We start from the raw sequence: 56,856 nt of genomic DNA, 5'->3' as shown, positions 1-56,856 counted from the left end.
AGCAACCGCTAGACAAATGCCTTTAAATGCTAATCCAGCCTTTGAACCATTATTAATTATTCATCCTATTTCTGGGCAATTTTTAGGTAATTTGTTTTCTAGTCACCCAGCAACAGAAGCCCGTGTAGAAGCACTGCTGAAAATAGAAAGAGAGTTGGCAGGTAGTTATTAGATTATATCCCCGACTTCTTGAAGAAGTCGGGGATGTGAGATTTTAATTATTAATTCTATTTTTGGTTGAATTTTATTCAATTTTGATTTTTCGACACTACAAGTCAATATTTTTCAACTAAATTAAAACAAGAGTTCACTTTCCCCAGATGATTATGAACAATCAATTGTATGAACAAGATTTTAATCTTTGGCGAGAAACCATCATTCAACAAATTAAAAAACACAATTTTAATGATATTGATTGGGAACATTTGCTTGTAGAATTAGAAGATATGGGTAAATCAGAAAAACGGTCATTTTTGAGTAATTTAACAATTTTAATTGCTCACTTACTCAAATTAACTGTTCAAGCTGATGCTCCTGAAATGATGAAAGTAAGTTGGTACAGTTTTGTTACGGAACATCGGTTTCGAGTTACAAAAGTTTTAGCAGAAAATCCTTCTTTTAAAAATTATCTGGATGAAGTTATTTTTATAGCTTATGCCGATGCTCGCAAACTGGCAATTAAAGAAAGCAAAAATGCTAAATTAGGAGTGAGAAAACCCGATGAATCAGAATATCCTCTTGATCTTCCTTTTACGTTAGAACAGTTATTAAATGAAGATTTTTATGGGGATATAGCAAGTGACATATAAAAGTCTGTAACTTGGTTGTAAAATGCGTAATCCTTTGATTCAAAAAATAGGGGTTTAGCATTGCTAAACCCCTACAAAAATCAACTTTTTTTATTCCTGCTTTCTACTTTCTGCAATTAATAATTATTGGCATAACTAGCCACTTTCCTCTCAACTAACACAAGATTATCTACAGCATATTTCACAACCAATGATTCTTGTGTTGCATGACAAGAACTCTTTAAAACTCGCGTTTTCACCGCATCTTTCACCAGTTTAGCCTGGTAAGTATAAAGATAACCAGCAGGATTTTCATAAGTTAGCTCTGCTAACATTGTATTATTATCCATGCTTTGCTCTAAAATTTTACCTGCTACTTTATTATTAAACCAATTCCATCCTTGACTAAAAATCATTTCTCTTTCTAAAACCTGTAATACATAGGGCAAAATTCCCCAACCCCGATAAACTTTATGCAAAATTTGAATATCACCAGTCCGAGTTAAAATTGATCTGAAAGATTCTTGATCTAGTACACCATAATATCTTGCTTCTGGTAAATCTATAGCTGTGGGTGCAAAACGATGTCCGCCAAAATGGCTGGATCTCCAAATTCTCACATGATCAAATTGCAATTCAGAAATAGTATTTTTAGCATGAAAATAAAAAGGGTTGCCATATCTAGCACAACATTGATCATGGCTACCATGTGTACAAATTAAAATATCTCTGGTAACGCTATTTTCTACTTGAAAATCAGGATTTCCACCGGATAACCATTTCCGTACAACTCCTGCTACTTGTTCAATATTTGGTAATTTAAATTCTTGTTTGCGGTAGCCATGACTTAAACCTTCTTGTTTTTGATAAATTAATAATGTAGTTTCTTTTACTCTATGAGAGTCATCATTAGCAATTAACAAAAACCGAATTGGTAATTTACTACGCTGCACTTCTGCAACTAAAACCCGCAAATTATCAGGAACCCATTTAGAAGTAAATGCTTCTGACATCCAAGGAGTAGGACATTCTACTAAAATATAAGTCTGGTAGTTGGTTGCACTACCAATTATTTCTTCTCCTATTTGTCTTGAGTAGTCTGAGCAAAAAAACTTATTCATATCATTTTTTCCCAATAATTTGTTGTATGGACAAAGATAAATAAACAGTAAAATTGTGTCTCTAGCTACTACTTTCAGTGTTTTTTGATGTTCATAGATTTAGCAATTTAAGACATCTTGCCACTTTATAAGCTTCTGGTTTTTTCCAGTTTTTCCGGTTAATAAATCCTTTCTTTACAAAACTCAGCATCTATTGATTTAATCGGGATTAAATCGCTTAAATCTTAATGTGCTTTATTTTCATCAGTAGCTGAGTTATGTATATCTATGTTTATATATAAAATTTTACTTTCAAGAAGTCGGATTGTATCAGTTAGTGTCTTCATAATGATAAATATTCTCAACTAACAACAAAAAAATATAACCGAGCAAGCCTATGGCAACGGGCATGGTAAAAATGCGCCTGTCATCACCCCAAAGGTAGAATTTTAGCAAGTTATGGCAGTTTTCATCTGTTGTTTCTCCCGTGGTGCTGTACTTGCTGTTCATCAAACACAAAGATGCTGAAAGTCTTATGATGCTTGATTTTTGAATTTATGTATCAACTGTAACAGAATTTAAATGAAAAAGCAAGTAATTGCTCAAATCTTTATTTTTTGCTAATTTTTCTCATTATATCTAGCTTATATCCAGCGAATCATGATTTAATATAATAATCATTAAATTTTTCATTAGATTTTTCAATCACATAAATAACCAAGAGGTTATATTACAAAATATTGCTGTTTATTTAAGAACTTGTATTTTTAAACAAAATGTAAAAAATGATCTTCACATTTAGAACTATAGCCAATCATAAAAAAATAGATATTTCTATACAAAATCCAAAATCTAAAATCTAAAATCCAAATTTATTGGAAAGGGTCACACTATACACGACTGCAAAATTTTATTAACGAGATAATGGGGAATAGTCATAGTTAATCGGTAATGAGTCAAACTGTTTTTCTATCACCAATTACCAATTACCACTTATCAATTATCAATTATGGCATTAATATTAGCTCTTGATTTTGGTGGAACTAAACTAGCAGCAGCGACAGTAGAAGCAGGTTCTAGAGAATGGTTGCGTCATGAAAATAGACTCTCACCTGCAAATGCGGATGCTTTAAGTGATATAGAAATTATGCGATCGCTCATTGATTCCGTATTAGATCAACGTAAACCCGATGCCATTGGTGTTAGCTTTGGTGGACCAGTAGACGCAGACACAGGAATGGTGAGACTTTCCCATCATGTACCTGGTTGGGAAAACATTCCCCTCAAACTCTTGCTAGAAGAAGAATATCACGCCCCAGTCAGCATAGATAATGATGCTAACGTAGCTGCAATTGGTGAACATCGGTTTGGTGCAGGTCAAGGATACGACAGCTTATTTTACATTACCATTAGTACAGGAGTAGGCGGAGGTTGGATACTCAACAATAAACTCTGGCAAGGTGCGGGAGGAATGGCCGGAGAAATTGGCCATATAGTAGTAGATCCCACAGGTCCAGTATGCTTATGTGGAAAACGCGGATGTGTAGAACGTTTTGCATCTGGTCCTTATATTGCCCAAAATGCCAAAGAACTCTTGGAAAAACAACCGCCTAATTCTGGGGGAGGTACAAAAGGTGACATACTGAGGCAGTTAGTAGGTAATGATTTAAACTTAATCACCGGGCAAATAGTCAGTGTAGCCGCATCAAATGGAGATGAACTAGCAAAAGCGATATTATACAAAGCTGCTTGGGCGCTAGGTGTAGGTATTGGTAATGTTGCCAACTTAATGAACCCGCAAAGATTTGTATTAGGTGGTGGAGTGACAAAAGCTGGGGATAGTTTTTGGGCAACTGTACGCAAAATAGCCCAGGAAACCGCCTTACCAGAAGTGAATTTTGAAGTAGTGCGGGCGGTTTTGGGAGATGATGCGCCATTGTGGGGGGCGGTAGCTTTAGGTTTGGATGTAATGAGGTAATTATTTTGTGAAGTAATTATTTTCAGATTATCCAATGCGATCGCCTATTATTTACCTGTTATTTAAATTTGAAATTTTGAATTATTTACGCCAAAATTCACAATTTCAAATCTAAAATTCAGTCAGATAAATCACACGCTATACTAAAATTTAATCCCTTATTTATGTTTCCTATGGTTGTAAGTGCTTCCACCACCAATATCACCTGGGAACTCTTACCCGAAGACTTCATTTTAGACGATGAACCTGTGGATAATGTCAACCAACCGAGTCTAGCAGCAGCATTAACCGAAAGCCTAGAACTCGCGGGTAAACTGCCAGAAACTGCTATAGCTACCACTAATTATGGCATCTGTGCCACCGTAAATGGCAAATTTGTCATCAAAGCCCCTGATTGGGCTTACGTACCGCAAATTACCGTACCTAGAGAGCAAATTCAACGCAGCTACACCCCCCATAAACAGGGGCAAATTCCTGTAGTGGTAATGGAATTTCTTTCCGATACAGAAGGAAGTGAATATTCCAGTAAACGCACCTATCCCCCAGGAAAATGGTTTTTTTATGAACAAGTTTTACAAGTTCCTAACTACATCATTTTTCAACCAGACACCGGGGAATTAGAAGTACATAATTTGCAGGAAATCGGAGCTTATAAATTACGTTCCCCTAATGATAATAACCGTTATTGGTTAGCAGAAATGGAACTATTTATAGGTGTTTGGCAAGGAAAGCGTGAAAACCGTCAAGGTTACTGGTTACGCTGGTGGGATCAAGATGGTAATTTGTTACTTTGGGGTTCTGAGTTAGTACAACAAGAACGACTTGCTAAAGAACAAGAACGACTTGCTAAAGAAGCCGCCTTAAAACGCCTTGAAGAATTAGAAAAACGTCTGCGAGATGCTGGCATTTCTGATTAAATTTGTTTTAAATGTGTTCACATTGTTCACATAAATTAACCATAAATTCAAAAATCTTAAATCCTCAACTGCTGCCAAAAGTAGGGGATTTTTTATTTTTTAATCAGTAATTAAGTAAGCATTCAGCTATCAGCCTTTAGCAGTCAGCTTTTTCCAGGGTACTCCCAAACCCACTATTTGATAATCTACTGATTTATCAAACATTTCAACCTATACTTTCTGCCTGCTGCCTCCTGTAAGGGCGTTCGCGAAGCGTGCTGGAAGCATCAGCATTCGGGCGAACAATTATCAATTTTTATCACAATTTTCTTGTAAGGGCGAAGCATTCGGACGAACAATTATCAATTTTTATCACAATTTTCTTGTAAGGGCGAAGCATTCGGACGAACAATTATCAATTTTTATCACAGGTTATTTTCCGAATGCTTCGCCCCTACGACTCCTGAATTTTTACGTAATTAACATCTTTCTCAATCTTACAGCTACTTTAGATACAGAAGATCATCTAATGAGAGATTATGCTACTTTGTGGTTAGGAAAACAACCATGCTCCTCATTATTTAAGTTTTTCTGACATTGTTGATTTCTTAATAATTATTTAGTTGTAAAAGTAGACAATGATTTTCAAAATTGAATCAGAATTTTAACTTTTAGATTTAACAGAAGTTGGTAAGTGCAGATATACCAACTAACGTTAGAAATCAAAGTTATTGCGTAAATCCTGAAATCCTCATTTTTACAACTTCAACAGGATCACCATGACTATTCCTCTACTAAAATACGCTCCATCCAGCCAAAACCAAAGAGTTAAAAGTTTTGAAATTCCTGGAGAAGAATATCCAAGAATTTACACTACAGAAGGAACACCAGACACAGCAGAAATTGATCAGTTAATTTGGGCTGCTTATCGTCAAATATTCAACGAACAACAAATTCTAGTTAGCAACCGTCAATTAGCCCTAGAATCCCAATTAAAACACAAAAGTATTACTGTTAGGGATTTTATTCGGGGATTGTTATTATCTGAAACATTCCGCTTACGTAACTACAACGCGAATAACAATTATAGATTCGTGGAAATGAGTATACAACGAGTTTTGGGCAGGAATGTTTACAGTAAACAAGAAACAATGGCCTGGTCTATTGTGATTGGGACTAAGGGTTTACAAGGATTCATTGATGCACTGCTAAATAGTGAGGAGTATCAAACCAATTTTGGTGATAATACTGTTCCCTATCAACGTCGAAGAATTATTGCACAACATAGTAGAGGAGAGTTACCTTTTAGCCAATTTCCTCGTTATGATCAATACCATCGTCAACAACTAGAGAACTTTGGATATTTCCAAGCTAAAGCACCTGTAGGACATTGGTGGAAGCAGCACAAACCTCCTTACAATCCAGTTTCTTTATTGATGTCATCACCTCTTTTTTTCATAGAACATCTCGTCTTTTTTGCATTCATAGTTTATGTAATTCTCTCCTATTATGGTGTAGTTAGCTTGTAATATTACCATGCAATTGGTAATTGGTAATTGGTAATTGGTAATTGGTAATTGGTAATTGGTAATTGGTAATTGGTAATTGGTAATTGGTAATTAGATTATAAATCTTCCCAGTCACCAGTCACCAGTCCCCAGTCACCAGTCACCAGTCACCAGTCACCAGTCACCAGTCACCAGTCACCAGTCACCAGTCCCCAGTCACCAGTCCCCAGTCACCAGTCCCCAGTCTAACCTGCTATTTCCTGTTCTTCTCGCCATAATTGATATAACCGATTTGCAGGAATTGTTAAATACAAAATATCACCTGCACTTAAATTAGTTTCTAATAAATCCCAACCGTGTAAAGTTTGGTGATTTGTCTCTACATATAAAGGTACAAAATCCGCATATCTAGCTACATCTTTCACCCATTGACCACAAAAAGGATGATTAGGAGTAATCAAAGTTGCAAAAGCCACCCATAAATTATCACCTATAATTCCATTACCAATAATTCTCCCTCCCAACGCAGCAGCAGCAAAAGCCGGTGCAGCTAATTCTGCTGGACTTAATACAGCTTCAAAATCAAATACCTGTTTTGCCATCCCTGCAAAATCAGGATCAGCATAGTGAACAATTACCGGAATTCTTGATATTAAACTTTTGGCTTTGAGGGCAATTTCTAAATTAATAGCATCGTTATTAGTAACAGCTAAAACTGCGGACGCGGTATCTATATTACTGGTTTGTAAAGTTGTGCGAAAACTCGCATCTGCCAAAATGACAGGAATACCCATTCCCCTAGCAGTGTTGACATATCTATTATTAGCATCTGTTTCAATTACTACTACTTCATGTCCACTGGTATGAAGTTGTTGCACAATTTTAATTCCTATGCCACTTAAACCACAAACAATATAATGATGACGTTGGGGAATTCTGGCAGCATCCCAAAATTGTTTGAGACGAGTTCCTAAGACAAAATCCGTTAGCATAGCATACCAAATACCAAAAACTATTGCTCCTGCCAACATCATGAAAATGGTAAATAATTTAATATTATTTGGTGCTTCTTCTACAACTTTATCATTACCACCAGCACCAGTAATCATGCCCACAGCAAAATATAAGGCATCAACAAAGGAAATATTTAATTTAGCATAAACATAGGTAAAAGTGGCGATCAAAATAATGACTACTAATGCTATAGCCATTGCTAAGACTGATTGGGCGTGTTTTTGAAAATGGCGAATACTGGTGAAAATTTTAATCAGTTTTCTTGCCCATGATTTGCGGGTGTGATTGATGCGGGGTTGAGTGCCAATAATGAGGCGATCGCCTACTTTTAAATGTTGTTCTGCTAACACCGCTGACACTAAATTCATCTTCCCAAAAACAGGTAAATAATAAATCAGCATCCGTGATTTATCTTCCCACAAATCACTTATTTTTTGACCACGCCAAGGATGATTTTCATCAATATATTCTTCTTGAATTGGCCAAGTTTGCTCAAATAATTTGATTTGTCCTATGGCTTTATTTCCTAAAGCTGCAAATGTAAATACTGGTGCAGCCAACCCCACAACACTCATACTTAAATGATCTATAAGAGTGTGATCTAAACGTTCACCTAAATTAGTATTATAAAAACGGTTGATAATGCGAATATTAGGATTTAATACCCGCGCTTGCATCATCACTGACAAATTTACTGCATCATCAGCAGTAGCAATCACTAAAGTATGTGCCTGGTCAATTCCTGCTGCTTGCAGGGTAGAAGCTGCACAAAATTCACCAATAATTACATCTCCCGTTGCTTCACCAGCTATGGGTCTGCGATGAATACCAACAACTAACGCACCCTGTTGTCTCAACAAACGAAAGATTTTATATCCAGTCCGTCCTAAGCCACAAACAATAATTCGAGGTTTCATGAAACAGCAGCATAATTGTAATAATTCAGGAGTCGTAGGGGCGAAGTAGGGGCGAAGCATTCGGAAAATAACCTGTGATAAAAATTGATAATTTATCGCCCGAATGCTTCGCCCTTACCAAAAAATTGTGAGCAAAATTGATAATTTATCGCCCGAATGCTGATGCTTCCAGCACGCTTCGCGAACGCCCTTACAGCAGTCAGGAGTAAAATTTTTTGATGTAAATATTTTTCACTGGCTTGTTTACTTCATTTACCTGTAATACTCTGTATGAATCTCTATTTTTGCCTGATTTCTCTAAATAGAACTGTAACTGAACACACGATAGCGAGGAAATTAAACATTAAACATTAAACATTCCAGACACAAATGATTGAAATACTCCGTCTAGATAATTATAGGCCAGTAACAAAGCAGATGAAAAATATATTACAACCTAAAAAACTTGCTGTGATTGTTGCTTCTTTATTAGCAGCAGCAACAGTTTCTTATCCAATTTCAGCGCAAACCACACCCGGTCCAATAGCTGAACCTAATGTTAAACTCAATGTACAACGCACCAGCGGAACTTGTCCGCAAACAGTTGGTTTATGGTGGATAACTCTACCCTATGAAGGAGGTGCAGAACATACAGTAATTGCAGATACTAAAGCTTTTGCAGATTCAGTTAAATTAGTTGCTTCTAATAATAAGCAATTTGTAGAATTTGTTGCACCTTTACGCAGTAACTACGCTTCCTGTGTTGGACAAACTCGCAATCAAGAATATAAATTCTACACGGCACAATTTAAAAATAAAAAAGCCTATTTTCGGGTAGATTTGCGAAAAATTAACGCTCCTGCTCAGGAAATTACCTACAAAACTATTACGGCCTCTCGTCCTTATGTGCGGTGGGCGATCGCTGATTAGGTACAATATTCTTCCATCTCATCACTCATATACAGCAGTTCCCGACTACTCACATACTCAAATCAGTCGGGTTTCTCTGTAAATGAAGGGTTAAACCCCTCATACAAAACAATAAATCTTGCATGGTAAAATGATTTACAAATCAGTTATCAAATCACAAATTAAGTGTTTTAAAAACGACGGAAACCAAACATAAATGCGGATGATGGGTATTACCCCCTAGTGCTTTACTCACATTATCTTAGTTTTTAGCTATAACTTTTATCAGGTGTATGGTTCAAAGTCTCTCTGATCAAGTGTTAGCAATGAACGAGCAAAAATTTCTAAATTTCTAGCTAGAAAAATGCCAAATTGGCAACCACAAGCTAGAGAAGCAAGTTAAATTAAATTAGACAAACGAAAGCAAGACAGTTGCTAAAAAATTAAAAAAATTAGTTTCTGATTCTTGTTAAGTTTGTTGGACAATTAAATAAAATGATCGTTTGCTGCAATAGGAATACTCACTGAGTAGAAACGTTATCGTTATATAAATTACCCCCCTAATTTAACGATTAGCGTTATGTGTATATTCCCGAATCGCTTCAGCAGCAAATAGTAGAGTGGGAGAGAATGGCGCTTGGTAATGCCTCCTCCCACTCTCTTTTTTAGGGTATTTTGGTTGGGGATGTATAGCTGTAGACAGAGTAGTTAAGACATCTCCTGTAAGGGTTTAACATTGCTAAGTTTAATTTAAGCAGCAACTTTTTCTTCAAGAGGTTTAAAAGTCTTTTTAGTAGCACCGCAAATAGGACAACTCCAATCATCAGGAATTTCTACAAAAGGTGTACCAGGTGCAATACCCGAATCAGGATCACCAACAACAGGATCATAAATCATGCTGCACTGTCTACAAATCCATTTTTGAGTTGCGGGATCTTCACCTGCGACTCTCGTTACAGCTTGTCCACCATTTAATACTTCTAAAGCTTCAGCGTAGCGATCTGCGTGATAATTTTCAATGAATTTGAGCAACCCAAAACGGTGTGCTGCGGCGCGGAATGTATTAGCGTGTTCACTAGATTCTTGAGCTTGTTTGAGAAATTCTTCCGCTGCGGGATTATCTCTATCTTTTTGAGCAGCAGCAGCAAAATCAGGATACATGGTAGTGTATTCATAGGTTTCCCCTTCAATTGCCAAAGACAAACAACGAGACATAATTTCCCGTTTTTGTTCATCAGTTAAACTAGCTGCATCTTTGACAACCAGTTCTGGATGTAATAACTCAAAATGTGCAAAAGCGTGTTCAGTTTCTTGATCTGCTGTTTCCTTAAAAAGCTTCGCTAAGTCTGTAAAACCCAGTTTACGTGCCACATTTGCAAAAAACAGGTATTTACGATTTGCCATCGATTCTCCACCGAAAGCTGCTTCTAAGTTTTTTAGTGTCGTAAAATTTGACAAATCCATAATTTTTACTTGCCTGTTAAGTGATATTTCATGGTAAAAACAGACTCTTGAACTAAGGCAGATGAGGCAGCCAAAATATTTTTACAATATTTAAAGAGATGTTATAGAACCTGTTTTAGCCCATCTTTAATTACCCTTGTTATTAGCCGATTCAGGATAATTATAAATCTTAGATTATGAATATTTTATATTTTTTCTGTCAAAGTAGTTTATTGAAAATTATTGTTATTAGACTGAGGCTGTAAAAAGCGGAATTTTTGGCTTTTTTTTACCCTTTGTAAGCGGAGGTTATAAACCGTTCGGCTGACGCTCACGGCGGAAGCCTTGCATGAAACAATTATCAATTATCAATTGATCACTGTTGTATTTTGTCTTTTATACAGATGTACAAACTGCTGGAACTTCAACTGTGAAAATAGAGCCTTGAGGATGGTTATCCTGCAATGTTATTTTGCCTCCATGAGCTTTGATCGCCATTTTACAAAATGCCAATCCTAAACCGGTTTGATTGGTATTATTAACCATAGTTCCTATTTCATACTTATTAAAAATCTTTTCTTGCAGTTCTTTTTTAACTCCAGATCCAAAGTCAATAATCTCGAATTTTGCCGAATCATCTGCTAGATAATTGGCACGTAAAATGATTTTACTGTTAGCAGGAGAAAACTTAACTGCATTAGAAACAATATTATTTATAATGCGACGAAAGATAGGCTCATCTACTTTCATACAACTACCAGGTTTGGGTAGATCGCTGATAAATTGGATATTTTTATTTACTGCGATCGCAGTAAATCTACTGGATGCAGCAGCTGACGTAGGCTTTTATGGGTGACAAGCCAGATCAATTGATCATCATCATCTTTTAAGGAACAGCTTGCCCGTGCTGCACTCATCTGCAATATGGACTCAGCAACGGTTGTATCTGATGAAACCGTTAAAAGATTGGTTGTGATTGCTTGCTCTAATTGGGTCATTTCCGTTAAGGAGACTAAAAACATCAAAAAAAGAGTAATTATTCAATATAGTTATGACTGCGAATATGAAGTAAAATTAAAAACTTGAATTTCTAGTACCATGATCAAGATAGGCTATAAGTAGGTTTAATTAGCGAAAAATTGCCAGCAGTGAGCATATCTGATTGTATACTGCTATAATTTTATATTTTAGTTAGTGATAGTTGTAATACATATTATTTATATCCCTCATTATGATCAAGACCGCCCTCATAACAGGCATTACAGGTCAAGATGGCTACTATCTGAGCCATTTGCTTCTTAATCAAAATTACCGAGTTTTCGGTTTGGTATCTCCCCATAGACAAACTAACTTGTCAAAATTAGGAAGTTTAGCAGATAACGTAAAAATTTACACTGTTGATTTAAGAGATGCTGCGGGTTTATTAACTGCTGTTGAACAACTACAACCCCAGGAAATTTACAATTTAGCTGCTCCTAGTTTCGTTCCCGACTCTTGGAATGATCCTTTGGGAACTCTTGATCTGATTACAGGTACTGCTACTAGATTATTAGATGCAGTTCGCCAAGTTGGTTTATCCACAAGGTTTTATCAAGCTAGTAGTTCGGAAATGTTTGGTGATGTGACTACTGCTCCCCAAGATGAAGAAACTCACTTTCGTCCCAAAAATCCCTATGCAGCAGCAAAATTACACGCTCATTGGACGATGGTACATCACCGACAACGTTATGGTCTATTTGCCTGTAGTGGTATTTTATATAACCATGAATCCCCTTTGCGTCCGCCTCAGTTTGTCACCCGTAAAGTTTCTTTGGCGGTAGCTAAAATTAAATTGGGTTTAGCTCAAACCTTGGAAATGGGTAATTTGGATGCTCAACGAGATTGGGGTTTTGCCGGAGATCACGTGAATGCTATGTGGCGAATGCTACAAGCAAACGAGCCAGAAGAATATGTAATTGGTACAGGTAAACTCCACAGTGTCAGGGAATTAATTGCTACTGCTTTTGATTGTGTAGGACTGGATTGGGAAAAATATGTAATTGTGAATACTAATTTATTACGAGCAGATGAACATTTTCAACTGGTAGCTAATCCCAGTAAAGCCAAAAACAAGCTTGGTTGGGAACCAAAAGTGAGTTTTGAGCAACTTTTGGAAAATATGGTAAAAACAGATTTAGAATATTTAAACAGTTAATAATGTTGCTATTGTAAGGAGACTGGGGAATGGTGACTGGTGACTGGGGAGAAAAATTTTCGATTTTAGATTGGAATTGACAGAAACAATCCCTGCGGGTTCAACAGTTGCTCATGGGGGAAACCCCCAAGACCGCACTGCTTCACCAAAATCCAAAATCCTTTCATTGAATTACCAGTTACCAATTACCTGTTCCCACTGATAATTGATAACTAAAATAAGAATAGAGTAGAAAAATTTAAGAAATGAACCTTAATAACTTCCAACAAAATCTTGATAAACTGCGTCCTTGGCTGACTATATTAGCAGTAGCCTGGTTATTAGCATCCTTAGGCTTAGGCTGGTTAGTGAATTCCTTACTAATTATTTTTGGACTGTTATTAATAATACCAATTGTCGCCTTCTTTGGATTTCGCTGGTGGCTAAAAAGAAACTTAGTTACTGACAAATGTCCGGTTTGTGGATGTGAAATAACAAGTTTAAATAATAGCCAAGTGCAATGTCCAAATTGCGGAGAACAGCTATTAGTAAAAAATAGTCAATTTAGCCGCTTTGCACCAGAAGGTACAATTGATGTAACAGCAATTGAAGTTCCTGCCAAATCACTGGAAGAATGAACTAACATGAAATAGAATTCAGGAGTCAGGAGTCAGGAGTCAGGAGTCAGGAGTCAGGAGTCAGGAGTCAGGAGTCAGGAGTCAGGAGTCAGGAGTCAGGAGTCAGGAGTCAGGAGTCAGGAGGAAATTTGAAAATTGTTTTTCATCTCTCGAACTCAACAAAAGTGCAAGGTTTTTGAGGCTGTAGACGCTATATCTTTACACTTATTTTCCTGTTTATCAGCCTCAACCCTTTGATTTATCTGGGTTTTGCATTTTTTCAGCAAGCCCTAAATAATAATGTTGCCATGATTACCATATCAAAGGGTAATTGTTATACCATTTACGGATGCGTTCTGGTGAAACACCTAATAAATAAGCAAGAACGATAATTTGATTAAGTAAGGTAGTCTTAAAAATTCCCTTTTTTAACCATCTCCGGGGTGATGTAATTACAGGAACGTCAATTATTTGAACTTTACTTATACGTTTTAAACAGGTAATCAGTTCAAAATCTTCCATAATAGGTATTTGGGGAAAATTACCAACTTCTGCAAATGCGATTTTAGTTAAAAAAATAGCTTGATCACCATAGGGTAATTGATAAAAATGCGATCGCAACTTTACACCCCACTCTACCAAACGCAAACCCCAATGAGGTGCATCTATTCGCAAAGCAAAAGCACCAGCTATAATTCCAGGTTGTTGTAATGCGGTACGAATCATAGTATCAAAACCTTGAGGTAAAAGAGTATCAGCATGAAGAAACAGGAGAATTTCACCACTAGCGATCGCTGCACCTGTATTCATTTGTATAGCACGACCAGGAGCAGAAGAAATTACAGTTGCACCTAAAAATTGAGCAATAGTAGGTGTACCATCATTTGAACCACCATCAACAACAATGACTTCCACATTTGTACTTGATTGAGTGCTGGTAATTGCTGCTTTAATATTATTGGCTTCATTGAGAGTAGGTATAATAATTGAAATGCGTTGAGTTTTAATATCTTGATGCACCATATCAAATACCAGATGAACCACGTTAAAAATTAAAATTGAAAATTTTTGTAAAACATTAAGTTTAACACTCATACAGCAGATTGCAGATTAATCTGGTACAGAATATAACTAACTATGCTGCTATTCCTTCAAGTTATTGTGTGCATTGCTTTAGTCATTGCTGTGGGAACATGGCTTTCCCAAAGTGCTGATATTTTGGCAGAAAAAACCGGACTGGGGCGGACTTGGGTAGGTACAATTTTGTTAGCGGGTGTGACATCGTTACCAGAATTAGCCACAGGTACAAGTGCCATAGTGATGTTTAATTCTCCAGACTTAGCTGTAGGTGGCATTTTGGGCAGTTGTCTTTTCAATTTGCTGATTTTAGCATTACTCGATATTTACAACGGTCCTGATCCCTTATTGAAACGAGCGCAAATTAGTCACGGTTTAGCAGCAAGTTTAGGTTGTGGAATGCTGGGTATTACAGCTGCGGGAATGCTGTTGGGAAAAACAGATACTAATTTAGCTATGGGATGGGTGGGTATTCCTAGCGTGATTTTACTATTACTTTATTTTGTCAGCGCCCGGATAATTGCCCAATTTGAAACCAGAAGACGTGCAGAAGTATTAGAAGAAGAAGCAGAGGTTTTTCAATATCAACATATTACACCTGTGCAAGCATATCGCAGATTTATCATTCTCTCGGTAATGATTGTCATACTGGGTGTGTGGTTAGCATTTTTAGGCGATCGCGTTGCCGCAGTTACAGGTTTAGGACAAAGTTTTATTGGCGCACTTTTACTGGCTACAGCTACATCATTACCGGAAGTCGTGGCATCCCTGGCAGCAGTACGCCTTAATGCCGTAGATTTAGCAGTTTCTAACGTTTTTGGTTCAAATATCACTAATTTAGCAATTTTGGGCTTTTATGATTTGGTGTATTTACAGGGTAGTTTGTGGGCAAATATCAGTCAGATACATATTTTCACTGCCGTTGTTGGGATGATCATGACTTCCGTGGCCATCACAGGATTAATTTATCATGCTGTTAGTCGTTCACGTATGTATATTACCTGGGATGGATTAGCTCTGATTATCCTTTACTTAGGTGGTATGTACGTGATTTACCAGAACCTATTGTAAAGAAATGTTAAAGACAATGATACTGTAAGGGAATTTGCATAGATAAATCAAGGGATTGAGGATGATGAAAATTAAAATTGTGCATTAAAATTATGCAAGGCTTCGCCGTGAGCGTCAGTGGTAACAAAGCTTGCGGTAACAGAGCTTGTTGAATTATTGATATTAGTTCAAGATAGAGGAAAAATCAAATTGATTGTACCTGCTTTTAGCTGGTGTGAACTACGTTAAAAGTCAAATTGGCATTGTCTAAATTACAGTAAGCTATTTTAGTGCGTTTCTTCAAAATCTAGAATGGCTACTGTTAACGACAACTACCTGAAACTAAAAGCCGGTTATTTATTCCCCGAAATTGCAAGACGGGTAAATGCTTTCGCCCAAGCTAACCCCGATGCGAAAATCATCCGTTTGGGTATTGGTGATGTTACCGAACCCTTGCCAGAAGCTTGCCGGACTGCAATGATTAAGGCAGTGGAAGATATGGGCGATCGCTCTTCTTTCAAAGGTTACGGACCAGAACAAGGTTATGCTTGGTTACGGGAAAAAATCGCTGCTCAAGATTTCCAAGCTAGAGGCGCGAATGTAGAAGCTGATGAAATCTTCATCTCTGACGGTTCTAAATGCGATACAGGCAACATTTTAGAGATTTTTGGCAAAAATAACAAAATTGCTGTTACTGACCCTGTATACCCCGTTTACGTAGATACTAACGTGATGGCGGGTAATACTGGAGAAGCTAACGAAAAAGGCGAATATGCAGGTTTAGTTTATCTCCCAGTCACCGCAGAAAACAACTTTACCGCAGAAATACCCAAGGAAAAAGTAGATTTAATTTATCTGTGCTTTCCCAACAACCCCACCGGTGCGATCGCAACCAAAGAACATTTACAAGAGTGGGTAAACTACGCAAAAGCTAACGGATCAATTATTTTCTTTGACGCTGCTTACGAAGCATTTATCACCGATCCTAGTCTTCCCCATTCTATCTATGAAATTGAAGGCGCTAGAGATTGTGCCATTGAATTTCGTTCTTTCTCCAAAAATGCAGGTTTCACTGGTACACGATGCGCGTTAACCGTCGTTCCCAAAACCTTAAAAGCTAAAGCTGCTGATGGTTCTGATGTAGAATTGTGGAAATTATGGAACCGTCGTCAGTCTACCAAATTTAATGGTGTTTCCTACATTGTACAGCGTGGTGCAGAAGCGGTTTATTCTGAGGAAGGACAAGCACAAACCAAAGCTTTGGTAAGTTTCTACTTAGAAAATGCCAAAATTATCCGTGAACAACTCACCAACGCAGGTTTATCAGTTTATGGTGGAGTCAATGCACCTTATGTTTGGGTGAAAACACCTCATGGTTTAACCAGTTGGGAATTTTTCGATAAATTGCTACAAACTGTGAATGTTGTGGGAACTCCGGGTTCTGGTTTTGGTGCTGCGGGTGAAGGTTATTTCCGTATTTCCGCGTTTAACAGTCGGGAAAATGTGGAAGAAGCAATGAAGCGGATCACGGAGAAGTTTAAGGTTTAGTAGCTTGTAAATACCTTTAAAATCTCATGGTGGGCATTGCCCACCTGAATATTTGGTAGACTTGAGTTATGAGTATATTAGTTGAGAGGTAGAACTTATATGAAATTGATCATCAAAAATTTAGGACCTATTAAAAATAATACTCAAGCCATTGATTTATCTAAGGATTTTTTTGTATTTGTTGGCAGAAATAATAGTGGTAAAAGTTATGTTGCTCAGTTATTGTGGGCGATTTTTAATCAAGATATAATTAATAAATTTGCATTGGAAAATTTAGAGATTATTGATAATGAAATAGTTGAAAATGTTAATAAGGTTGAAGTTACTCCTGAACTAATAGGAAAAATATTAAGTAGATACAGCAACTTTTTACAAGAAGAGACAAAAAAAGAAATATTCAATACTGGAAAAGAAGCAACAATTTTTAATTTTAATAAAATTGCCATTAATTTTGATTATGAAATATCTGAATTAAAAGATGAGAAAATTGAAACTACTGTCTATATAAAAAAAGATGAGGAAGAAAATTCATTAGAGTACATAGAAATCAAAAAAGATCAAGGTGATTTGATATACTCTTTTGAAGAAAAGGACTTACCAGATAGTTTTCAGGAAATCTTTCCTAAGAGATTTTTGGACAGAAATTTACTCAACCAAAAAAAGTCTATTCTCATTGACATAATAATTAAAACTATGCTAAAACACAAGCATGAGACTTTTTTCTTACCTGCAAGCAGAATTTTCTTTCCTAACTTCTATCTTTATATTATTGACTTTGAAAGAAAAAAACGTGAACAAGATATCAAAAAACTTGTAGATTTATTAGAACGCCCTCGATCTCGTACTAAAGAGAAGATTAAATTAGCTGAATTAGAAGAATTAGATGTTTTTCAAAGACCATATACAAAACCTATTAATCAAGTCATTCAAAAACTGTTAGAAATGTATGATGCAAATATTGAGGATCATTATTTACATCTTTCTGAACAGCTACAAGAAATTCTTGGAGGTGAAATAAAAATTATTCGTCGAGAAGGAATTGGAGCAGCAGAATTTTATTTTCAAATAAGTTCTGTTGACGAACTTTTGCCAATGTATTTAGCTTCTTCTTCTGTCAACCAGTTAACACTTTTGGATACATATTTTAAATATTGGGCGGAAGAAAAAAATAATTTCTTAATGATAGATGAACCGGAAGTGAATTTACATCCAGAAAATCAGATTAAATTATTAAATATCTTAATCCAGTTCATCCAAAACGAAACCAGAAATAAAGTATTAATCACAACCCATAGTTCAATTTTAGCTAATGCTATTAATAACTATATATATTTGGATGTTCTGAAAAATCAACATGGTGTAAATGTAGAGAAAATTATCGAAGATAATAAATTATACTATGTTGATTCATCTGTATCTATCGCAAAGGAAAAAGTCGGTGTTTATTTCTTCACAGGTGATAAAATTATAGACTATGAAAGCGGTGATTATGGTATTTATTTTAGAAATTTTCGAGAAGTTGAAAATAACTTAGATAAATCACTTCGCATTCTGACTGATTATATTTATGTTCAGGAAGAAGAGGGTGACGATGAGTAAAGGTAATAAACGCGATGTGCGTAATTTGAGAGATGAATTTCACAAAGCTTTATCAAAACAAGAATTTATTATTGAAATTCCTGTAGCTGAAAATGAAATAATTGAAATTGAAGAAAAAAGTTATAATGCAAAATTGAAGAAGGTATGTATTCAAGAATTAAACTATTTTGATGAAAAGTCAACAGTAGAAAGAATCTGGAAAAACTTAAATCCCAAACAAGGTTATCATGAAGAAGAAATATATATAGATTTTAAAGGAATTTTATTTTATCAAACATTCTCTGAAAGAAAGAAATTAGAAGAAAATAAATATAGTAAATTTTCAGAAATTATCACAAGTGATAATAAATCTGGTACATTAATTTGTCAGACAATTCTGAGAGATCAAGATCAAATTAAAATTAAGTGTTTTTGTCACCCAGATATTGACAGTAAAACAGAAATTAGAATAACTTTAAAAAGTTTGTTATAATAGATACTTAATGGATAGTATTAAATTCCTATTACCTCCTTTATATGAGTGTAGCTATTCCCGTTTTTAAACCCGTTAGTAAAATGCAGCTAACACCCGGTAGTAAAGTTACCATTCCCGATGTTAGCTGGGATGAATTTGAGGCGATTTTAAAAGAATTAGGAGAAAAAAGAAATTCCAGAATTGCTTATATTCAAGGTAATTTAGAAATTATGGTGCCTCTTCCTGAACATGAAATTCCCAAAGATTTAATTTCTGATATCGTCAAAATATTACTGAAAGCAAAAGGAATTAAATATCAACCTTTTGGTTCAACAACCTTTAAAAAAATAGGTATAGCAGGGGTAGAACCAGATGCTTGTTTTTATATTCAAAATTATCAACAAATGATAGGTAAACGGCGTTTACAACCAGATGATCCACCACCAGATTTAGCAATAGAAACTGATGTGACATCAAAAACAACTCTGGATGCTTATCAGGCTATTGGAGTTCCTGAATTATGGATTTTTGATAGTGGTAAGTTGTCTATTTATTTATTGCAAGATGGGAAATATATCAAGTCTGAAAAAAGTCCCTATTTTGAGGATATACCTATTACTGAGATTATACCTGATACTGTTGAGCGTAGTTGGCAGGTAGGAAGTTTTCAGGCTTTGGAAGAATTTACAGTGACGTTATATTCTATCTTGGAGTAGAGTGTTAATATTTTTTAAGTTATGGCTGGACATAGTAAATGGGCAAATATCAAGCGTCAAAAAGCGGTAGTAGATGCGAAAAGGGGAAGTATCTTTACCCAACTATCGCGGGCGATAATAGTTGCTGCTAGGAGTGGGATACCAGATCCAGCGGGAAATTTTCAGTTGCGGACAGCGATTGATAAAGCGAAAGCTGCGGGTATTCCTAATGATAACATTGAAAGAGCGATCGCTAAAGGTGCAGGTACTTTTGCAGGTGATAACACCAATTTAGAAGAAATTCGCTATGAAGGATATGGTCCTGGTGGTGTAGCAATTTTAATTGAAGCTTTAACAGATAATCGTAATCGTACCGCTGCTGATATTCGAGTTGCTTTTAGTAAAAATGGCGGAAATTTGGGGGAAACAGGTTGTGTGAGTTGGATGTTTTCCCAAAAAGGTGTGTGTGTTGTTGAAGATGTGGTTGATGAAGAAAATTTGTTAGAAGCATCTTTAGAAGCTGATGCTGAATCTTATGAAATGATTGAAAATAACAAAGCTGAAGTTTTTACTGAAGTAGTAAATTTAGAGAAACTGAGTCAAACATTGAAAGCGAAAAACTTTAATGTTACAGATGTAGAATTACGTTGGATTCCGGGAAATCAAGTTGAAGTCACAGATGCTGATCAAGCTAAATCGCTGCTCAAATTAATTGATATTTTGGAAGGTTTAGATGATGTCCAAAATGTCACCGCTAATTTTGAAATGTCTGAAAATCTCATGGCTTTAAGTATGGCTTAATAGGTTGTAGGTGACTGGTGATAGGTGACAGGTGACAGCAAGAAGGCAAGAGGCAAAAGTTGAAAAATTAATTCTTTCTCCTGACTCCTGACTCCTGACTCCTGACTCCTGAATTCTTCCCTTATGGTAGCCAATTTTCATCTAATAATTGTTCCAGAGTATAAGGACATTCTAAAGGAAATTGAATCATCATACCTGTTTTTTTACTGACATATTTTAAGGCTTTCTGATAAACTTTATCTTGATTTTCTTGTAAATGATTTCTTAGATTTTTAGTCAAATATTCATTGATTTGAGTTCTAAAACTGATAATTTCAGCTTGCCAATGATTGGCATTATATTGATATTCCTCTTCCCAATATTGCAGCAGTAATAAATGTCTAATTATTTGTTCTAACAAACTCTCAACAGTCAATTTATCTCGACGACTCATTGCTTCTAATTCCTCAATTAAATGCTCTAAATCTAGAGCATCTAGTCGCTTTTCTTTTAATAATTCTAGAGTTTGTTCTAACCATTTTTCATTATCAACTTCATAAATAGAATACAAATCACTTATTGGATTCATTGCTTTACTCACTGTAATCTACTTGTTAAATGATTAATTAGCAATTATTCTAATTATTATACCACATCTTCTTGATCAAGTAGTTAATTCAAACTCTTGTTTGGCTTTAGCTAAACTAAACTCGCTGTAAGACATAGACTCATTTTGCGGGTAATTTTTCTACTCAACTTGCTCTATTCAGAGACTTGCGTAAAAATAATAGATAAAACACCTTCATCTATCTTCACATCTATCTTCACAATGTCACTCACTCAGCTTCCTCAAACTCTCACTCCCCCCCACACAACCACAGACAAACCAGGATATGATTATGATTTGGTGATAGTCGGTGGTGGTATAGTTGGTTTAACTTTGGCTGCTGCTTTAAAGAACTCTGGTTTAAGTATACTGCTAATCGAAGCTAGGGTGACATCAGCCGCAGTAGCTAAAGGTCAAGCTTATGCTGTACATATGTTATCAGCCCGCATTTTTCAAGGAATTGGCATTTGGGATAAAATTCTACCTAATATTGCTAAATATAGACAGGTATTTTTATCTGATGCTGACTATCCCGATGTGGTGAAATTTCAAACTGCTGATATAGACACACAAACACCAGAATTAGGTTATGTAGCAGAACATTTTGCCCTGTTAGAACCTTTACAAGAATTGGTAAAAAATTGTGCAAATGTAACTTATTTGTGTCCAGCAGAAGTTGTCACCACACAAAATGAAAAAGATATAGTGAATGTGAATATTAAAGTTGACGGTGAACAGCAACAAATTAAAACTAAATTGTTAGTAGCTGCTGATGGTTCACGTTCCAAAATTCGAGAAGCTGCGGGAATTAAAACTAAAGGTTGGAAATATTGGCAATCTTGTATTGTCGCTTTTGTCAGACCAGAAAAATCTCATAACTATACAGCTTATGAGAAATTTTGGCAAAGTGGACCTTTTGCAATTTTACCTTTACCTGGTAACAGATGTCGCATTGTTTGGACAGCACCCCATGAAGAAGCAAAAGCTTTGTGTGCGTTAAGTGATGAAGAATTTTTAGCTGAACTAACTCAGCGGTATGGTAGTCAGATGGGTAAATTAGAATTATTAGGCGATCGCTTTATTTTTCAGGTACAATTAATGCAGAGCGATCGCTATGTTCTCCCCCGTTTAGCTTTAGTTGGTGATGCTGCACACAACTGTCATCCCGTCGGTGGACAAGGTTTAAATTTAGGTATTCGTGACGCTGCTGCTTTAGCTGAAATTATCCAAACAGCACACCAAAACGGTGCAGATATTGGTAAAATTGAAGTTCTCAAACAATATGAACGGTGGCGAAAAAAAGAGAATTTGGCAATTTTAGGTTTTACCGATTTGTTAGATCGGGTATTTTCTAATAACATCTTACCTGTGGTAGTTATTCGCCGTTTAGGTTTATGGTTGATGCAGCGAGTCCCAATGTTGAAAATCTTTGCACTTAAATTAATGATCGGTTTAAAAGGTAGAACTCCCGAATTAGGGAAAATGTAAAATCATTTGTTATTTGGAAAGAAGGGAACAGGGGAGGAAAATAAATTCTTTCTCCTGACTCCTGTACGGGCGAAGCATTCGGAAAATAGCCTTTTCATAAAATTGATAGTTTGTCGCCCGAATGCTTCGCCCCTACAACTTATGACAAATTAATACATTCTATTTTGGAGAGGTCTATTGTATTAGACTATGCTAGACAACAAGAACGAGTTTTGCTAACACGTAACTGCAATGAATTTCACACACTGCATCAGGCTAACTCATTACATCCTGGTATTTTGGCAATTTACCAAAATGCCGACGGATCGAAAAACATGAGTTATCAAAATATTGTTAAAGCTATTGCTAATATCCAAATAGCAAACTTTACACTTGCCAATCAGTTTGTTATTCTCAATCAATGGAATTACTAAATTTAGATATGAACTTTAAAATCATACCTTACACCCTGGCAGCATCTATTTTTTTGAGTGGTTCTCTAATTAGTCAACCTACATTAGCCAATCAACCACAAACAACAGTAAAATCTATATGGCAAGTCTTTTCTTCCCAAGAAGGAGGATTTAGTATTTTATTTCCTGGTTCACCCACAGTGACAAAACAAAAAATCAAAAATAAAACTGGCGAAATTGAGGTGAATTTATTTACTGTTGAACGCCCCCAGGAAGATGTAAAATACACAGTTGCTTATATTGACTATCCAGAAGAATACATTGAACTATTAAAACGTAATAATCAGGTTGAAGCAGCGATAGATACTGGCAAGAAAACAGCTTTAGAAAATGCCAAAGGAACTTTAATTAGTGAAGAACAAATGAGTTTAGAAGGTCATTTTGGCAAAGAAGTTAACTATACTAAACCAGGGGATAAAATTGTTAAACAAAGAATCTTTTTAGTTGATAGAAGATTATATCAAGTCAGTGCAGAAACCACTACAAAAATGCAAAAATTTCTAACTAAGAGTATCAGTGGTTTTTGTGATTCTTTGAAGTTGTTACCAAAATAAGGTTTACTGAAAAGATGTTTTAACCCCTCCCTAACCCCTCACAAGGGTAGGTATTTTACATTGTCGTGAGGGCAAGACTTGGAGGACAAGGCAGACAAGGTGACAAGGGAGGAAATACGTAACAAAAATATACAATTGGTAACAAAAACTGAGGCTAAACAGACCTTGTACTGAGCGAAGCAGAAGTACATTTTTTGTATAAAATCTTCCTTGTCTACAATACCTCCTTGTCTTCGGTGGTCCTGCCTCAACAGATAATATTAAAAACCTACCCCTGTGAGGGATTAAGGGGGGTAAAAATTTGATATTTAAACTTACTTGGAAGGAATTTTCAGTGTACCTGTATCATATATGCCTTTAGCATCAGATGGAATTTCCAAGGGAATCACTGCTGGAGGATCAGTAAATAAGCGTATTTCATAGCGTCCTGGTTTTAATCCAGAGGTAGCAAACTTACCTGATCGATTAGTAAAGATAGTAACTGGTTGCCAATTGCGATCGCCCACAGCAACAATTTGTCCTGATCCTAAAGAAATAGGTTCACTATTAGCATTTAATAACTGTCCTCGCAAGAAAACAGTAGCGTCTGTTCCCACTTGCACTAATGTACCACTGTTATAACTTGGCAAAACTTTGATGACGCGATCGCCTACATCTATTCCTATAGGTAAATTAACTGTATCAATTATGAGATTAGAAATATTATAAGGACTTAAATTTGGCACTACACCAAATCCTAAATTATCAATGCGGGTGGTATAACCACCGGAAATAGGATTAATACCAATTTCTTGACCTTTAATACTGTTTTTGGGAACTACTAAAGCAAAACTATTATTCAGAGGACGTGACCACCCCAAATAACCATCAGCAAATACCAAAGCAGTACCAAAACTGAATTTAGTTGTATTGGCGATCGCATTATTTCCATCCCTAGCAAAAACCGCATTATGAGATAAATCCCAAACAAAACGATAACCTGTATAAGATAATCGCCCATTCAAATTATAACTTTGACCATTTTGGGTTAAACTTAGGGAAGGTTTTGGCGTGCCGATAGTTCGCAACGGGTTATAATTCCAATTTAGACGATTAGTAGGTTCTCCTCTATTATTGATATTAGATGATGCTTGGATTGATTGACGTATTCGAGGTAAAGTCCAAGAAAAACTAATGTCAGCACGTTGTTCTTCAAAACCAGTCTGATCAATATTTTGACTGAGATTGAGATTCACATTTAACCCGTTGCGGAAACTCCTAGAGAGACCAAGAGAAACCCTATAAGTATTAGGAATATCTCGCCCAAACTGATATCTGGTACTAAAATTTCCTCTCATATTCCAGAATAATGTTTGACTATAATTAGCAGTAATATCATATAAAAAATTATTACGTGGGTTTGCTTCTCCTACTCTCATAAAATTCCGGCCTTTAGATTCTACAGTTAATCGAAAGGAACGTTGAGATGGATTATTTGCCCCAACTTGCAAATATTCATAACGCAACTTAGCAGCATAATCAATTCCTAATTTTTGATCGTGACTGAGAGCAATATCCCAGCTAAAATTACCATAATTAGTAGCCCAAACTCCTTCTAAACCGCCAAGTTGTTGATAGAAATCTGCTTGTAAATAACTGCCTAAAGTCAACTGATTAGTTATACCTAAACGGTGGGATAAAGTCAAAATCGGTTGAGTAAAATCATAAGTGCGATCGCCTGAACTATCAGCAGATGGAACACCCAAACTATAGGCAAATTGTTTTACTCCAGGTGCTAATAAATCCCCCGCTACAGGTTTATAAAAATTCAATCTTTGCACCTGACCCACATCATCTTTAATCACTAACTCTACATCATTAGTACCCCCATTCAAAGGTAAATCGCGGATATCTTGTTGTCCTGCTCGTAACTGTAAAGTCCGTTGTAATCTACCATTAACTAATACATCAACTGATGAATCTTTTTCTAAGAAAAATTCAAATTGGCTAATAGGTCGAGTGACTAAATAAGGTTGTAAACTAAAATTTTTAGCGACAGAAATTCCCAGTTGAGGCTGACTATTTTGATAACCTGTAATGGGAAGAGACAGATCCCCCACTACATAACGCAAAGCTTGTGCTGGTGCATCCCTAACTACTCGCAAATCTCCCCTAGTAAAAGCAGGTTCTCTTCCTTCTGTAAAATTGCCCCGTCCCTCAAACACCCAGTTTTGATAATTCAATGTACCATCTACAGCCAAACGTAAAGGTTGCAGTCCTATATTTGTTTGTCCTGAATCAGACCAAATATAATCTTTATCAGCGCGAAAATTAACATAGCCGCTAAAAGTGCTGGGAAGCACCGCTTTTTCAATATCAGGAGGTAATCTACTAGTATTTAACTGAGCTACATTAGTACGACGTTGAGCAGGTGTAACTTGAATTTGTAATTCTAATTTAGAGCGATCAAAAGTTGCTGGTAAGCCATTTTCTAGCAAAACTTCTAAGCTTAAATTACCTTGAGTATCAACCGCACTTGTCAGTTTTGCTTGGGTATCTGGACGAATAACTTTTTCTGTTTCTGCTAACAAAGGTGCTGCTTGAATGCGAACTGCGGGAATATTTCCCAAGGTCAATAATACCTGTCCTCTTTGTTGTCCATCAATAAAAAATGGTACAACGACTCTCTGGTTTTCGTTACGGGGTTTTTTAAAAATTTCCTCAAATTTCGGGTCTTGGTTTTCCTTTTCGGGAGGTATATTTGGCGATGGAGAAGGTGAATCCTGTCCTAAACTGGCTGTAGAATTAAATAAACTAGAACTGAAGGAAAAAAAGATAAATAGTCTTAATTTAATCGGATTTAATCTTAGCTTCATTCAAGACAGAAATCTCTTTTTAAAGATGATTAACACTTGCCCAAAATTGTTCTAGAAACCTTATTGTTTTGTAGGAGTAATTAATTGTAGGGGTAATTCATGTAGCTTGCTTCCCGAAGGGTATTACCCCTACACCTGATTATTCAACATCTTTAAATGTAAATGTGCCTGTGACTTTGCCTATAGGTAATTGTTGAGGCCAAGGAATAGAAAACCGTCGCTGATTACCTGATAAAATCAGCCCATTATTCACACCTTCTAATTGTTCTGGTTTGAGAGTAAATTGAGTTCCTTTTTCGCTAGTTAAGTTTAAATTTAATTCTGATAATATGGCACGGCGAGTACCCTGATTATCAAAAGTAATTACTAACAGATCATTTCCATCTTTTGATTTTTCATGAGTAATGCCATTCAGGATAACTTTAGATTGTGTATTTTTAGGGCGAATATACACCGATCCTATGTAACGAAACGTAATTTTGATTCCGGCTGTTATTGCCTGTGATTGTGATTGTTGGGTATCTTTTAAATTAATTGGTAACTGTTCAGCTATAATACGATAATTTAGTTCTTTTTCAGGGTTAGGATTACCTAACCATGTCACTCGCACAGATTGTACACTTTGGGGTGTTAGGATCATTTGGGATGGATAAACTAAAAAATCATCATCAGCTTTTTCAGTGGTTTCTTCACCTTCTACGCTGATTTTTCGTTTTACCATTGACAGTTCAACAGCGATTTGTTCTGAGGTATCATTAATAATTTTATAAGACTGGGTTGCACCTGTCCCTGCTGGTTCAAATACTTTAGAAATTGGCTCTAATTTAAAGGCTAGTGCTGGTGAAATGCTACTTAATACTACAAAAAAAATAAAGATAAAAAAATGCCGAATTGAGAGTTTCATGATTTAATTGTTATCAAATACAGTTAGATTAAATGTTTTTACCCCTCCCTAACCCTCCCCTTAGTAAGGTGAGGGAACTGGATTTTTATTGTTTCCCCAATTCAGGACTTACGCAAAAGGGAACGAAAGTAGGGGTAATACCCTTCGGGAAGCAAGCTACATGAATTACCCCTACGCAAGAATAAGGTTTTCAGTCACATCTTACGTAAGTCCTAAAATTAAAGGTTTAACTACTAGTGGCAACTGTTAAGGTTAAGGTATCACTGTATGTTCCAGCACTAATATTACCTGGGTTATTAATCTCAATGTGTAGACCGAAATCGCCGCCTAAAAGATTATGAGAAAATTGTCCTAACGTTTGAAAGGTAGGAGTACTAGGTGCAGTAGGATTGCTGGGAGTAGTTAGTCCAAGTTTGTATGGAATACTGACGTTGTTACTATTTTTCAAATTACCGTTATTAGTCGAGCTTGCAGTTATGATTACACCATTAAACGCGTTAGTTGTAGCTGAAAAGTCAGCAATTTTGGTAGACTGTAACCCTGTTTGAGCTAACTGTATCGCGTTTTGTAAGTTACTAGCATTATTTGTTGCCACTAATGTAACGTTAAGCGTTGGAGGCACGGTGATACTAAGAGGAATAATATTAACACTCTGAGCAAAGGCTGCTGATTCAAAACCAATAGCAGCAAGGGGACTCAGAATTAAGCTAGAAGCAATGAAAAAAGGACGTAAAGACATTGTAACTCCTTATTTATCAAGACTAAAAACTACAGTAATTTGAGTCTAGAGGTGTTGACTTTAAATTGTCTTCCCACTTCTTTTTGTTAAGACTTATGCAACATTGGACTAAAAATCTGGTTTTTATGTTCAAATCCCTAGTAGAGGTGATTTCCTTACCCAAGATTGGACTAAAAACCTGGTTTTGATGTAGGGGTAATACCCTTCGGGAAGCAAGCTACATGAATTACCCTTACCATCTCCTGAAAGTCTTTAGAAAAGGTAGAAATCAATTAAGTGCAATTTTTCAACAACTGCATACATAATATCACCTACCCCCCCCCCGCAAGATAGTATAAATACTGTTTTTTGTTTAAACTTTGAGTATTTTATTTTACAAGTTATTACATTCATCAAGATGCTGAAAATACTTGATCGGAAATCGCCGTAATACCCCATCCCTCTACAACCTGAGTTCGACGTAAGAGAATAACCCGCGATTGTAATTGGTAACAATTCAAACCAAAACAGCCTTTGTCAATATTCATGAATTACCCTTAGGCAAAAATCAGGTTTTTAGTCATATCTTGCCTAACTGCTACAACATTTCCAGCCAATAGTGTTAAAGTGGCAAAAAACTGACTTGATTTTTCTTCATTTTTCTTTTCTAGAGCCTAGACTAAAAGCGGGTATCCATGCTGAAAAAACTACAAAACAAGCAAATTTATTTGATTGCTGGTGCTGGACTATGTGCCTTTTTAGTCGGGGGTATGTTATCAGCCCCAGAAGCTGGAAAAACCTTGAGTAAATGGTTCAACTTGAGTCAGAGTCAGCCTGAAAAATTATCTGAGGCTAATAAATCCCAGTCGGTTGTCTTTCGTTTGGCATCACAATCTTTACCGGAACGGGCGGCAAAACTTGCGGAAATTGCGGAGAATGGCAGTTCACCAGATCGGGAAAGGGCGCGTTATCTGTTAGCAAGTGATTATATAGAAACTGATCAAGGTAAAAAAGCTTTGAGTTTGTTAGAAGGTCTAGAGAAAGACTATCCTGTTTTAGCACCGTATATTTTACTGAAACAAGCCCAAGCACAAGATATTCTAGGTGAAAAAGGCCAAGCTTCCGATCTGCGGCAAAAAGTGTTAAAAGATTATCCTGAAGATGCAGCAGTAGTTAAAGCTATATATTTGATTGGGTTGCCAAAGCTACATGAACAGGCGATCGCTCAATTTCCTTCCCATCCCCTCACCTGGGAAATTATCCGCAAACGCCTACGAGAAAACCCCAATCAACTCAAGTTAAAATTAATCTTAGCTAAATATGCCTCTGATGAGCCAGGAATTACTGGTATTTTAGATCAGTTGGCTAAACAACCCCAACTCACAGCCGCAGATTGGGATCTCATCGCTTCTGTATATTGGGATAATAACGAATTTGCTAAGGCTGCCAGTGCTTATACAAAAGCTCCGAAAACAGCTAAAAATCTTTATCGCAGGGCGCGAGGATTACAAATAGATAAAAAACGAGATCAAGCAATTGCTATTTATAAGCAACAAATCCAAGAATTTCCCGATGATGAAGAAACGGGAACAGCTTTATTAAGATTAGCAGAAATCACCCCTGGCAAAGCTGCCATACCTTATCTTGACCAAATTATTAATAAGTTTCCCAAACAAGCACCCCAAGCACTGGAACAAAAAGCTAAACTGCTAGAGTCGCTTAAAGATAATCAGGCAGCTACAGAAACCTGGAAATTATTGTTAGGTAGATATAGCAACTCTGAAGAAGCAGCAGAATATCGCTGGAAAAATGCCCTCAATAAAGCCAAAAATAGAGATTACGTAAGTGCATGGCAGTGGGCGCAACCAATTGCTACAGAAAATCCCAGAAGTATTTTAGCTCCCAGAGCCAGTTTTTGGGTAGGAAAATGGGCAACTCTACTAGGTAAACAGGAAGATGCACGTAAAGCCTACGAGTATGTATTGAGTCAATTTCCCCAATCTTATTATGCTTGGCGGGCTGCTAGTATTTTAGGTTTAGATGTAGGTGATTTTAGTAACTTGCGTTTAATGAACCCAGAAATTATCCCCCCCCAACGTCCTGTACCTCCAGCGGGTTCTGATACCTTTAAAGAATTGTATTTGTTAGGACAGGATCGAGATGCTTGGTATGAGTGGGAAACAGCATTTAAAAATAACAGTCAGCCTACCGTAGCGGAACAATTTACAGAAGGGTTGATGCGGTTAGCAAAGGGTGAAAATTTGATCGGTATTGCTAAGATATCTAAATTAGAAGATCGACAAACACCAGAGGAACAAGCGGAATTTGCCGCTTTAAGTAAAGAAATCACTTATTGGCAAGCCCGTTATCCGTTTCCTTATTTCCAAGAAATACAAAAATGGTCTTTATCACGTCAACTTAACCCACTGCTAGTTACAGCATTGATGAGACAAGAGTCAATGTTTCAACCAAAAATTAAATCAGTGGTTGGTGCGACGGGTTTAATGCAGGTAATGCCGAGTACCGCAGCATGGATAGCCCCACAAATTGGTATGGATATTAAAAACCTCAATTTGGAAAACCCCAATGATAATATTATGTTGGGTACATGGTATTTGGATCATACCCATCAGCAATATGGTAATAATTCCATGTTAGCGATCGCCAGTTACAACGCAGGACCGGGTAACGTAGCCAAATGGTTACGAACCATGCCTAAACAAGATCCAGATGAGTTTGTAGAAGAAATACCCTTTGGTGAAACTAGAAATTACGTCCGCTTGGTATTTGGTAACTATTGGAATTATCTGCGTTTGTATAATCCGTCAATTTCCGCTTTAGTAGCTAAATACTCAGAACAACAACCTAAATTACCGCAGCAGTAATGGTGATGGGTGATAAGACCAAAACGTAAGTACAGGAGAAGTAGGGGCGAAGCATTCGGAAAATAGCCTGGTCATAAAATTGATAATTTGTTGCCCGAATGCTTCGCCCTTACAGGAAAATAGCCTGGTCATAAAATTGATAATTTGTTGCCCGAATGCTTCGCCCTTACAGGAAAATAGCCTGGTCATAAAATTGATAATTTGTTGCCCGAATGCTTCGCCCTTACAGGAAAATAGCCTGGTCATAAAATTGATAATTTGTTGCCCGAATGCTTCGCCCTTACAGGAAAATAGCCTGGGATAAAAATTGATAATGGTCGTCCGAATGCTCCTCTCCATCTCCCAAAACTAAGAAAACCTCTGTTGCTAGTCGCGCTGGAAGATAAAATAGTTAAGGAATGTTGCCTAGAAACTGACTCATGACATCATCACCAGACATAGATACTATTAATTCTCCCAATGTTGACAAAGAAGGATACAGTAACTCAGCAGTTGATCCCTTAGATGAGTTACCAGATGAAGTAGAAATGTCGTTTTTCGATCATCTGGAAGAATTGCGATCGCGCATTTTTTATTCTTTAATAGCTGTAGCTGTATGTGTGGTTGGTTGCTTTGTCGTTGTTAAACCACTTGTACGAATACTGGAAGTTCCTGCAAACGGTATCAAATTTCTGCAACTAGCACCAGGAGAATATTTCTTTGTCTCCTTAAAAGTTGCGGGTTACAGTGGTTTAGTGCTGGCCACTCCTTTTATACTTTACCAAATTGTGCAATTTGTATTACCCGGTTTGACTCGTCGTGAACGTCGTTTATTAGCACCGATAGTTTTTGGTTCGAGTATTTTATTTTTGGGTGGGTTAGTATTTGCCTATTTTCTACTTATTCCCGCAGCTTTAAACTTTTTTGTTAGCTACGGTGCTGATGTGGTAGAACAACTATGGTCAATTGAAAAATATTTTGAATTTGTATTATTGTTGTTATTCAGCACTGGTTTAGCATTTCAAGTTCCCGTGATTCAATTATTGTTAAGTAATTTAGGTATTGTTTCTTCAAATCAAATGTTAGCCGGTTGGCGGTTTGTGATTATGGTTGCAGTGGTTTTAGGTGCGGTGTTAACACCTTCTACTGATCCTTTAACTCAAAGTTTATTAGCAGGGGCGGTTTTAGGGTTGTATTTTGGTGGTATTGGGTTGGTGAAATTAACAGGTAAGTAATAGGAAATGGGGAATGGGTAATAATTTATTGATCGCAGATCAAACTCATCCCTCAACTAGGTTTATCAGATTCAAATGGATTCCACAATCTTAGTTGAGTTACCCAACGAAAATCATCTGTATTTCTTGTTATTAAAATTAACCCATACACTAAAGCAGTGCTGGCAATAATAGCATCACCTAAAGTCATTTTTTTCTGTTGTCGCAAAATGACTGCTTGGTTTAAAACATCTTGAGAGATGGGTAAAACTTCAGCAATTTGAAAAAACTCCTCAAAATACTGAATTTGCTCTTTGGTAAGCTGATGATAGCCTAAAACTTCCAAATAACTAAGTGCTGATACCGCAGGTGCATATTCAGCAATTAATTCTCTCAATTTATTGTGTTCTGCTTGAGCAGAGTAGATGATAATATTACTATCTAGCAGCACGTTTTATCTTCCTGGAAGTGAACGATCTTGACGGGTTTCTTGCTGCCATAGAATTGGGTCAATATCAGTCATAGTTTGACTCATAGCTAGTTTTTCTAATATTTCAGCCATTCTCTGTCCCCGTGCTTTTTTATCTATAACTTGTTCATTTTCTAGCAATGTAACATGAACTGGGGTTAGTTTTTCTCCCAATGCAGGTACATCATCAATCCACTCTAAACGACTTCCTTTTAACCAAGCTCTGAATGTTTTTAGCATAATTTCATCTTTACTCTATATGTATTATTACTTCTGTAAGTCATTACTAGCAATATTCTACATCAATGTTAAAATAAAAAATATCACTTGAACATATAAAAAACTATGTCTGGCAATACTTCAATTATCAGCGTTTCTCCTGAAGTTATGAGTGGTACTCCAGTTTTTACCGGAACAAGAGTTCCTATCCAAACACTTTTAGATTATTTAAAAGCAGGAGATTCAATAGATGATTTTTTAGATGGTTTTCCTACGGTTAGTAGAGAGCAAGTAATTACATTTTTGGAGGAAGTAGAAAAAGCAATAATTAGTAAGGTAGCATAAGATGAAATTGATTTTAGATGAATGTATTGATCGCAGATTAACCCAAGAATTTATAGGTTATGAAATCAAAACTGTTCCCCAGATGGGATGGGCAGGAACTAAAAATGGTAAATTACTGGCTTTAATAGAAAAAGAATTTGATGTTTTTATTACGGTTGATAGAAATTTATCTTTTCAGCAAAATTTATCTCAGTTCAATATTGCTGTAGTTGTTTTGCAAGCAAAGTCTAATAGATTAATGGATCTTAAACCTTTAGTTCCAAAGATTTTAGATATTTTATCTACAGTGATAAAAGGTCAATCTGTGGTTATTAGTCTTGAATGATAAGGTGTAGAGAAGTTTACTCAAGGTATCGCACTCTCTACTCTACATCCATAAAATGCGTTAGCGAAGCTTACCGAAGGTATCGCACTTCACCCTATATCTATAAAATGCGATCACTCTTTGCTCTACATCAGATAATGCGATTAATGCGATCGCTCTTAACTATGCTTGTTAAACACTCTCATTCCAATACTCTAAACCAGTAACAATTACATCTTCCAACCACTTCTTAAAACGTTCTGTCAGGTTACTCTCATCATCAGCATAAGAAAACTGAAATAGAGAATCTGTTAAGGCTTGAATATCACTAATATTTTTTTCACCCTCTTCTGTATTATCTCTGTGATATGCACAAGCAGAACAAGCAAGTAAGCCCAGATATTCATGTCCAACAACATGAAAAGAAAGTAAAATTGTTGTTGTTGATTCTACATTTATGACCAATTGTATCCAACTGTGATAGGGACGAAGATTAGCAAAGTATCCTAATTGTTTAGCTGTTTCTACCACTTGGAAGCGATGATAATATGATTTAGGATCACGTGCAGGTGCAGTGCGTGTAAAAATCTGAGCATCACTCACTAGATTTTGAAGTGATAACTTAATTTCAGTAGCGATATCTTGTAAGCGAACAGATGCAATTTCAAACAGATTTGCAGCAAATCCCTCAACTTTTTGACAGCGATCCGAAATAGTAACAGATTGGCTTTGCTTAATTTTCTCAGTGATAGATGAAATCACAGCTTGAACGCGGCGTGTTTCTGACAAAACTTGTTCAGATAAACGAAGACTACGAAGAAATGCCTGTTTTTGACTATTAGAAAATAAGTTAATCAAAGGTAATAAATTTCTTTGATCTGCTTGTTCTGAAGCTTCAATATAAACTGCTCTATCGTCACGAGTGAGAACTAAAGGAAACAATCCAGCTTGTATGAAAACTAAACTAGCAAGACATCGAGCTACTCTACCATTACCATCTTGAAATGGATGAATTTGTGTAAACCGATGATGTAACCATGCTGCTTCAACTTCTGGAGGAATGTTTTGTTTTCTATGTTCATGATGCCATTGAATCAAATTATCCATTTCTGATGCAACTTGTTCAGGAGGACAATATTCATGTATTATTCCATTAGGTCTTTCAGGGTTATTAGGTTGTCGTTTCCAATCACCCCGGATGAGAGAAACACGAATAATTTGCCCTGAAGATGTTTTAGCTTCTGTACTATCTTGATTTTGAGTTAGCAGTTGATGTAATTCTTTGATATAAAAATTAGATAAGGTTCTCTGTCCACCGACAAAATCAAATAGTCCTTCAATAGCTGCTTCTTGATCTTGGATAAGAGATACAATTTGCTTAATTGGGGGATTTGTAGGATTATGAGGAATAAGAGCTTCATTAATTCCTTTTTCAATTAGTATCCGAGTAATTCCTTGATCAAGGGTATATAATCTTTCAATAATTCCAGTTTCAATGGCAATTTCTCGACACAACCTTTCCCTAAAGATTTTAAATTCTCCAGAGGAACGTAGACGTTCTGCTTGTTCATTCCAAAATGTTACTAAAGATGATAACTCAGCACTTGCTAAGTTTTGCCAATTTGCTGGTAGGTTTTCTATTGGTTGCCACTGCATGAATCATCTCCAAAAACTGGATTAATAGTTTAATATGATATTGCTCTTAACTCTACATCATAAATGCGTTAGCGTTCGCGTAGCGTCTCGTAGAGATAGCGCACTGAAGGTATTGCTCTCACTCTACATCGGAAATGCAATATTACCCAATAATTAAAACTGTGAATTTAACCATCCTAAAAAATCTCCCGTCTTGACAAAATATCTTTCTATACTTGCTTCCTGCAATATTTCTTTAATCTCTGGTTTACCAAAGTCTGTATGATTTCCACTCAAAAAAACTTTTTTCTCATTTGTAGATGTTTGAGAATGATCAAGAATACAGTGTAAAATTAAATTGTCTGTAGGATCATTAATAAGTATATTTTCCATACTTTTACTGAGAATATCTGGTTTTAATTGTATTAAGTCTACAGTTTTAGTAGCCCATTCTAAAACATCAAAAAGACGAGTATTAATCTCATTTATTCTCTCATTATTCTTAATAATTGCTTGTCGTAGATATAATTTGATGTCTCCAGAGTATGTTGAGTTTCTATCTCCTTTTAGTTTACTAACTTCATCATCTAAGTTCTTTTTAAAACGATTGCTTCTGTTTCTTTCACTTTCTAGTACAGAAAGAGATTCCATACAACAAATTGCAGGAGTTACTATTTTAATTTTTGTTGTTACTTCAGGATATTGGGAATTTACTAAATTCTCAGTTTCTTGATCTTGTTTTTTTGCAAAGTCAATAAAAAAATTAGTTTCTATGTAAAGCGTAATCATTAAATTTACTCGCCTTTATTGTGCAGCATCAGCAATTTTATCTACAAAACCTATCTGGGTTAATTCTTGTGATTTTGGGGGATTATCTGTTTTCCAATTCTCAGCTAAATCTCTTAACCATCCTTCTACTAATGTTTCTAAATAATATTCAAAAATCCTCTTTTTATGACTAAATTCTGGATCATATTCAGACAAAACTTCATGAGTTGGGAAGGTGTAGACATCTTCTAACTTTTCCCCATCCCATTGAAAAAATTTAATTTCTTCACGGGTAGCTGTCATTGCATAAGGAATTATCACTCTATTATGTTCTTGTTCAAATTTGAGGATATTTTCGATTTTGGCAGTAACATCTTCTACAATATCTCTAGCTCTAACTTTTGATACTAAAATTTTATTTCCGTTTTTGTCCCAAGCTGTAATATCTGATAGTTCTATGGTTGTGTCGTTCAGTTTTGTAGCGTCCATTTTTTTATCCTTGTGACATTAAAGGTTGTAGGTTATACTTGAGGCGCTGCTCATCAGCAAAATCATCAAAAGAACGAAAACGACCTGCTTCAAAGTCTTCTAATCCTTGCTGAATACCCTGAATAGCTGCTTCTGAGTCTTGTAATTCCCAGTCTAGGATATTCTCCAACAATTCAGCCGCGACAAAACTAATATCTTGTCCTTGCTGTGCTGCTTTCTCTCGCAGTCTAGCTTCTAATTCTGGACTAAGGGAAACAACTATCGCCATAACCGTATATTTTGGGCAAGGTTTCTAGATATTATTGTATATCAAATTATTAATTAGAAATGTACTTTGGTTGAAAATTAGTTTAATATTGATATTTAGAAGTATACAGAATTATTATGGATGCTTTAATTGAAGAACTAAATACAAAGTTAAATTACTGGCAACCAGCCGTAGCAGATCAAGTTCGCCGTTGTATTCTAGAAATTATCGAAATGGCAGATCAAGATGTTTTAGACATTCTCAGAACTCGTACAGTAGAACAAGAAGTGTTGGATTTGTTAGATGAACCCTAAGCTTGGTGAAGTTTGGCTTGCAGACTTGGGTATAGCTGCAAAAACACGCCCAATTGTGATTGTATCTCGTGATGATCCTGACCCACCACGAGCGTTGGTAATTTATGTACCACTAACTACCCAAAATCGGGGAAGTCTTTATGAGGTTGCACTACCTAGACTGCAATTTCTGGAGCGAGATTCTACAGCTAATGTTCAGGGTATTGGATCTATTCCCACAATAAGACTAGAGAGAAAATTGGGCAAGTTACCAGAGGAAGTTATGCTAGAAATTCAGCAAGCGATTAAATTCGCACTTGATCTACAGGATGAAGCTGAATAATCGCTCCTAACTCTACATCAGAAATGCGATCGCTGTTTAATCTACTATCAGAAATGCGATCGCACTCTCTACTCTACATCCAGAAAATGCGATCGCTTTCTAAACAACAAAAGGTACTAAATTCAGTATTATTTTATTTCAAACCCATAATTACATTATAATTCAATCTCCTTTGCCTCAATAGCTTTTTCTAGAACATCTCTTAAAACTACTACCTTACTTGGTAGAGAATCTTTAATCTTTGCATCATCTTCCCAACAAATCAGAACATCAATATCTTCCTTATTATGATTTGATGTGAAAGCAGAAGCTTTCATTTTCAATTCAGCAATTAAGTATTCATTAGTATTTCGATCAATTAATATAGCATCTGGTTTAGCAGATGCACTATATCTAAGCTGTTTAAGTAAGTCTTGATTTGTTCCACAACAATAACGATAATCGGTGTACTCTGATAAAGCTCCGAATACCATATAAACTTCTGATTGTTCAATAGTCATAAATTATTCAATTTCTTTACATTACACTAATTAGGGCTTGCTGAATAAAGACAAAAGCTAGATATATTGAAGGTTTGAGGCTAATAAACAAGAAAAAGATGCAAGGATTTTGAAGGGTATACCTGAAAAAGTGTGCATTTTGGGTCTGATAAATCAGGAAATTATAGGATGACAGATAGCTGAAACTGTTCCCTGTTAAGAGTTCCCTGTTCCCTTGCCTTCACAGATCGCTTTTTCAGCAAACCCTAATTATAATAGCTTACGAAAGTAGTTTTATATTAACCTTACGCTGTTATGATTGTTGACAAAATTTTCAAAACAGCAAACTCCGTATATTTCCTGTTCTCAGGCGCTTTAAACCCTAAAATAATATGGGCTTTTGGTATTCCCGCAGCAACCAAATCATCAGCAACTCCTTCCTCAGTTCCATCGTGTTGAATCCAATTATCAACTTAACAATTCCTGTGGACGTACAACAACAATACTGGTAGTTAACAAAAAATCACTAGGATTAAAAGTTAAAATATGGGTAACTTGATAAGCAAGCATAACAGCCACGATACGCACATCATGAGTGCGTTTACCCATTACCTTATTAGTCGTTACTAAATTTAACCAATTGGGAAAAATATCTTCCGACTCTTTCAGTAATGGAAAACGCCTCAGAACTTGGTCTATAGTCTTGCGCGTTGTTTCCACACTCCACCCTAAACCATTAACTTCAACTGGTCGTGTAGCTACAGCCCAAAACTCGACGAGTATTTGCGCCGTCAAAAAACATTTATCTCCCTGCGTGAGTAAACGAGATATGGCATCTGTTGCAAGGTGATGCTGAACATCAGAAGGATTACAGAAGCGCATCACAACATTAGTATCAATAATATATCTCGTCATTCTTCGTAAATACTATCTCGACAAAAAGCTGCATCACTCAAACTCACACCAGTTTCAGGAAGTTGAGAAACCCAATCTCGAAACTCACTCGCCCTTGCTTCTGGTGTTAATTTTTGCCATAATGGAGTAGTGTCAGAAAACTTTTGAGATTGAAACTGAATAAAAGCTATAAAATCAGCTATTTTTTCCAGTTGTTCTTCATCGAGATGATCTAATTCTTGCTTGAGCTTTTCTCGCAACATAACATAATTTAAGATTGTACAAAATAGAATGTAGCAACAATCATTTTATCACTATATTCACAAACTTTGTTTTAAAAGTTTATAATCTGACGATATTGAATAGTTAAGGAATCCATATAAAAACCAGAGATTTTATTTATCTTAAAACCTACTTTCGTTTACTCCAATAAAATGGCTTGCGCTTATGATGTGCTACAGCTAAAATGCGAATTTCTTCCTCTTCTAGAACACGATATAAAAGAGAATAGGGAAATTTTGGTATCACTAAACGCCGAATAGAACCGCGAACCTTTGCACCTATTTCTGGATAATACATCAAACAATTTACAACCTGCTCTACCGCTTCTAAATATTCTAAACCAAGACCCGTTTTTTGCTGCTCATAATAATTGATAGCATCAGTTAATTCTTGTTCTGCCCAGGGATGAAATATAACAGTTATCATTCTAAATAAATACGCAATTTACTAAACACTTCTTGAGAGGAAATACCAGCAATTTTACCATTACTCATATCCTCATCCCTTAATTCTGCCTCTTGTATCCATTCATTAGCAATTTGCTGATCAATTTTTTCTACTTGTCCTAAATGTTCAATCAAACGAGCTACTAATAATGCTAGAGTATCCTTTGGTAAAGCTAAAACTTGAGCCTCTAATTGTTCAATAGTCATAAATTAATGCTCCGATATCGTTATAACACCAGCAAAACCAAGTAAACGCTGACGTGCTTCCTCAGTATCAGATTGAGGACTAACTGACAAACTATACTGACGATTGAGGGAAGCTGCAACTAATTCTGCTACTGAAACTCCCACCGCTGTAGCTTGTTGTTGGAAAGCCATATAAACATCATCGTTTAGTTCCAGAGTTAATACTTGACTCACGATTTTTAAGCTACCTTAAATAACTTTCCCATAATTATAGCTTTTTTCTACTTGAGAACCCAGAAAAATAAAGCATAATTAACCTTTAACCATACAGAGAAAAAACACAATGAACAAACAACCCATCCGCGTCGGAGTCCTTGGTTTTGGGGGACTCGGCCAAGCAGCAGCAAAACTCCTCTCCAGCAAACGGGAAATGATCTTAGTTGCAGCCGCAGATCAAAAAGGCTACGCATACTCTACAGAAGGCTTAAACACCAATGCTTGCATTTCCACCTACCAAAAACAGGGAACAGTCGGTTATTTAGAACCCTTCGGTACATTAAGCAACAACAGCATTCAAGACCTAATTCAAGCCACCGGTGACGCTGTAGATGGTTATTTCCTGGCTTTACCCAACCTACCTAACGACTTTATCCCCAACGTCACTAAACAATTTATCCAAGCGGGTTGGCAAGGTGTGTTAGTTGATGCCATCAAACGCACCAGCGCCGTAGAACAACTTTTAGCGATGAAAGATGAACTGCAAGCAGCAGGTATTACCTACATGACCGGTTGTGGTGCAACTCCTGGACTATTAACCGCCGCTGCCGCTTTAGCAGCCCAAAGTTACGCCGAAATTCACAGCGTAGTTATTACCTTTGGTGTAGGTATTGCTAACTGGGAAGCTTATCGTGCTACAGTTCGGGAAGATATCGGACATATACCCGGTTATACTGTAGAAACCGCTAGAGCAATGACCGATGCAGAAGTAGAAGCATTACTTGATAAAACTAACGGTTTGTTGACATTAGAAAACATGGAACACGCCGATGATGTAATGTTAGAAATTGCTGGAATTTGTTCACGGGATAGAGTAACCGTTGGTGGTGTAGTTGATACTCGCAACCCCAAAAAGCCTTTAAGTACCAATGTGAAAATTACTGGACGCACCTTTGAAGGGAAAATATCAACTCATACATTTACATTAGGTGATGAAACCAGCATGGCCGCCAACGTTTGTGGTCCTGCCTTTGGTTATTTAAAAGCTGGTCAAGAATTACATCAAAGAGGCATTAACGGCTTATTTACCGCAGCGGAAATTATGCCTAAATTTGTAAAATAGGGGACTGGGGACTGGGGACTGGTGACTGGTGACTGGTGACTGGGTATAATATTAACTCTTGCCTTTTGCCTTTTGCCTTGTTACTATTCCCTATTCCCTATTCCCTATTCCCTATTCCCTAATATAAGATTCTTGATATTCTTCTTTCTCTTCTTCCAAAATTGTCGGTGTTTGCATCACAAAAGGTAAATATAATTTCTTGAGCCATTACCCGTCCATATTCACCAGGTTTAGGATTTTTCTTAGGTACTAAAGTTTGGCTCAAAACTGCCACTAAGGAGTTAGATAATTGTACCCGCACCTGTGTTTGTCTTTCTGATGGAAAAACGTCAATAATCCGGTCAACAGTTTGAGCAGCAGAACTGGTGTGTAGTTTACCAAATACCAAGTGACCTGTTTCTGCGGCCGAAATCGCCAAAGAAATAGTTTCCAAGTCCCGCATTTCACCCACCAGAATAATATCTGGATCTTCCCGTAAAGCTGCTTTTAAAGCATTAGCAAAACTCTTGGTATCTTCACCTAATTGACGTTGGTGGACTAAGCTTTTTATTGGTTCATAAACAAATTCAACCGGGTCTTGAACTGTTAAAATATGTTCGGCTCTAGTGCGGTTGATCAAGTCAATCATAGCCGCCAGGGTAGTAGTTTTACCTGAACATGTAGGACTAGTCACCAGAATCAAACCAAAAGGCTTGCTGACCATATCCTGGACTATATGCAAAGTCTCTGGATCAGTAATTAACTTATCTAAACCCAACTGGGTAGATGAGTTATCCAAAATCCGCAGACAGATTTTTTCACCATAGCGACTAGGTAAGGTATTAACCCGAAAGTCTACTTTTCTACCATCAAAAACCCTGCGGATACGTCCGTCTTGAGGTAAACGCCTTTCTGCAATATCTAAATTAGGGTTTGCTGAATAAACCTAAAACCTTGATATATCAAAGGTTAGAGGCTGATAAACACAGAAATTAGTGCAAGGGTTTTGAAGGGTATACCGGAAAAAGTGTGCATTTTTGGGGATTTCAAGAGATGGCAAAGAAATTTTCAAATCTTCTCCTGACTCCTGACTCCTGACTCCTGACTCCTATGCCCTCACGGAAAGACTTTCTCAGCAACCCCTAAATTAGAGATAATTTTAAATCGAGCCGTCACCGCCGGCACAATGTGCTTGGGCATGGGTCGGATAGCTTCAGATTCACGTAGTACCCCATCTTTCCGGTAGTGCTAGTTGTTGCCCAGTAATTGACTCTAATACATCTGTCAGCATTTTGCCAGATTTGCGGCTTTCAGCCAGAGCCTGTCTCATCTGTTCACTGTTGACATAGCCGGATTGTACTAGCTTGTTGCCGAAAGGCGAAAACTCTGTTCTGGTGGTAAGAGCGGTGCTGCGCCGTTGTGGTGATGCTCACTGACCACCACGCTCAGATACTTTACCTCAGTGGTTTTGGTTCACTCAACTTTCTTATAAAATGGTGAAATCAACTGTATTGTTAGATTTCATGAATAATGTTTGAATTGTACAGTTTAAATGCTGCACGTAGGTTGAATCAAAAATCTACAATTGCTTCCAGCAAAGCCTTCAAAAGCATCTGGGATGAGTAGATAATGATGGATGAAAATAAACAAGTAAACAATACAAGCCAGCAATTGGGCGAACCAATAGAGGTAAACCAAGCAATGAACAGCGACTCACCAGCCGAAATTAACTCTCATGAATCTGGCAGCGATGTGACTGAGCAAACCCCAGAGCAAACCAATGTATCGGGAGAACCTGCTTTCACAGAAGAAAATGGTGTCGCTGCGGCAGAAACAACAGAAGTCGATACGGCGGCTTTAACACAATTGACTCAACAAATTGAGTTTTTGAAAATGCAAGTTGAAGAACGTAGCACTCAATATATGCGAATCGCCGCAGATTTTGAGAATTATCGCAAACGCGTCTCTAAAGAAAAAGAAGATATGGAAACACAGGTGAAGAGAAACACAATTATGGAATTGTTACCTGTAGTTGATAACTTTGAACGGGCGCGGGCGCACCTCAAACCACAAAATGATGGCGAGATGACAATTCACAAAAGTTATCAAGGAGTGTATAAACAATTAGTGGATTGTCTGAAACGATTAGGTGTGTCACCAATGCGTCCTGAAGGTCAAGAATTTGATCCTAACCTGCATGAAGCCGTGATGCGAGAACCGACCAATGAACATCCCGAAGGAACAGTTTTAGAAGAATTAGTACGGGGATATTTTTTGGGCGATCGCGTGTTGCGCCATGCAATGGTGAAAGTTGCTGCGCCCCAGGAAGATACACCTACAGAACAGGAAGATGAGTCTAGTCAAGAAAACAGTTAAGCTGTATTCACTCGTCCTACTGACTGAAAAATTCTCAATTCTGCGGTAAAAATTACTGTTCTCAAACAGGATAGGGCTGTTGACTCTTTACTGAAGTTAATCAGCCCTTCCGCAAGCGGGTTTAATCAAAGACTAGGCGTTATCATTAGTAGCAGATATATGCTATGGCTTTATGTAGGGCTTGCTGAATAAATGTAAATGACCCTAATGTTTCCCTATCTGTTTTTAAGTCAATATTAGAGGAATTTCAACAAACTCTGTTTGCGATCGGTGCAGATGTTTACAAACGAGTTAGTAGCCCGGTCAATAGCCCATCGTCAGAGGGAGGAAACGAGGAGGAAGAAGACCTGAGTGATATTTCCTTAACTTTGGTAGAAGAAAGTTCCACAACAGCAACGTCAATACCACAATTCAATTTTGATTTTGATGAGGATAATACGGCTATATCTGATTATGAAGCGATAGATTAGGTAATGGGCAATTGGTAATTGGTAATTGGTAATTGGTAATGGGTTATTAACCTCTCTCCCTGACTGCTGACTGCTAACTCCTGCTAAGTGTGAAGTAGATGATCTCATACTAAATATGAAACTAAAAGTATATGGTGGATTTCCACACCATAAGGTACGGTTAGTCCCTCTATTTGATGGGCTTATTTTTGTCGTTCTAAGTAGCACAATTGTAAAAGAGATCGGCTCAGGCAATGTCAGGATGATCGAGCTAAATTGACTCATCATGCCATTGCTTTTGTCGTTAACCACAATGAATGTATCTGCTAATCAAGATTTACTGTTAATGTTTGTTAAAGGTAAAAGGTAAAATAAATTCATAAACAAAAATTAAGTGTTGTCTCTATCTCCTTTACCTTAGTCTTTTAGGTATTTCTGCTTTATTAGTTCTAACTTTTACCCTTGCTCTATGGCCCGCGACTATTATGAAATTCTAGGTGTCTCTCGTGATGCCGACAAAGAAGAAATTAAACAGGCTTATCGCCGCCAAGCCCGGAAGTATCACCCTGATGTGAACAAAGAACCGGGTGCGGAAGAACGATTCAAGGAAATAAACCGCGCTTATGAAGTGCTGTCTGAGCCAGAAACCCGCGAGCGTTACAACCGTTTTGGTGAAGCTGGCGTTTCTGGTGCTGCTGGTGCTGGCTTCCAAGATATGGGGGATATGGGCGGTTTTGCCGATATCTTTGAAAGCATTTTCAGCGGTTTTGCTGGAGGAATGGGTGGACCTACACAGCAAAGACGGCGTAGTGGTCCTGTACGGGGTGATGATTTACGTCTAGACCTGAAGTTAGATTTTCGAGAAGCGGTATTTGGTGGTGAAAAGGAAATCCGCATTTCTCATCTAGAAACTTGTGAAGTTTGTAGTGGTTCTGGTGCTAAACCAGGAACTCGTCCCCGGACTTGTAGCACTTGTAGCGGTTCTGGCCAGGTGCGACGTGTGACTAGAACTCCTTTTGGCAGCTTTACCCAAGTTTCTACCTGTCCCACCTGTAATGGTACTGGGTCAGTAGTGGAAGATAAATGTGATGCTTGTGATGGTAAAGGCGCAAATCAGGTCACGAAAAAGCTAAAAATTACTATTCCCGCTGGGGTAGATAATGGTACACGGTTACGGATCTCCCAAGAAGGTGATGCTGGCCAACGAGGTGGACCGGCGGGAGATTTGTATGTTTACTTATTTGTGAATGAGGATGAAGAATTTCAGCGTGATGGAATTAATGTTCTTTCGGAAATCAAACTCAGCTACTTGCAAGCAATTTTAGGTTGCCGTTTGGAGGTGAATACTGTTGATGGTCCGGTAGAGTTGATTATTCCCTCAGGAACTCAGCCAAATACGGTGATGAGACTGGAAAGTCGTGGTGTACCTCGTTTGGGAAATCCTGTGAGTCGGGGCGACCATTTGCTGACGGTGTTAATTGATATTCCTACGAAGATCACCCCAGAGGAAAGGGAACTGCTGGAAAAACTAGCTAAAATTAAGGGTGATAGAACTGGTAAAGGTGGGGGATTTTTTGAAAATCTGTTTAAGTCATGAGTCTATCTTCTCTGTTAACTCCTGATGCTCAGTTGGACTTGCGTGGTACTCCTTGTCCAATTAATTTTGTCCGGACTAAGTTACGTCTGGAACAAATGCCAGATGGCAGTTTGTTGGAAGTCTGGTTAGATGGGGGTGAACCTATTGAACAAGTTCCTGATAGTTTAACTATGGCTGGTTATCAGGTGGAAAAAATTACTGACTGTTCTGGTTATTTTTCTTTGCTTGTACGTCGTCCGGTAACTGCTGCATGATGGAAGATAGTGTTTCTACTACAGGGGAGTTATTGGGTACGGTGTTAGCTGTACAGGCTAATTTTTATCGGGTGCAGTTAGATCAAGGAGTCGTAGGGGCGAAGCATTCGGAAAATAGCCTTGAACAAAAATTGATAATTGGTCGCCCGAATGCTTCGCCCGTACAGGAGTCAGGAGTCAGGAGTCAGAAGGCAGAAGGCAGGAGGCAGGGAAACATTAATAACCCAGTCACCAGTCCCCAGTCCCCAGTCTCCAGTCTCCTCTGTACCCGCAGGACTCGGTTGAAAAAAATCGGTCAACAGGTGATGGTTGGCGATCGCGTGGTTATTGAAGAGCCTGACTGGACCGGGGGAAGGGGTGCGATCGCTGATGTTCTACCAAGAAACAGTGAGTTGGATCGACCGGCGATCGCTAATGTGAATCAAATTCTTTTGGTTTTTGCGGTTGCTGATCCTCCCTTAGAACCTTTTCAGTTAAGCAGGTTTTTAATTAAGGCTGAATCTACAGGGGTAGATGTTTTATTATGCCTAAATAAATGTGATTTAATTACAGAAGACGAACAACAGGAAATTAGCGATCGCCTCGAAAGTTGGGGTTATCAATCAATTTTTATTAGTGTGCAAAATCAAATTAATATTAATGAAGTTTCTAATTATTTAAATCATAAAATTACTGTGATTGCTGGTCCTTCGGGTGTGGGAAAATCCAGTTTAATTAATATGTTAATTCCTGATGCTAATTTGCGTGTGGGTGAGGTTTCTGGTAAGTTAGCGCGTGGTCGTCATACTACCCGTCATGTGGAATTATTTGAACTTCCTGATGGTGGTTTGTTAGCTGATACTCCTGGTTTTAATCAACCTGATTTAAGTTGTCTTCCTGAAGATTTAATCTACTATTTTCCTGAAGCGAGAAGACGTTTAGAAGGTGGAAGTTGTCGTTTTACTGATTGTTTACATCGAGATGAACCGGGTTGTATTGTGGGTAGTGACTGGGAAAGATATGAGCATTATTTGGAATTTTTAAGTGATGCGATCGCTTATCAAACTTATCTTAAAGAACAAGCTGATCCTGAGTCTACTTTGAAGGTGAAAGCTAAGGGTAAGGGTGAAAGTAAGTATGAACCTAAGTTGGAAAGTAAGAAATACCGTCGGGTTTCTCGTCGGGTTCAGGTGCAAAGTTTACAAGATTTAGATTTAGAAAGTGAGGAGTAGGTAAGAAGTTTAAGAGGGTTTTTCTGTGTGGTGTTTGTTTCTTTTTTTATTGAACCACGAAGAACGCAAAGGACGCTAAGGTAAGAGGTTTTTTAGGGTTTTTCTTTTTTCTTTACTTCTTTTTTATTCTTTCTTCTGACTCCTGACTACTGACTCCTGACTCCTCATTTTAAGGTTTCTTTTATTGCTATTTCTAATAACTCATCTAGAGAAATTCCCGCATTTTTGGACATACAAGGAATTACGCTTTTCGGTGAATAGGAACAATATAACCCAGCTTCTAAAAAGTAAGGTTCTCCATTCGGATCTATGCGAAAATCAAATAAGCTATAATGACGACATCCTAATGCTTGATGACATTTTTTTGCTGCTGCTTGTACTTTTTGGGTGATGGGGTCTTGTGTATCTACAATCCAAGCTTTAATATTATCTTTGGCTGTTAAATCTAAGTTACCATCATCCCCTAATTTCAGTTTATCAGCGTAGTCTCTCACGGGTTTATTTTTGGAGTCTACTAAATATTCTTCTAGGGGTAAACCTATTAATTCTCCTTGTTTTTCGATTATCCCACATCTCACTTCTCGACCTAATTCTATATATTCTTCTACTATCACTTGTTCTGCATATTTGAATGCTTCTTTTAATGCGGTTTCGTATTCTTTAATGTCTTTTACTAAACTCACTCCTAAAGAGTTATCTGAACTTGCAGGTTTTACTACTGCTTTGGGTGTGATGGTGGGAATGTCTCCAGGACGCAAAACTTCACCATGAGGAACTTTTACCCCCGCTGCTGCTACAATGGTTTTAGCTTTCGCTTTATTCGCGGTTATGGCCATTACTTCCGGGGTATTACCTATATAGCGAATTTTTAACACATCACATAAAGCGCGGTAATGGGTCATTCCCGGTATACAAAACATCTGCGGTACAACTACATCAATGTTTTTTGTCATTATCCATGCGATCGCATCCGGTAAGGATATGGGTTGACTGTCTGCAATATCTTCAAAACTCAAAGAATGGGGAAATTTCCAGTTACCATCCGGTGTAATATATGCAATGTGAATATCATAGTTTGGGTTATTTGCGATCGCATTTATTGAGTCTTGAGCATACAGTCGTGATAAATTACAGAAAAAATCACTTTCTGGGGACCCTGTAAGGTAGAGAAGATTGAGTTTTGACATGATTTTTTAAGAGTTTAGAATTTCAAAAGTTATGTAGGTTGGGTTCACGATCAGAAACCCAACGTTTTTAATGGTTTATTGGATTTCATTTTGTTCAACCCAACCTACGAAAACTGTTAAATACAAATAAATACAAAAGATTGAGTTTTGACATGATTTTTGAGAAGTTCCAAATTTCCGAAGTTTTGAAATTACAAATTACAACTTTTTTAATCTCCACCAATTTCAACCAATTTCCCAATATTGAAATCTATTCTTACCCATCCTTTTAATTTTACCATATTTTGCAGCAATAACAACACAATTTGCCAATGATGCACCATTAAAAATGGTAAAGGATCATCTTTATCTAACATTGCATCCTTACCTTTAATCACTTTATTTAACCAGTTTGTTAAATCATTAAAAGACCTAATTCCTGTGATTCTCCACAATTCATGATATAACCAATAAGTTGGTTTACTTGTGGGTAAAGGTTCTATATGAGGTTGATTTTTCCCAGGTTCTAAATACGCATCCGCTAACCCTGGATGGTCATAAAACATTGTAATTGCAGTATGGGTGCGGGGGTTACATTCTATCGGGTAAACTTTTCCGTCTTCTGTTTGCATAAAATCAAAAGAAATTTGTCCAGTTAAATTTAATTCTTTGACAAATTTTTGTACCCATTGGAATATTTCTGGGTTATCAACCTGTTCATAATTTACTTGAAATGGGGAAGATTTAGAACAGCAATGTAAACGAATTTCTCCATCTCTGACTGTACTATGAGTACAATATTCTTGACCTTTGATAAATTCCTGCATTACCCAAGGTCTTTCTTTACTAATGGGTAATTTTTTCACATACTCTTTCATTCCTTCAAAGGGAAATTTCGTCATATCTAAACGAGTCACAGAATCATATTGAATACTTTTTATAATGTATGGATTTTGTTCTTGGGAAAAATCAAAGTTGATAATTTCCCCTGGGGAAGTTATTAAAAATACTTTGGGTGCGGTTAAACCTAAAACCCGCGCTTGTTCACATAAACTAAATTTATCATCTAGTGTTTTTGTCATTTCTGTATCGAAATGAAATACTTCACAATAAGGTGATAATATTGGTTTTGCTAAGGAGTCATAATAACTCGCAACGGGACTGGAAACGGGAATAAATACATCTATTTTTTCTCGTTTTACTATGTCTAATAAACTTTGACAATATCCTTCTGGATCTTTTTCGGGTGCGGGTACTGTGAGGAATTTTTTGACTGCTTTGGAATATTGATGTCCTGATAACCAATATTTATGGGTTTCTACCATGAATACTTTGTGGCCTGCGCGATGAAATGACCTTGCAAGTTGTAATGATTTGGTCATTTTACCACCTGTTAATAGGATGTTTTTGGAGTTTTCATAGGTGATTTTTTTCTGAAATGGTAAGGTGATGATGTTGGTAAGAAATGCGGTAATTACTAGGGTGAGGTTGATCGGGAACATTAGGAGTAGTAATATTAATGTTCCTATGTTTTGCAAGATAGATTTTATTTTTTTCATGTTTTTTTATTGAACCGCAGAGACACAGAGGTTTGAGAGGGTTTTTCTGTTTGGTGTTTTTGTCTTTTTTTATTGAACCACGAAGGACGCAAAGGACGCAAAGGTAAGAGGTTTGAGAGGGTTTTTCTGTTGGGGATAAGAACCCCGACTTGTTTGTTTGGTTGTCTTATTTTATGATTGTTTTTTTGAGAAGTCGGGGATTTGAATATTCAATTTTCTATTTTCTTTTGATGATTGTTAAACCGTCTCTTAATGGTAATATGACTTGTTCCACTCTGGGATCTTGGGTGACTGTTTGATTAAATTTCGCTATCGCTTCTCCGTTTGCTGTTCTTTTTTCTTTGGGTAAATAAGGTTGTCCTTGTAATAATGTGTTATCTACACATATAAATCCATCCTTTGCTAATAGGTTGGTTTCTATTAACAGGTTGAAATAATCTACATATCCTGGTTTATCAGCATCTATGAAAACTAAATCAAAGGTTTCTCCATCTGCAATTAATTTCTTTAAGGTTTCTATTGCAGGTGCAGTTACCACTTTAATTTTTTTACCATGTTCTGAATTTTCAAAACATTCCTTCGCAAATTCTGAGACATATTCATCCACTTCACAAGCAATTATATCACCATCTGCCGGTAATACTTCTGCCATTGCTAAAGCAGAATATCCCGTAAACATTCCTATCTCTAAAATGCGTTTTGCTTTAGTCATGGACACAAACATTTTTAAAGTTTGTCCTTCAATATGTCCAGATAACATTTCCTGTTCTAACTGACGGACTGTTTCACCATCATCAAATCTTTTACTCCAATCTTCAGCAGCAGTTTTTTTCGCTAATGCTGATAATTCTGGTGATTCTTGTGTAGTATTCTCTTCCAAATATGGATCTATTCCTGCTGCTAACTCATACACCTTTTTTAAAGAGTTCGCAAGTTCCGCAGAAACATTTTCCTGCTTCGCTATCTTTAATGTTCTTTCCAGTTCCTCAACCAAAATACCTAAAGGGGTAACAGGTCTAGGTTTGTTGATTTTTGTTAGAGTTTCAGTCATTAGATTTTAGATTTTGGATTTTAGATTCTAGACTTGAAAAATTCATCACACAGATAACAGACAACTCAAAAAACGAGAGCAAAAATTAAAAAATTAACCTTCTCCTTTCTCTGCGTTCTCTGCGTCTCTGCGTGAAATCAAAAAAAGTTATGCTACCAACGAAAACCCATCAGACAATTTTGGATTTTAGATTTTAGACTTTTTTATTCCAAACCCAAATCTTGCAAATACATTTCCACACCAGCACCGTGATTTGCTAAATTACTACAAACAGCTTTATGCGCTTTGACTGCTGCTTCCAATAGTTCTGGTTCAACTTCTTGAATATAGTCACACGCACCTATTCCACCTCTGGGAACAGGGGCCCAAAGTCCACCATCTCCCCGCTTCCGACGCATATTTTTCTGACCTTCGATCATGATCTCCATGTCTTCCAAAATGGGATGATACACTGTTAAACCCAAGGACTGACATAGTGTAATAATGCGATCGCGTTCTTCTGGTTTTAACCAGTTCATCTCTACCGCTAATGTCGCACCAAAGGCCATTCCAGTTGTTACTGCGTGTCCGTGCATCATCTTCACCGCTGGTTCAAACCGGGGACTCCATGTATGTCCATAAGCATGGGGACGATCTTGATATGTTTCAAACATATTTGTTCCCTCATGTTTCATATAGGAGAACAATGCACGGTAAATAATCTCGTCTGCTATTTCTGCTAACTCTTCATCTGCGTCTACAGTTGCAAAATGTGTCTCTATCAACCGGGGTCCGTATTTTTCCAACAACTCAAATAAAACCGCATCATCGGTAATGGCCATTTTAATAATTTCTGCCATCCCATTCCGAATATGTCCAGTTGCTAAGGTGCGGAAAAAACTCCGATCTACTAAGGTTAGTACGGGGGGATGATATGCACCAATACTATTTTTGAACTGTTTACCGTTGGTACAAGTTCGGGGTGAAGGACCTGCGTCAATAGCTGCTACTACTGTTGTTCCCACCATGATATAAGGTGTCCGACGATGTTGTAAGGCACAAGCTAAACCCGCAACATCGCTTAACACACCACCACCTATAATTAATACAGGTTCGTTGCGGGAAACATCGCAACCGTCTTTCCCTAAAAACCCTAATATTTTGTGTACTGTTTCCGGGGTTTTGTCTGCTTCCCATGCACGACATACCATCATTTCTAATGGTATTTCATGAGCATCAAAATATTTTCTAACTTGCTCACCATACAACTCGTTAACTGTCTGGTCTATCACTGCTACACAACGACCACGACTATTATATATGTTAGCTAAAATCTCGTTTCCTGGTTGAAAAACTCCTTCTACTACTTTGACTTCTGCTGTTAATGTGAATGTAGCAGCAACTTCAAAGGAACGACCATCTTTTTTGTGTGCTATTTCCCCAGACCCCGTATACCACTGGGATGTGAGGTACTTTTCCCCATGTGTGAATCTGATGGTGTCAGTCGCTAGGGAATTTTCGATTTTTTCTGTATCTACTAATAAGTTATCTGCAATTTCTGGGGTTGGTAATATGCTTTGTGGAGTCATTTCAACTGGCCTTTTTCTGATTTTTGTAATTTGGTCAATATGGAAGATCAAAAAGTTCTGCTCTTGTAGAAATTGAATTTATTTGAACAGGTCTTTTTTTTGCAAAAGCTTCAACAACATCAATCAGATAAACCGATGTTTCAGATTTAACATTTGCATCTTGCCAACAAGTCGGCTGGGTAGCAAATTTACTCATACTTTCACCGAAAATGTAACTAAACGTTAATTTTTCTCATCTTTTGTGGTGATTTGGAAGTAAATTTTTAGATTTAATTAATGTTCTTAATAAAGAGTAACATTTAGTTGTTGCTTATAGTTTGTGAAAAGTTTATGTATTTATTAAATTAATAGAAACTGTTTTAACTTACAAAAATTCTATTTTTTTCAGTGTTCTAGATACTTGCCAAATAATTTATTGTATGATAATCACATGATCGCCAACACATAACTCAGGAAAAATACTTGGGATTGCTTGATGACAACTATCTGCGGGTAGATATTCTTTGCTCAAATCTCAGATGTGGGGCTTGACTAATAAAACTTCCTTCACGATCCCGATATCATCTTAAAATATTGTTAATTTCTGCCAAACTCTCGACCTTCAATTTACAACCCACCCCAAAACTATTATGTCTATAGGTTACGTCGCACTTGTACTTCATGCACATTTACCCTTCGTTCGTCACCCGGAAAGTGACTATGTGCTGGAAGAGGAATGGCTTTATGAGGCTATTACAGAAACCTACATTCCTTTATTGAAAGTATTTGAAGGCTTAAAGCGAGACGGCATCGACTTTAAAATCACGATGAGTATGACACCGCCTCTGGTTTCCATGCTCCGTGATCCTCTGTTACAAGAACGCTATAATGAACATTTAGCCAAGTTAGAAGAACTAATAGAATTGGAAGCAGAACGCAATATCCACAATGGACATATGCGTTATTTGGCTGAACATTACGCCACTGAATTTAATGAAGCTCGTCAGGTTTGGGAAAAATATCAGGGTGATTTAGTAACAGCTTTCAAACAATACCAAGATACAAACAACCTAGAAATCATAACTTGCGGTGCTACTCATGGGTATTTACCCTTAATGAAGATGTATCCCCAAGCTGTATGGGCGCAACTTCAGGTGGCTTGTGAACATTACGCAGAAACTTTTGGTCAAGCGCCTAGAGGTATTTGGTTGCCTGAATGTGCTTACTATGAAGGTTTGGAACGAATGCTGGCGGATGCTGGTTTGCGTTATTTCCTCACCGATGGACATGGGATTTTATACGCCCGTCCCCGTCCCCGCTTTGGTACTTACGCGCCAATTTTTACAGAAACAGGTGTTGCTGCTTTTGGTCGTGACCATGAATCTTCTCAACAAGTATGGTCTTCGGAAGTGGGTTATCCCGGTGCTGCTGAATATCGGGAATTTTATAAAGATTTGGGTTGGGAAGCAGAATATGAGTACATCAAACCCTATATCATGCCCAATGGACAGCGTAAAAATACGGGAATTAAATATCATAAGATTACTGGACGTGGTTTAGGTCTCTCTGATAAGGCTTTGTATGATCCTTATTGGGCAAGGGAAAAATCCGCAGAACACGCTGCTAACTTTATGTATAATCGGGAAAGACAAGCGGAACATTTACACGGTATCATGGGACGGCCTCCGATTATTGTTTCTCCTTATGATGCGGAGTTGTTCGGTCATTGGTGGTATGAGGGTCCTTGGTTTATTGATTACCTGTTCCGTAAGTCATGGTACGATCAGGGAACTTATGAAATGACCCATTTAGCTGATTATTTACGAGCTAACCAGAATCAACAAGTCTGTCGTCCTTCTCAGTCCAGTTGGGGTTATAAAGGTTTCCATGAATATTGGTTAAATGACACTAATGCTTGGATTTACCCGCATTTACATAAAGCCGCGGAACGGATGATTGAAATTTCCCAGTTAGAACCAGAGGATGAGTTGCAATGGAAAGCTTTAAACCAAGCAGCGCGGGAGTTGTTGTTAGCGCAATCTTCTGACTGGGCGTTTATTATGCGGACGGGAACTATGGTTCCCTATGCGGTGAGAAGAACGCGATCGCACTTAATGAGATTTAATAAACTCTATGAAGATGTAAAAGTCGGTAAAGTTGATAGCGGTTGGTTGGAAAAAGTGGAATTAATGGATAATATTTTCCCCAGCATCAACTATCGCGTTTATCGTCCCGTTTAGTTTTTCGCAGCTTGACAATCTCTGGGTTTCCAGCCTGGAGATGATCAAGTTCCATTCCTGGTGGTTGTGACAAGAGAAATTGCAAAATTTTCGCAATTAGGTGAGTATCAATGATAGATTATTATAGATTATTATTGATGCTACCTAATTGACACAAACTATCGCAGGTTCTCAAGTCAGAATCATCATGAAATCTTTGCACCGTACCGATTTATATACCTGGTCTTGTTTTAACCCGACAAGAAATATTGATTTCAATGGCTTCGCCTGGATTCGTCCAGAGGGTAATATATTAATTGATCCAGTAGCTTTATCAAACCATGATTGGCATCATCTGGAATCTCTCGGTGGTGTGGTTTGGATTATCCTGACAAACTCAGATCATCTGCGAGCAGCTAAGGAAATTGCCAGTCAAACTTATGCGAAAATTGCAGCACCGATAGCTGAAAAGGAAAATTTCCCAATAGCGTGCGATCGCTGGTTGAGTGATGGTGAAGAATTTGTCCCAGGACTGAAAGTGATGGAACTCCAAGGTTCAAAAACTCCCGGTGAACTAGCTTTACTACTAGAGGACACAACTTTGATTATTGGTGATTTAGTGCGATCGCGTTCAGCAGATACTTTAACTATTTTATCCGATGACAAGCTGTTAAATCGAAAACAAGCTATTGCTTCTGTTCACAGATTAGCAACATTAACCAAAGTACAAGCTGTTTTAGTCGGAGATGGTTGGTCTGTATTTCGGGACGGAAATGAAAGATTAAAGGAACTTTTAGCTACTTTGTAATTCGTAATTCAACAAGATACCTGACTTCTGGAAAAAGTTGGGTATTTGATTTTCTGCAATCAAAGCAAATTCAAATTACAATAGAAGATATTGCTATTTTCGTAATGATTCAGGATAGAAAATACTCTAAGTCAGAAGAATAAAGGCTTTTCCAGTAAGTTATGATGATTTTCAGAAAATATCACTTGTCTCTATTCCTGATTTCATAAGCATTCTAACTCCTGACTCCTGACTCCTGACTCCTGAATTCTTACCTATTTTCTATTCCCATACAACTATGAATAATTTTATCAATAATAAAAAACAACTATTTGATCGTTGGGCATCAAGTTACGATTGGACATTTCCTTCTTTTATTTACCAAGCTATCCATAAAAGATTAATTTCCCACATCGAAATCCCAGCCAATGCCAATGTTTTAGATTTAGGTTGTGGAACTGGACGCTTATTAAATAGATTAGCCAGTCAATTTCCTGACTTACGAGGTACTGGTTTAGATTTATCTCCCCAAATGTTGCGGGTTGCCAGACAAAGTAATCAGCACCGTCCACGCTTAATTTATATTGAAGGTAATGCAGAATCACTTCCTTTTGCTGAAGGTCAATTTGATGCAGTTTTTAACACTATCAGTTTTTTACATTATCCTCAACCAGAACAAGTTTTAAGTGAAATTGCCAGGGTACTTGTTCCCGGTGGAAGCTTTTATTTAGTTGATATAACTGCTAATACATCCCCTTTTCAATTAATGGCAAATTCGCCGGTTGCAGTTAAATTTTATCATCAAGAACAACGTGAAAAATTAGGATCTGATGCTGGACTTTTGTGTTTAGGTCATTACTATTTATTGGGTCCAGTATTGCTAACTATTTTTGCAAAACCTAAGTAGGGTTTGCTGAAAAAGTTATCTGTGAAGGACCAGTGACAGGTGACAGGTGACAGGTGACAGTTTCAAGAGTTGGATAGGAACGATTTTTTCTTTAAGTAGGAATTAAGTGCAAGGTTTTTCAGTTGCCACCTCATAAAAGCTTGCACTTTTTGAAAGCACTTCGGCTTACTTCGACTGCGCTCAGTACAAGTCGCTCAGTACAAGTCAAAATAGCTAAAACCCTTTACCTGTAAAGTTTTCGGATTTATTCAGCAAAACCTAAATAGATAAAAATTGATAATTTTTCGCCAATATTTCAGGATTTGGCGATCGCTGTCATGAGTCGGTGTAGGTTTGCGTTTATTAGTAAGTCAAAACTTTAACGCTCGATTTGACTGGGGTATTCCCTTAGTCAGCGTTGATAGAACCGGTAATAGTCAGCAAAACCCCTGATTAACCCCCCTTTCTAAGGGTTGGGGGGTTAGTAGCTAGTTACTGTTTTCTTAACCAATACTAACAAATACTCACATTTGCTGAAAATTTCCTGTCATCTTTTGGCTTTGTGACAGAATTACAGTAAAATCACTGTATGCTACTAGGATTCAAAACCCAACTCAAAGTTAACAAGCAACAACGACTACTACTGGCGCAACACGCAGGAGTAGCCAGACACGCTTGGAATCAAGGGTTAGCACTTTGTCAACAGGTATTATTACATAATAAACTTAATCCTGAAGAAAAAATCAAATTTCCCACAGCCATAGATTTACACAAATGGTTAGTAGCAGCCATTAAATCTACCCATCCTTGGTATTATGAAGTGTCTAAATGCGCCCCTCAATACGCATTAAGATAT

The 56,856-nt window shown here is 37.1% G+C and carries 63 protein-coding genes and 3 pseudogenes (1 of these 66 only partly in view); 33 read left to right on the top strand and 33 right to left on the bottom strand.

What is annotated here, in order from left to right; all coding sequences use genetic code 11:
* Positions 1–172: the end of a zinc metalloprotease HtpX gene (locus tag H6F45_RS01550; protein ID WP_190346290.1), read on the top strand. 695 nt of this gene lie to the left of the window's left edge; only the last 172 of its 867 coding nucleotides appear in the window; the start codon falls outside the window, past its left edge; the stop codon is at positions 170–172.
* Between the two features lie 154 nt (positions 173–326).
* A complete protein-coding gene (locus tag H6F45_RS01545) occupies positions 327–809 on the top strand; it encodes a DUF29 domain-containing protein (RefSeq protein WP_190346289.1) in 483 nt (160 codons plus the stop codon).
* A gap of 116 nt (positions 810–925) precedes the next feature.
* Here the strand turns inward: H6F45_RS01545 and H6F45_RS01540 are convergent, their stop codons facing one another.
* Both H6F45_RS01540 and H6F45_RS01535 read right to left on the bottom strand, forming a co-directional pair.
* Entirely contained in the window at positions 926–1,909 is a 984-nt protein-coding gene (locus tag H6F45_RS01540; RefSeq protein WP_190346288.1) for a sucrase ferredoxin, read from the bottom strand.
* A 309-nt stretch (positions 1,910–2,218) separates the two neighbouring features.
* On the bottom strand, positions 2,219–2,398 hold the full coding sequence (locus H6F45_RS01535; RefSeq protein ID WP_190346287.1) for a hypothetical protein: 180 nt from the start codon (positions 2,396–2,398) through the stop codon (positions 2,219–2,221).
* Between the two features lie 499 nt (positions 2,399–2,897).
* Between H6F45_RS01535 and H6F45_RS01530 the strand changes: the two genes are divergently transcribed.
* The 3 genes from H6F45_RS01530 (at position 2,898) to H6F45_RS01520 (ending at position 6,291) form a co-directional block, all read left to right on the top strand.
* Complete coding sequence (locus H6F45_RS01530) at positions 2,898–3,866, top strand: ROK family protein (protein WP_096566549.1); 969 nt, start codon at positions 2,898–2,900, stop codon at positions 3,864–3,866.
* 173 nt (positions 3,867–4,039) lie between these two features.
* Positions 4,040–4,783, top strand: a complete 744-nt coding sequence (locus tag H6F45_RS01525) for a Uma2 family endonuclease (RefSeq protein ID WP_137668701.1) — start codon at positions 4,040–4,042, stop codon at positions 4,781–4,783.
* A gap of 758 nt (positions 4,784–5,541) precedes the next feature.
* On the top strand, positions 5,542–6,291 hold the full coding sequence (locus H6F45_RS01520) for a phycobilisome rod-core linker polypeptide (protein ID WP_096566547.1): 750 nt from the start codon (positions 5,542–5,544) through the stop codon (positions 6,289–6,291).
* Here the strand turns inward: H6F45_RS01520 and H6F45_RS26845 are convergent.
* Entirely contained in the window at positions 6,281–6,406 is a 126-nt protein-coding gene (locus H6F45_RS26845) for a hypothetical protein (protein WP_277876947.1), read from the bottom strand. The genes H6F45_RS01520 and H6F45_RS26845 overlap by 11 nt on opposite strands.
* A gap of 109 nt (positions 6,407–6,515) precedes the next feature.
* Entirely contained in the window at positions 6,516–8,201 is a 1,686-nt protein-coding gene (locus tag H6F45_RS01515; protein ID WP_190346286.1) for an NAD-binding protein, read from the bottom strand.
* 417 nt (positions 8,202–8,618) lie between these two features.
* Here H6F45_RS01515 and H6F45_RS01510 point away from each other — a divergent pair, with 417 nt between their 5' ends.
* Positions 8,619–9,110, top strand: coding sequence for a hypothetical protein (locus H6F45_RS01510; RefSeq protein WP_096566543.1), 492 nt, complete (start codon positions 8,619–8,621; stop codon positions 9,108–9,110).
* 729 nt (positions 9,111–9,839) lie between these two features.
* On the opposite strand, the gene H6F45_RS01505 is transcribed toward H6F45_RS01510, so the two are convergent.
* The 3 genes from H6F45_RS01505 to H6F45_RS01495 all read right to left on the bottom strand — a co-directional run bounded on the left by H6F45_RS01505 (position 9,840) and on the right by H6F45_RS01495 (position 11,530).
* Positions 9,840–10,553 (bottom strand): rubrerythrin family protein, encoded by a 714-nt coding sequence (locus H6F45_RS01505; protein WP_137669549.1) that lies wholly within the window; start codon positions 10,551–10,553, stop codon positions 9,840–9,842.
* Positions 10,554–10,928: 375 nt separating this feature from the next.
* The gene (locus H6F45_RS01500) at positions 10,929–11,282 is read right to left on the bottom strand and encodes an ATP-binding protein (protein WP_190346285.1); all 354 of its coding nucleotides are present in this window, start codon (positions 11,280–11,282) and stop codon (positions 10,929–10,931) included.
* A gap of 47 nt (positions 11,283–11,329) precedes the next feature.
* On the bottom strand, positions 11,330–11,530 hold the full coding sequence (locus H6F45_RS01495; protein WP_190346284.1) for a hypothetical protein: 201 nt from the start codon (positions 11,528–11,530) through the stop codon (positions 11,330–11,332).
* A gap of 233 nt (positions 11,531–11,763) precedes the next feature.
* On the opposite strand from H6F45_RS01495, the gene H6F45_RS01490 reads away from it, so the two are divergent.
* Together H6F45_RS01490 and H6F45_RS01485 are read left to right on the top strand one after the other, a co-directional pair.
* Positions 11,764–12,726, top strand: coding sequence for a GDP-mannose 4,6-dehydratase (locus H6F45_RS01490; RefSeq protein WP_187039376.1), 963 nt, complete (start codon positions 11,764–11,766; stop codon positions 12,724–12,726).
* A gap of 245 nt (positions 12,727–12,971) precedes the next feature.
* Positions 12,972–13,343: a hypothetical protein gene (locus H6F45_RS01485; protein ID WP_137667328.1), complete on the top strand. Its 372-nt coding sequence runs from the start codon at positions 12,972–12,974 to the stop codon at positions 13,341–13,343.
* A 291-nt stretch (positions 13,344–13,634) separates the two neighbouring features.
* Here H6F45_RS01485 and H6F45_RS01480 read toward each other — a convergent pair whose 3' ends face one another.
* A complete protein-coding gene (locus H6F45_RS01480) occupies positions 13,635–14,345 on the bottom strand; it encodes a TIGR04283 family arsenosugar biosynthesis glycosyltransferase (RefSeq protein WP_137667332.1) in 711 nt (236 codons plus the stop codon).
* Positions 14,346–14,459: 114 nt separating this feature from the next.
* Here H6F45_RS01480 and H6F45_RS01475 point away from each other — a divergent pair, with 114 nt between their 5' ends.
* From H6F45_RS01475 to H6F45_RS01450, 6 genes are all read left to right on the top strand, one after another.
* On the top strand, positions 14,460–15,470 hold the full coding sequence (locus H6F45_RS01475; RefSeq protein ID WP_096566533.1) for a cation transporter: 1,011 nt from the start codon (positions 14,460–14,462) through the stop codon (positions 15,468–15,470).
* 291 nt (positions 15,471–15,761) lie between these two features.
* Positions 15,762–16,997, top strand: a complete 1,236-nt coding sequence (locus H6F45_RS01470) for an LL-diaminopimelate aminotransferase (protein WP_137667327.1) — start codon at positions 15,762–15,764, stop codon at positions 16,995–16,997.
* Between the two features lie 99 nt (positions 16,998–17,096).
* On the top strand, positions 17,097–18,596 hold the full coding sequence (locus H6F45_RS01465; protein WP_190346283.1) for an AAA family ATPase: 1,500 nt from the start codon (positions 17,097–17,099) through the stop codon (positions 18,594–18,596).
* Positions 18,589–19,068, top strand: a complete 480-nt coding sequence (locus tag H6F45_RS01460) for a hypothetical protein (protein ID WP_242027387.1) — start codon at positions 18,589–18,591, stop codon at positions 19,066–19,068. The genes H6F45_RS01465 and H6F45_RS01460 overlap by 8 nt, the downstream gene beginning before the upstream one ends.
* A 44-nt stretch (positions 19,069–19,112) precedes the next feature.
* Positions 19,113–19,766, top strand: coding sequence for a Uma2 family endonuclease (locus H6F45_RS01455; RefSeq protein ID WP_190346281.1), 654 nt, complete (start codon positions 19,113–19,115; stop codon positions 19,764–19,766).
* A 21-nt stretch (positions 19,767–19,787) separates the two neighbouring features.
* Positions 19,788–20,546, top strand: coding sequence for a YebC/PmpR family DNA-binding transcriptional regulator (locus tag H6F45_RS01450; RefSeq protein WP_137667324.1), 759 nt, complete (start codon positions 19,788–19,790; stop codon positions 20,544–20,546).
* Here the strand turns inward: H6F45_RS01450 and H6F45_RS01445 are convergent.
* On the bottom strand, positions 20,543–20,680 hold the full coding sequence (locus tag H6F45_RS01445) for a hypothetical protein (RefSeq protein WP_190346280.1): 138 nt from the start codon (positions 20,678–20,680) through the stop codon (positions 20,543–20,545). The genes H6F45_RS01450 and H6F45_RS01445 overlap by 4 nt on opposite strands.
* On the bottom strand, positions 20,668–21,114 hold the full coding sequence (locus H6F45_RS01440) for a DUF29 domain-containing protein (RefSeq protein WP_190346279.1): 447 nt from the start codon (positions 21,112–21,114) through the stop codon (positions 20,668–20,670). The genes H6F45_RS01445 and H6F45_RS01440 overlap by 13 nt, the downstream gene beginning before the upstream one ends.
* 240 nt (positions 21,115–21,354) lie before the next feature.
* On the opposite strand from H6F45_RS01440, the gene H6F45_RS01435 reads away from it, so the two are divergent.
* The 3 genes from H6F45_RS01435 to H6F45_RS01425 all read left to right on the top strand — a co-directional run bounded on the left by H6F45_RS01435 (position 21,355) and on the right by H6F45_RS01425 (position 23,626).
* Positions 21,355–22,620 (top strand): FAD-dependent hydroxylase, encoded by a 1,266-nt coding sequence (locus H6F45_RS01435; protein ID WP_190346278.1) that lies wholly within the window; start codon positions 21,355–21,357, stop codon positions 22,618–22,620.
* Positions 22,621–22,784: 164 nt separating this feature from the next.
* Positions 22,785–23,033, top strand: coding sequence for a DUF5615 family PIN-like protein (locus H6F45_RS01430; protein WP_236104044.1), 249 nt, complete (start codon positions 22,785–22,787; stop codon positions 23,031–23,033).
* 8 nt (positions 23,034–23,041) lie between these two features.
* Complete coding sequence (locus H6F45_RS01425; RefSeq protein WP_190346277.1) at positions 23,042–23,626, top strand: hypothetical protein; 585 nt, start codon at positions 23,042–23,044, stop codon at positions 23,624–23,626.
* Positions 23,627–23,940: 314 nt separating this feature from the next.
* Here the strand turns inward: H6F45_RS01425 and H6F45_RS01420 are convergent, their stop codons facing one another.
* The 3 genes from H6F45_RS01420 to H6F45_RS01410 form a co-directional block, all read right to left on the bottom strand.
* A complete protein-coding gene (locus H6F45_RS01420; RefSeq protein ID WP_190346276.1) occupies positions 23,941–26,481 on the bottom strand; it encodes a fimbria/pilus outer membrane usher protein in 2,541 nt (846 codons plus the stop codon).
* A 139-nt stretch (positions 26,482–26,620) separates the two neighbouring features.
* Positions 26,621–27,385, bottom strand: coding sequence for a fimbria/pilus periplasmic chaperone (locus H6F45_RS01415; protein ID WP_190346275.1), 765 nt, complete (start codon positions 27,383–27,385; stop codon positions 26,621–26,623).
* A gap of 226 nt (positions 27,386–27,611) precedes the next feature.
* Positions 27,612–28,124 carry a hypothetical protein gene (locus tag H6F45_RS01410; protein ID WP_190346274.1) on the bottom strand — a complete coding sequence of 171 codons (513 nt, stop codon included), beginning with the start codon at positions 28,122–28,124 and terminating at the stop codon, positions 27,612–27,614.
* Positions 28,125–28,798: 674 nt separating this feature from the next.
* Here H6F45_RS01410 and H6F45_RS01405 point away from each other — a divergent pair.
* Together H6F45_RS01405 and tatC are read left to right on the top strand one after the other, a co-directional pair.
* On the top strand, positions 28,799–30,988 hold the full coding sequence (locus H6F45_RS01405; RefSeq protein WP_190346273.1) for a transglycosylase SLT domain-containing protein: 2,190 nt from the start codon (positions 28,799–28,801) through the stop codon (positions 30,986–30,988).
* A gap of 419 nt (positions 30,989–31,407) precedes the next feature.
* Positions 31,408–32,202, top strand: coding sequence for a twin-arginine translocase subunit TatC (gene tatC / locus H6F45_RS01400; RefSeq protein WP_190346272.1), 795 nt, complete (start codon positions 31,408–31,410; stop codon positions 32,200–32,202).
* A 52-nt stretch (positions 32,203–32,254) separates the two neighbouring features.
* On the opposite strand, the gene H6F45_RS01395 is transcribed toward tatC, so the two are convergent.
* Positions 32,255–32,632, bottom strand: coding sequence for a type II toxin-antitoxin system VapC family toxin (locus H6F45_RS01395; protein WP_190346271.1), 378 nt, complete (start codon positions 32,630–32,632; stop codon positions 32,255–32,257).
* A 3-nt stretch (positions 32,633–32,635) separates the two neighbouring features.
* Positions 32,636–32,890, bottom strand: a complete 255-nt coding sequence (locus H6F45_RS01390) for a hypothetical protein (RefSeq protein WP_137667314.1) — start codon at positions 32,888–32,890, stop codon at positions 32,636–32,638.
* Between the two features lie 105 nt (positions 32,891–32,995).
* Here H6F45_RS01390 and H6F45_RS01385 point away from each other — a divergent pair, with 105 nt between their 5' ends.
* On the top strand, positions 32,996–33,214 hold the full coding sequence (locus tag H6F45_RS01385; RefSeq protein WP_137667313.1) for a DUF433 domain-containing protein: 219 nt from the start codon (positions 32,996–32,998) through the stop codon (positions 33,212–33,214).
* Position 33,215: 1 nt separating this feature from the next.
* Positions 33,216–33,539: a DUF5615 family PIN-like protein gene (locus H6F45_RS01380; protein WP_137667312.1), complete on the top strand. Its 324-nt coding sequence runs from the start codon at positions 33,216–33,218 to the stop codon at positions 33,537–33,539.
* Positions 33,540–33,710: 171 nt separating this feature from the next.
* On the opposite strand, the gene H6F45_RS01375 is transcribed toward H6F45_RS01380, so the two are convergent.
* The 4 genes from H6F45_RS01375 to H6F45_RS01360 form a co-directional block, all read right to left on the bottom strand.
* Positions 33,711–35,174, bottom strand: coding sequence for a Fic family protein (locus tag H6F45_RS01375; RefSeq protein WP_137667311.1), 1,464 nt, complete (start codon positions 35,172–35,174; stop codon positions 33,711–33,713).
* 153 nt (positions 35,175–35,327) lie between these two features.
* Positions 35,328–35,942 carry a PIN domain-containing protein gene (locus tag H6F45_RS01370; protein WP_137667310.1) on the bottom strand — a complete coding sequence of 205 codons (615 nt, stop codon included), beginning with the start codon at positions 35,940–35,942 and terminating at the stop codon, positions 35,328–35,330.
* A 15-nt stretch (positions 35,943–35,957) separates the two neighbouring features.
* Positions 35,958–36,410 (bottom strand): hypothetical protein, encoded by a 453-nt coding sequence (locus tag H6F45_RS01365; protein WP_190346270.1) that lies wholly within the window; start codon positions 36,408–36,410, stop codon positions 35,958–35,960.
* A gap of 4 nt (positions 36,411–36,414) precedes the next feature.
* The gene (locus tag H6F45_RS01360) at positions 36,415–36,678 is read right to left on the bottom strand and encodes a hypothetical protein (RefSeq protein ID WP_137667309.1); all 264 of its coding nucleotides are present in this window, start codon (positions 36,676–36,678) and stop codon (positions 36,415–36,417) included.
* Positions 36,679–36,794: 116 nt separating this feature from the next.
* Between H6F45_RS01360 and H6F45_RS01355 the strand changes: the two genes are divergently transcribed.
* From H6F45_RS01355 to H6F45_RS01345, 3 genes are read left to right on the top strand one after another with little or no spacing between them, the layout of a single operon-like run.
* On the top strand, positions 36,795–36,971 hold the full coding sequence (locus tag H6F45_RS01355) for a hypothetical protein (RefSeq protein WP_190346269.1): 177 nt from the start codon (positions 36,795–36,797) through the stop codon (positions 36,969–36,971).
* The gene (locus tag H6F45_RS01350) at positions 36,961–37,293 is read left to right on the top strand and encodes a type II toxin-antitoxin system PemK/MazF family toxin (protein WP_096566509.1); all 333 of its coding nucleotides are present in this window, start codon (positions 36,961–36,963) and stop codon (positions 37,291–37,293) included. Before H6F45_RS01355 ends, H6F45_RS01350 begins: the two co-directional genes overlap by 11 nt.
* A 23-nt stretch (positions 37,294–37,316) precedes the next feature.
* A complete protein-coding gene (locus tag H6F45_RS01345) occupies positions 37,317–37,454 on the top strand; it encodes a hypothetical protein (RefSeq protein ID WP_190346268.1) in 138 nt (45 codons plus the stop codon).
* Here the strand turns inward: H6F45_RS01345 and H6F45_RS01340 are convergent.
* From H6F45_RS01340 to H6F45_RS01310, 7 genes and pseudogenes are all read right to left on the bottom strand, one after another.
* Positions 37,449–37,793 (bottom strand): hypothetical protein, encoded by a 345-nt coding sequence (locus H6F45_RS01340; protein WP_190346267.1) that lies wholly within the window; start codon positions 37,791–37,793, stop codon positions 37,449–37,451. The genes H6F45_RS01345 and H6F45_RS01340 overlap by 6 nt on opposite strands.
* Positions 37,794–38,077: 284 nt before the next feature.
* Positions 38,078–38,236: pseudogene (locus H6F45_RS01335) on the bottom strand (element excision factor XisI family protein); the annotation flags it as partial.
* A gap of 4 nt (positions 38,237–38,240) precedes the next feature.
* Positions 38,241–38,687, bottom strand: coding sequence for a type II toxin-antitoxin system VapC family toxin (locus H6F45_RS01330; protein WP_190346266.1), 447 nt, complete (start codon positions 38,685–38,687; stop codon positions 38,241–38,243).
* The gene (locus tag H6F45_RS01325; protein WP_096566507.1) at positions 38,684–38,929 is read right to left on the bottom strand and encodes a hypothetical protein; all 246 of its coding nucleotides are present in this window, start codon (positions 38,927–38,929) and stop codon (positions 38,684–38,686) included. Before H6F45_RS01325 ends, H6F45_RS01330 begins: the two co-directional genes overlap by 4 nt.
* A gap of 148 nt (positions 38,930–39,077) precedes the next feature.
* Complete coding sequence (locus H6F45_RS01320) at positions 39,078–39,374, bottom strand: type II toxin-antitoxin system RelE/ParE family toxin (RefSeq protein WP_190346265.1); 297 nt, start codon at positions 39,372–39,374, stop codon at positions 39,078–39,080.
* Positions 39,371–39,601: an addiction module protein gene (locus H6F45_RS01315; RefSeq protein WP_096566505.1), complete on the bottom strand. Its 231-nt coding sequence runs from the start codon at positions 39,599–39,601 to the stop codon at positions 39,371–39,373. Before H6F45_RS01315 ends, H6F45_RS01320 begins: the two co-directional genes overlap by 4 nt.
* Positions 39,602–39,604: 3 nt before the next feature.
* Positions 39,605–39,814, bottom strand: a complete 210-nt coding sequence (locus H6F45_RS01310; RefSeq protein WP_096566503.1) for a hypothetical protein — start codon at positions 39,812–39,814, stop codon at positions 39,605–39,607.
* Positions 39,815–39,923: 109 nt separating this feature from the next.
* Here H6F45_RS01310 and H6F45_RS01305 point away from each other — a divergent pair, with 109 nt between their 5' ends.
* Complete coding sequence (locus tag H6F45_RS01305) at positions 39,924–40,919, top strand: saccharopine dehydrogenase-like oxidoreductase (RefSeq protein ID WP_190346264.1); 996 nt, start codon at positions 39,924–39,926, stop codon at positions 40,917–40,919.
* Positions 40,920–41,112: 193 nt separating this feature from the next.
* Here the strand turns inward: H6F45_RS01305 and H6F45_RS01300 are convergent.
* A pseudogene (locus H6F45_RS01300) lies at positions 41,113–41,817 on the bottom strand (ATPase, T2SS/T4P/T4SS family); the annotation flags it as partial.
* Between the two features lie 318 nt (positions 41,818–42,135).
* Positions 42,136–42,327: pseudogene (locus H6F45_RS01295) on the bottom strand (hypothetical protein); the annotation flags it as partial.
* A 200-nt stretch (positions 42,328–42,527) separates the two neighbouring features.
* On the opposite strand from H6F45_RS01295, the gene grpE reads away from it, so the two are divergent.
* From grpE to rsgA, 4 genes are all read left to right on the top strand, one after another.
* Positions 42,528–43,274, top strand: coding sequence for a nucleotide exchange factor GrpE (grpE, locus tag H6F45_RS01290; protein WP_137667883.1), 747 nt, complete (start codon positions 42,528–42,530; stop codon positions 43,272–43,274).
* Positions 43,275–44,192: 918 nt separating this feature from the next.
* On the top strand, positions 44,193–45,320 hold the full coding sequence (gene dnaJ, locus H6F45_RS01285; RefSeq protein WP_137667881.1) for a molecular chaperone DnaJ: 1,128 nt from the start codon (positions 44,193–44,195) through the stop codon (positions 45,318–45,320).
* A complete protein-coding gene (locus H6F45_RS01280; RefSeq protein WP_096566493.1) occupies positions 45,317–45,574 on the top strand; it encodes a sulfurtransferase TusA family protein in 258 nt (85 codons plus the stop codon). Before dnaJ ends, H6F45_RS01280 begins: the two co-directional genes overlap by 4 nt.
* Positions 45,571–46,785: a small ribosomal subunit biogenesis GTPase RsgA gene (gene rsgA, locus H6F45_RS01275; RefSeq protein WP_137667880.1), complete on the top strand. Its 1,215-nt coding sequence runs from the start codon at positions 45,571–45,573 to the stop codon at positions 46,783–46,785. The genes H6F45_RS01280 and rsgA overlap by 4 nt, the downstream gene beginning before the upstream one ends.
* Before the next feature lie 164 nt (positions 46,786–46,949).
* Here the strand turns inward: rsgA and H6F45_RS01270 are convergent, their stop codons facing one another.
* The 5 genes from H6F45_RS01270 to H6F45_RS01250 form a co-directional block, all read right to left on the bottom strand.
* Positions 46,950–47,972, bottom strand: a complete 1,023-nt coding sequence (locus H6F45_RS01270; protein WP_190346263.1) for a D-alanine--D-alanine ligase — start codon at positions 47,970–47,972, stop codon at positions 46,950–46,952.
* A gap of 209 nt (positions 47,973–48,181) precedes the next feature.
* Positions 48,182–49,510 carry an ATP-grasp domain-containing protein gene (locus H6F45_RS01265; protein ID WP_190346262.1) on the bottom strand — a complete coding sequence of 443 codons (1,329 nt, stop codon included), beginning with the start codon at positions 49,508–49,510 and terminating at the stop codon, positions 48,182–48,184.
* Positions 49,511–49,727: 217 nt separating this feature from the next.
* Positions 49,728–50,561, bottom strand: a complete 834-nt coding sequence (locus H6F45_RS01260; RefSeq protein WP_190346261.1) for a class I SAM-dependent methyltransferase — start codon at positions 50,559–50,561, stop codon at positions 49,728–49,730.
* A 203-nt stretch (positions 50,562–50,764) separates the two neighbouring features.
* Complete coding sequence (locus H6F45_RS01255; RefSeq protein ID WP_199301733.1) at positions 50,765–52,129, bottom strand: sedoheptulose 7-phosphate cyclase; 1,365 nt, start codon at positions 52,127–52,129, stop codon at positions 50,765–50,767.
* A 34-nt stretch (positions 52,130–52,163) separates the two neighbouring features.
* The gene (locus H6F45_RS01250; RefSeq protein ID WP_190346260.1) at positions 52,164–52,325 is read right to left on the bottom strand and encodes a hypothetical protein; all 162 of its coding nucleotides are present in this window, start codon (positions 52,323–52,325) and stop codon (positions 52,164–52,166) included.
* Positions 52,326–52,758: 433 nt separating this feature from the next.
* On the opposite strand from H6F45_RS01250, the gene H6F45_RS01245 reads away from it, so the two are divergent.
* The 4 genes from H6F45_RS01245 to H6F45_RS01230 all read left to right on the top strand — a co-directional run.
* Positions 52,759–54,348, top strand: a complete 1,590-nt coding sequence (locus tag H6F45_RS01245; protein ID WP_096566483.1) for a glycoside hydrolase family 57 protein — start codon at positions 52,759–52,761, stop codon at positions 54,346–54,348.
* Between the two features lie 187 nt (positions 54,349–54,535).
* The gene (locus tag H6F45_RS01240; protein WP_096566481.1) at positions 54,536–55,135 is read left to right on the top strand and encodes an MBL fold metallo-hydrolase; all 600 of its coding nucleotides are present in this window, start codon (positions 54,536–54,538) and stop codon (positions 55,133–55,135) included.
* A gap of 277 nt (positions 55,136–55,412) precedes the next feature.
* The gene (locus tag H6F45_RS01235; protein ID WP_096566479.1) at positions 55,413–56,021 is read left to right on the top strand and encodes a class I SAM-dependent methyltransferase; all 609 of its coding nucleotides are present in this window, start codon (positions 55,413–55,415) and stop codon (positions 56,019–56,021) included.
* Between the two features lie 568 nt (positions 56,022–56,589).
* Positions 56,590–56,856, top strand: a 267-nt coding sequence (locus H6F45_RS01230) for a helix-turn-helix domain-containing protein (protein ID WP_190346259.1), incomplete at its 3' end; no start/stop codon positions are given.

Source organism: Sphaerospermopsis sp. FACHB-1194, assembly GCF_014696235.1.
Classification (GTDB): Bacteria; Cyanobacteriota; Cyanobacteriia; order Cyanobacteriales; family Nostocaceae; genus Sphaerospermopsis; species Sphaerospermopsis kisseleviana.
This window is presented reverse-complemented; position numbering and strand designations above follow the sequence as displayed.

Bases quoted from the DNA above. Each gene is read 5' to 3' on its own strand.
- H6F45_RS01545 (WP_190346289.1), top strand. From the start codon at position 327: ATGAACAATCAATTGTATGAACAAGATTTTAATCTTTGGCGAGAAACC.
- H6F45_RS01540 (WP_190346288.1), bottom strand. From the start codon at position 1,909: ATGAATAAGTTTTTTTGCTCAGACTACTCAAGACAAATAGGAGAAGAA.
- H6F45_RS01535 (WP_190346287.1), bottom strand. From the start codon at position 2,398: ATGAACAGCAAGTACAGCACCACGGGAGAAACAACAGATGAAAACTGC.
- H6F45_RS01530 (WP_096566549.1), top strand. From the start codon at position 2,898: ATGGCATTAATATTAGCTCTTGATTTTGGTGGAACTAAACTAGCAGCA.
- H6F45_RS01525 (WP_137668701.1), top strand. From the start codon at position 4,040: ATGGTTGTAAGTGCTTCCACCACCAATATCACCTGGGAACTCTTACCC.
- H6F45_RS01520 (WP_096566547.1), top strand. From the start codon at position 5,542: ATGACTATTCCTCTACTAAAATACGCTCCATCCAGCCAAAACCAAAGA.
- H6F45_RS01515 (WP_190346286.1), bottom strand. From the start codon at position 8,201: ATGAAACCTCGAATTATTGTTTGTGGCTTAGGACGGACTGGATATAAA.
- H6F45_RS01510 (WP_096566543.1), top strand. From the start codon at position 8,619: ATGAAAAATATATTACAACCTAAAAAACTTGCTGTGATTGTTGCTTCT.
- H6F45_RS01505 (WP_137669549.1), bottom strand. From the start codon at position 10,553: ATGGATTTGTCAAATTTTACGACACTAAAAAACTTAGAAGCAGCTTTC.
- H6F45_RS01500 (WP_190346285.1), bottom strand. From the start codon at position 11,282: ATGAAAGTAGATGAGCCTATCTTTCGTCGCATTATAAATAATATTGTT.
- H6F45_RS01495 (WP_190346284.1), bottom strand. From the start codon at position 11,530: ATGACCCAATTAGAGCAAGCAATCACAACCAATCTTTTAACGGTTTCA.
- H6F45_RS01490 (WP_187039376.1), top strand. From the start codon at position 11,764: ATGATCAAGACCGCCCTCATAACAGGCATTACAGGTCAAGATGGCTAC.
- H6F45_RS01485 (WP_137667328.1), top strand. From the start codon at position 12,972: ATGAACCTTAATAACTTCCAACAAAATCTTGATAAACTGCGTCCTTGG.
- H6F45_RS01480 (WP_137667332.1), bottom strand. From the start codon at position 14,345: ATGGTGCATCAAGATATTAAAACTCAACGCATTTCAATTATTATACCT.
- H6F45_RS01475 (WP_096566533.1), top strand. From the start codon at position 14,460: ATGCTGCTATTCCTTCAAGTTATTGTGTGCATTGCTTTAGTCATTGCT.
- H6F45_RS01470 (WP_137667327.1), top strand. From the start codon at position 15,762: ATGGCTACTGTTAACGACAACTACCTGAAACTAAAAGCCGGTTATTTA.
- H6F45_RS01465 (WP_190346283.1), top strand. From the start codon at position 17,097: ATGAAATTGATCATCAAAAATTTAGGACCTATTAAAAATAATACTCAA.
- H6F45_RS01460 (WP_242027387.1), top strand. From the start codon at position 18,589: ATGAGTAAAGGTAATAAACGCGATGTGCGTAATTTGAGAGATGAATTT.
- H6F45_RS01455 (WP_190346281.1), top strand. From the start codon at position 19,113: ATGAGTGTAGCTATTCCCGTTTTTAAACCCGTTAGTAAAATGCAGCTA.
- H6F45_RS01450 (WP_137667324.1), top strand. From the start codon at position 19,788: ATGGCTGGACATAGTAAATGGGCAAATATCAAGCGTCAAAAAGCGGTA.
- H6F45_RS01440 (WP_190346279.1), bottom strand. From the start codon at position 21,114: ATGAATCCAATAAGTGATTTGTATTCTATTTATGAAGTTGATAATGAA.
- H6F45_RS01435 (WP_190346278.1), top strand. From the start codon at position 21,355: ATGTCACTCACTCAGCTTCCTCAAACTCTCACTCCCCCCCACACAACC.
- H6F45_RS01425 (WP_190346277.1), top strand. From the start codon at position 23,042: ATGAACTTTAAAATCATACCTTACACCCTGGCAGCATCTATTTTTTTG.
- H6F45_RS01420 (WP_190346276.1), bottom strand. From the start codon at position 26,481: ATGAAGCTAAGATTAAATCCGATTAAATTAAGACTATTTATCTTTTTT.
- H6F45_RS01415 (WP_190346275.1), bottom strand. From the start codon at position 27,385: ATGAAACTCTCAATTCGGCATTTTTTTATCTTTATTTTTTTTGTAGTA.
- H6F45_RS01410 (WP_190346274.1), bottom strand. From the start codon at position 28,124: ATGTCTTTACGTCCTTTTTTCATTGCTTCTAGCTTAATTCTGAGTCCC.
- H6F45_RS01405 (WP_190346273.1), top strand. From the start codon at position 28,799: ATGCTGAAAAAACTACAAAACAAGCAAATTTATTTGATTGCTGGTGCT.
- tatC (WP_190346272.1), top strand. From the start codon at position 31,408: ATGACATCATCACCAGACATAGATACTATTAATTCTCCCAATGTTGAC.
- H6F45_RS01390 (WP_137667314.1), bottom strand. From the start codon at position 32,890: ATGCTAAAAACATTCAGAGCTTGGTTAAAAGGAAGTCGTTTAGAGTGG.
- H6F45_RS01385 (WP_137667313.1), top strand. From the start codon at position 32,996: ATGTCTGGCAATACTTCAATTATCAGCGTTTCTCCTGAAGTTATGAGT.
- H6F45_RS01380 (WP_137667312.1), top strand. From the start codon at position 33,216: ATGAAATTGATTTTAGATGAATGTATTGATCGCAGATTAACCCAAGAA.
- H6F45_RS01375 (WP_137667311.1), bottom strand. From the start codon at position 35,174: ATGCAGTGGCAACCAATAGAAAACCTACCAGCAAATTGGCAAAACTTA.
- H6F45_RS01370 (WP_137667310.1), bottom strand. From the start codon at position 35,942: ATGATTACGCTTTACATAGAAACTAATTTTTTTATTGACTTTGCAAAA.
- H6F45_RS01365 (WP_190346270.1), bottom strand. From the start codon at position 36,410: ATGGACGCTACAAAACTGAACGACACAACCATAGAACTATCAGATATT.
- H6F45_RS01360 (WP_137667309.1), bottom strand. From the start codon at position 36,678: ATGGCGATAGTTGTTTCCCTTAGTCCAGAATTAGAAGCTAGACTGCGA.
- H6F45_RS01355 (WP_190346269.1), top strand. From the start codon at position 36,795: ATGGATGCTTTAATTGAAGAACTAAATACAAAGTTAAATTACTGGCAA.
- H6F45_RS01350 (WP_096566509.1), top strand. From the start codon at position 36,961: ATGAACCCTAAGCTTGGTGAAGTTTGGCTTGCAGACTTGGGTATAGCT.
- H6F45_RS01345 (WP_190346268.1), top strand. From the start codon at position 37,317: ATGCGATCGCTGTTTAATCTACTATCAGAAATGCGATCGCACTCTCTA.
- H6F45_RS01340 (WP_190346267.1), bottom strand. From the start codon at position 37,793: ATGACTATTGAACAATCAGAAGTTTATATGGTATTCGGAGCTTTATCA.
- H6F45_RS01330 (WP_190346266.1), bottom strand. From the start codon at position 38,687: ATGACGAGATATATTATTGATACTAATGTTGTGATGCGCTTCTGTAAT.
- H6F45_RS01325 (WP_096566507.1), bottom strand. From the start codon at position 38,929: ATGTTGCGAGAAAAGCTCAAGCAAGAATTAGATCATCTCGATGAAGAA.
- H6F45_RS01320 (WP_190346265.1), bottom strand. From the start codon at position 39,374: ATGATAACTGTTATATTTCATCCCTGGGCAGAACAAGAATTAACTGAT.
- H6F45_RS01315 (WP_096566505.1), bottom strand. From the start codon at position 39,601: ATGACTATTGAACAATTAGAGGCTCAAGTTTTAGCTTTACCAAAGGAT.
- H6F45_RS01305 (WP_190346264.1), top strand. From the start codon at position 39,924: ATGAACAAACAACCCATCCGCGTCGGAGTCCTTGGTTTTGGGGGACTC.
- grpE (WP_137667883.1), top strand. From the start codon at position 42,528: ATGATGGATGAAAATAAACAAGTAAACAATACAAGCCAGCAATTGGGC.
- dnaJ (WP_137667881.1), top strand. From the start codon at position 44,193: ATGGCCCGCGACTATTATGAAATTCTAGGTGTCTCTCGTGATGCCGAC.
- H6F45_RS01280 (WP_096566493.1), top strand. From the start codon at position 45,317: ATGAGTCTATCTTCTCTGTTAACTCCTGATGCTCAGTTGGACTTGCGT.
- rsgA (WP_137667880.1), top strand. From the start codon at position 45,571: ATGATGGAAGATAGTGTTTCTACTACAGGGGAGTTATTGGGTACGGTG.
- H6F45_RS01270 (WP_190346263.1), bottom strand. From the start codon at position 47,972: ATGTCAAAACTCAATCTTCTCTACCTTACAGGGTCCCCAGAAAGTGAT.
- H6F45_RS01265 (WP_190346262.1), bottom strand. From the start codon at position 49,510: ATGAAAAAAATAAAATCTATCTTGCAAAACATAGGAACATTAATATTA.
- H6F45_RS01260 (WP_190346261.1), bottom strand. From the start codon at position 50,561: ATGACTGAAACTCTAACAAAAATCAACAAACCTAGACCTGTTACCCCT.
- H6F45_RS01255 (WP_199301733.1), bottom strand. From the start codon at position 52,129: ATGACTCCACAAAGCATATTACCAACCCCAGAAATTGCAGATAACTTA.
- H6F45_RS01250 (WP_190346260.1), bottom strand. From the start codon at position 52,325: ATGAGTAAATTTGCTACCCAGCCGACTTGTTGGCAAGATGCAAATGTT.
- H6F45_RS01245 (WP_096566483.1), top strand. From the start codon at position 52,759: ATGTCTATAGGTTACGTCGCACTTGTACTTCATGCACATTTACCCTTC.
- H6F45_RS01240 (WP_096566481.1), top strand. From the start codon at position 54,536: ATGAAATCTTTGCACCGTACCGATTTATATACCTGGTCTTGTTTTAAC.
- H6F45_RS01235 (WP_096566479.1), top strand. From the start codon at position 55,413: ATGAATAATTTTATCAATAATAAAAAACAACTATTTGATCGTTGGGCA.